This window comes from Bacillus cereus group sp. N24 (genome assembly GCF_016483345.1).
In the GTDB taxonomy this organism is placed as follows: Bacteria; Bacillota; Bacilli; order Bacillales; family Bacillaceae_G; genus Bacillus_A; species Bacillus_A toyonensis.
Map to the genome: position 1 here is coordinate 115,343 of NZ_JAEHCA010000009.1, position 57,671 is coordinate 173,013.

Below are 57,671 nucleotides of genomic sequence, written 5' to 3' on the forward strand. Positions count from 1 at the left end.
TTTAAATAATATTCAGCAGGCTGAAGATGCGGTTCAAGAGACGTTTATTACTCTTTATAAGAACTTGGAAAAACTCCATAGCTTGGCTACTCAAGAGCTTAAACGCTACATTTTGAGGGTCGCGAAAAACAAGGCGATTGATAGTTATCGGAAAAATAAACGACATGAAACATTCTTAGAAGAATTTGAAAGAGAATCAATAGAAACAGTAGATGAAAATGTTGAAGAGTGGGAAAAACGTAAAATGTCTGAGGTTAAAATTGATACATTGCTAAAGGAATTAAGTGAATCTAACAGACAGGTGTTTAAGTACAAAGTCTTCTATAACTTAACGTATCAAGAAATTTCAAGTGTCATGGGGATAACGGAGGCGAATGTCCGCAAGCAGTTTGAACGCGCTCGAAAACGAGTTCAAAATATGATAGGAGGTATACAACATGACGAATTCAAAGAACTCCAAAGAAATATATGAACTTGCTGAAAAAATTGCTTTAGATGATTTTGATAAACTCGAAGAACAGCATGAATTTTCACATACATATACGCGCAAAAAGAAATTGTTTATGGAGGAAATGAAGCTAAAAGATGGACAACCGCAGAAAAAGCGTAAAAAACATCGTATGTTAATCGCTGCTACTTGCTTATTGATTGGCATGCCGACAACAGTTTTTGGGGCAGTGAAAGTCTATAATATGATTGTCCAAAAACAAAATTACGAAGTAAATGTTTCAGTAACAAATAAGGATTCGAAAAAGAGTGATAAGTGGTATAAGTTGAAGATTGGTAAATTGCCAGAAAATATGGAAGCAATTGATGACAGTGCTATGAAATATTCATTTAAAGATAACTACGCAATGGGGGGATTTTCATTCGCTCTTCGGAGGATAGGGGAAAATACAGATTTTCAAACTCTGTATTCGAAAAGTTACGAAGAAAAAGAGATAAATGGTAGGAAAGCAGTAATTGTCCATAAAGAAACAGGAAACAACAATGTAATGTTTGACAGAAAGGTCTTTTTCTTTTTTGAGAAAGAAGGGATTATGTTAGAAAGTTATATTGGATACGATGTAAACGAAGAACAAATGATGGAAGTGTTAGGGAGCATTTCACTTGAGCCTACGTCAAAAGAAAAGGCATCACATATAGTAGAATATGATGAAAATCGTTTTAGCAAAGCAGATGAACCTAAAAAAACTAAGGTGATTCCTTTGAAAAAAGATAGCAAACGACTATTTCATGTAGGACAAAAGGTTCCAGTAACGATAACGATGGATGACAGCCAAGTTGAATATGTGATAGAAAAAGTTGAAGTCTTTGATTCAATCAAAGACTTTAAACAAGAGAACTTTAATGAAATGGGCTTAGGGATACTAAGCAAGAATCAAGCTTTGGATCAAGGGGGACAATTGATACCATATAAACGGGACAAATATAAAATTGGAAATGGTAAAGATTCAATTGATCAATTAGTAGAATCAAAATTAGTTCATCCTAAATTTGTCTACCTGACAACAACAGTGAAAAATATAGGTAAACAGGCAACAGAAGAAATTTATATGACTCCATCCATACAAGTGCTTAAATCTAAAGGTAATGTATGGAATTATGCTGGGAAAGATGGAGTTGCAGAAAGAAATATTATGACGGGTGAAGTTGATTATTTAGAACCTCATGGAGACGGAAAAAGTTTTTACAATATTGGCAGTATCCGACCAGGACAAAGGGTAAAAGTTAACTTAGGTTATTTTGTAGATGAGGATAAGCTAGATTCAATCTTCCTTGATGCTTTCCGTTACAGTGGGTTTAGTGGGATGGAGAATATGAATGCGAAAAATCGTTGGTGGTTCGATATTCGTCAATAATAAAACAATAGGAATAACTAGACTAAAAAGCTGCTTATATTTAGCATCTTTTTAGTCTTCATACATATGTAAAACTTCTTTCGCACGTATACGTAAACCATCTATCAATTCTTTTGGTTCTAAAACTTTTGCATCTTTTCCTAGTCTATAAAATAAAGGAGTAATAAAATGGATTTCACTTTTATCAATTGTTGAATGTATATACCCCGTCCCATCTTCGTTTACTTCAATGAACTCTTCAAGGTAAGGAACGCTTTTACATTGGCGTACGCCTTCGGTTGTGAGTAAAACATGTAACTGAGTAGGAATGTTTATTACGTTAGAGTTAGAGGCAAACCATTCTTCTAAATTCATAAAAGTATCTTCGTTTTCTTCCGTGGATAGTATAGAAAGAATACGATCAACACGATACAGTAATACTTTCTGCCTGCTAAAGTCATAGGATGGCAAATACCATAAACTATCGTGAGCATATACACCGATAGGGTGAACGTGTTTTGTTTTTATCCCTGATTTAGATTCGTATTGAAAGTGTAAATTTTTATTTTCAATAGCCGCTGTTAACACTTCTTTTAAAAGTGGTGTATCAATTGTTCTCTTAGGATTCCAAAAGGCGATATAAGAGCGGATTTTATCAACTTTCGCTTTCGCATCGTTTTGAAGAGAGCTATACAGTTTATGAGTAACAGAATTGATTTCTGTATTGAAAGGCAAGTCTCGATAGTAGCTTAAAGATTGAAAAGCAAAAAAGATGGATACGGCTTCTTCTTCGGTAAATAAAATAGGCGGAATGACCCTATTCGTTAATACTTTATATCCTCCGTTACGACCTTGTTCAGCATAAATAGGCAACCCCATATCACTTAAATCTAAAATGTATCTATGAACAGTACGAACGGAAATATTAAATTCATCAGCTATTTCTTGCGCTGTAAATGTTTTTTTCGCAGAAGCAAATATAAGAATATCTAATAAGCGTTTAGCTTTTGACAAATATACCACCTGTTTCTTTTTAATATGACATTAATTGTCATGTTTTACTGTTAGTATATTGCTTACATCATAATTTTATCAAGATGAAACGTAAGGAGGAAAAAATATGTCACGTGAAATTGTTTTATTTATTGCGGCGAGCTTAGATGGATTTATTGCGAAAGAAGATGACGATTTACAGTGGTTAATGGAAACGGAAGGAGAGGGAGACAACGGTTATACAGAAATGTACGAAACGATTGATACAATAATTATGGGAAAAAGAACGTACGATTATGTAGTAGAGCATACGGAAACATTCCCGTATGTAGATAAAAAATGTTATGTTTTTTCTAACTCGGAAAAAGGTTCAAACGAACACGTGGAGTTTGTAAATGAAGATGTAGTGGAGTTTACGAAAAGGTTGAAAGAGCAGGAAGGATCTAAAATATGGATGGTTGGTGGAGGGAGTTTATTAAGAGAGTTCTTTAAGAATAATCTAATTGATGAATATGTTGTCACGATTACACCGCATATATTAGGTTCTGGAGTTCCGTTATTTCAAGACAAGAACCCGGAAATCAATTTAACTTTAACAGATACGAAATGTTTTGGACAGTTTGTAAATCTATATTATAAAGTGAAATCTTAAAGGATAAAGAAACACGACTACTCATAGTAGTCGTGTTTCTTTATAGATGGCAATGAAATTGTAAAACAAGATCCATGATCAACTTCACTTATGACTGTAATATTCCCGCCGTGTAGTTCTACGATTTCCTTCACGATAGAAAGCCCTAAACCGGTTCCACCTGTAGATCGTGTTCTTGCTTTATCAACACGATAAAAGCGGTCGAAAATGTGAGGGAGGTCTTCAGGGGGAATACCTTCACCGTCGTCCTCAATGGTGATGGAAATATGCTTATATTCTTCTGTAACAGAAATGTTGATATGAGAATGCTCTTTTGAATGTCTATAAGCGTTATTTAAAATGTTCACTATCACTTGTTCGAATCGCTGTTCATCTAAGTTGACTAACAGTGTAGGAGGACAAGTGAAAGAAACTTTAATGTGTCTTTCTTTATACATGGCGTTTACTTTTTCGGCTATGCGAGTAAGGAAAGTGTGTAAATGTACTTCCTTTACTTGAATAGAAAAGTTATGTTGTTCCATTTGAGCGAGTGAAAATAAATCTTGAACTAAGTTCGTAATATAATCAGACTCATCTTTTATTATAGATAAATATCGTAAACGTTGTTCAGGAGGTGTGCTGTCTTTTAAGGCAATGTCAGCGTAACCTCTTACGTATGTTAAAGGTGTACGTAATTCGTGAGCAACACTTGCTAGAAATTCACTTCTTTCCGTTTTCATATAATGTAAATCATTTGCGAGCGTTTGAATAGATTGTGCGAGTTCACCAATTTCATCATTTCGAGTAGTCGTTAATGAAACGGATAAATCACCTTTACTCATTTTTTCAGTGGCATGTTTCATGTGTAACAATGGCTTTGTTAATAAACGGGATAATAGAAAAATGGTGATGGCTGTTAGTAGAAATGTGATGATACCGGCAATAATGAATTGTTTTGTTAGCCTATTAACCATCTCTTCAATTGATTCAGTTCCAAGAAACATGTACACATAGCCCTCATGTTTTCCACCCACTACAATGGGGCTAACTGTACAAATATAATTAGATGTTTTCCAATGATTTTCTATAATAGCTCCGTTATGGTCGGTTCGAGTTTGCATTCCACTAATATGATTTTTTATAGTCGTGTTTATTTCGTTAGATTTAGCTAGTACTGCTTTATTTGCATTTGTAATAACAACAGTAGTTTCAGCTTCAGACTCCATTAATGCAACGTGAGAGATTGTTTGTTTATCATAATATTTTTCAAGTACATCTCGATGACTATTTCCTCGTTTTAATAGAGCAGTCATTTCTTCATTCACTCTATTGTTTACAAGACTATAATAGAGCAAAACAAAGAGGACGCTTTCGATTAAAAGTGTAACAATTAAAAAATAAAATCCGAATTGAATAGAAATTCGCTTCATCGTTTCGCTCCTAAATATTCGGTATCAACCCACCTGTAACCTACCCCGTACACAGTTTTTAAATGATGATCAATAGGGAAATTTGCTTTTCGCAATTTATCACGCAAATTACGAATATGTGAATCGACTGTGCGATCTTCGGTATTTGTGTTTAATCCCCAAATTCGTTCAATGAGCTGATCACGGCTTAATACATAATTTACATGGCGTAAAAATAATCCGAGTAAAGAGAATTCGATTGGTGTGAGAAGAAGTTCTTCATTATATACAGAAGCAAAGTGCTTCGCCTCATCCCATAGAATGCCGTGATATTGGATTTGTTTATGTTCATTTGTGCGCCTTAAAACAGCTTCAATTCTTGCGAAAAGTTCCTCTTCATGGAAAGGTTTCGTTACGTAATCATCCGCTCCGAGTTTTAATCCTTGGACGACATCTACTGTTTGATCACGAGCGGTAACCATAATAATAGGAACGTTACTAAATGAGCGGATTTTTTTGCACGTGTCCCACCCGTCCATCTTTGGCATCATAATATCGAGTAAAACAAATTTAAAGTTTCGGTTTTCTATATGTAAAATAGCTTCTTCTCCTGAACTCGCACATACGCAGTTATATCCAATTGGAGTAAGATACAGCGTTAATAATTCAAGCATTCTCGGTTCATCATCTACGAGTAGTATATCGACCATAGAGTACCTCCGCATTTTTAGTTATTACTTAAATTGTAAGTCAAAATCATGAAGAAATGGTGCAGATTATCATGCATCTGCATAATTTCTTCAGAATTGCTTGTTATTGTAAAGGTGAAATTCTAATTTAGGTAATGATATTGGCTCGAAAACGATTGATACGGAGGCGGTATAGTGAAAAAAGTGACCCGAGTTTTTGGGATAACAATAATTACAGCAGTTGGTCTTGCTGCATGTGGGCAGACGAATGATATGGAACATAAAAATCATGAAACTACAAAAGAGAAGAAAACAGAGCAAAAGGAAATGAAAATGAATCAAGAGGTAACTGCGCCGAAAGAAATGAATAAAGGGGCATCGAATGATTTATTAACGACAAGTTTAAAAAACGTAACGAGATTAAATACAAATGATCCATTGCAAATGGCAGTACTAACTTCGCAAACGATATGGCCAGCAACGCATAAAGAGAATCAGCCAGGCGCTATTATTTTAGTACCAGTAAATGAGTGGCAATTAGGTATTGCGAGTGCGGATCTTATTCACCATCCGAATAATGGGCCGATTTTATTTATAGAAAAAGAAAAGGTACCTGAAATGACGTTAAAAGAAATAAAACGATTAAATCCGCTCGGAACGAAAGATGGAACACAAATTATGGTGATGGGGGATGTAGGTGCATCTATCCTTGAGCAATTAAAAGAATATAAAGTAAAGCAAATAAAAGAAACAGATCCAGCTATATTTGCTAAAGATGTTGATAAAGAATATGCCGATATAACAGGAAGCTATCCAAATAGCGTTATTGTCGGTTCGTCTGAAGAAGAAGGACGTTTGTATACAACACCAGCAGTAAACTGGATTTCTCATATGCCAGAGCCACTACTCTATACAGAAAAGAATAAAGTGCCAGAAGCGACAATTGAGGCGTTAAAGATGAGAAAAGATAAAGCGAATATATATGTGTTAGGACCAGAGAAAATCGTTTCAAAAGAAGTAGAACGAGAGTTAAGTAAATATGGGAAAGTAACGCGTATTAGTGGAGAGACTCCACTAGAAAATTCTATCGCATTTGCGAAGTTTAAAGATGAAAAAACAAAGTTCGGCTGGGGATTCACAAAACCAGGTCACGGTTTGTCATTTGTTTCAAGCGAAACACCAGACTTAGCAATTGCAGGAGCACCGTTTTCACATATGGGTAAACACGCACCTGTTGTCTTGCTAGAGGAAGGTAAAGCTTCACAACCAGTTTATGACTTCCTTGCTAGTATTCAGCCGAAGTTTAAAGATGACCCAACACTGGGACCATATAACCATGGTTTCCTTTTAGGCAGTACGAGTAATATTTCATTTGAAACACAAGGAATATTAGATGAGAGATTAGAGATTGTTCAAGAAAGTGGTCAAGGTCACGGTGGACATTAATGAAACGAGAAAAGACGCTACGAAGATAGCGTCTTTTTTTAGGAAACTTTTACATAGCGCAATATCCTTTACTCGTTATATAATAGCCTTCGTGCAGTCGGCATGATTTTCTTATGGAGAAAATCAAATGATAGAAGAGTAGAGGAGTGGTATTTTGTTTCAAACGATAAAAAATGATTGGTTCTCCAACGTGAAAGGGGATGTGCTATCAGGAATTGTTGTTGCTTTAGCGTTAATTCCTGAAGCGATTGCTTTCTCTGTTATTGCAGGCGTGGATCCGACTGTTGGATTATACGCAGCCTTTTGTATTGCGGTTACCATGTCGTTTGTTGGTGGAAGAACTGGGATGATTTCAGCTGCAACAGGTGCAATGGCATTATTAATGGTGACGCTCGTTAAAGATCACGGTTTGCAATATTTATTTGCTGCGACAATATTAACAGGTATTGTCCAAATTATTTTTGGTGTGTTCAAACTGAGCTCATTTATGAAGTTTGTTCCGAAATCTGTTATGAGTGGTTTTTTAAATGCACTTGGAATTTTAGTTTTTACAGCGCAATTGCCGCAGTTTAAAAATGCAACTTGGCAAATGTATGCGCTTGTCGCATTAGGACTTGCAATTATATATTTATTTCCACGTATTACAACGGCTGTGCCGTCTACACTTATTTCAATTATTATTGTGACAAGCATTGCGCTTATAAGTGGATTACAGTTGAAAACAGTAGGGGATATGGGAAGCTTACCGAAAGAATTACCGTTCTTTAGTATTCCTGATGTTCCGTTTACACTTGAGACATTAGGTATTATTTTGCCATACGCAGTTATGCTTGCAATTATTGGCTTACTAGAGTCTTTATTAACTGCTTCGGTTTTAGATGATATGACACATACAGAAAGTAATAAACATAAAGAGGCACGTGGACAAGGGATTGCGAACATTGTTGCTGGATTTTTCGGAGGAATGGCAGGATGTGCAATGATTGGCCAATCTGTTATTAACATTAAGTCAGGTGGACGAGGGCGTTTATCAACATTTGTAGCGGGCGGATTTTTAATCGTATTACTATTTGTTTTAGGTGATTATGTTGTTCATATTCCGATGGCAGCTTTAGTTGCAGTTATGATTATGGTTTCAATTGGAACATTTGATTGGAACTCTGTAGCGACGATTCATAAAGTGCCAAAAGGAAATGCGTTCGTCATGATCGTAACGGTTTTCGTTGTTCTTATCACCCACAATCTAGGATTAGGCGTGATTATTGGGACAGTAATTAGTGCTGTTTTATTTGCATTCAACATGGCAAAGATTCACGTGAAACATTTATATATTGAAAATAAGAAAATATACGAAATTCATGGCCAACTATTCTTCGCATCTACGGCAGATTTTATAAATGCTTTTTCATTTAATGAAGATGTAAAAGAAATTGAAATGAACTTTACTCATGCACACGTATGGGATGATTCAGCAGTGGCCGCAATTGATAAAGTTATCATAAAGTATGAACAGATTGGTGTAAAAGTAAGTATAACGGGATTAAATGAACGTAGTTCGAAGCTCGTTACAAATTTAGCGGCTTATAATAAAAGGATTGCTGGCTAAAGGACTATGATTTTTTAATCTTATACTATTTATTAGCCCCTTTTAAAAAACAAAAAAGGGGCTTTTGTATTATAATACGAGTAAGATAATGAAAAGGGGATTCAGCATATGTACAAACAAATCATATTAGCATGTGATGGTTCTGAACATGCACTTCGGGCAGCGGAGCATGCAATACATATTGCGAAATGTAGTGAAGAAGCAAATGTTGAAATTGTATATGTCGTAGATAATAGAACAGCAAAATCAGATATTATACACGGACAAACAGATTTTGAAACAATATCAGCTAGTCGGAAAGATAAATTAAAAGAGATTGAAGGATTATTAAAGGAAGAGAAGATTTCTTATAAATTTACGATTCTGCATGGTGATCCTGGTGATACGCTCGTTCAATATGTAAATACAGGGGATATAGATCTTGTTATTGCTGGGAGCAGAGGATTAAATACATTACAAGAAATGATGCTTGGTAGCGTAAGTCATAAAATAGCAAAACGAGTGAAATGTCCAGTAATGATTATAAAATAAAATGAAATAGCACGTAACTAAGACTTTGGGATACCCGAGGTCTTTTTTTATGTATAAATGACATCCTTTTGTGGAAATACTAGATATATAAGTTGAAAAGATGTTAACTTACAAATTTGTAAGTTTGTTGTTAGGAAAATCGATGTTATGAAAATTTTCCCATTGGTAAAATAAAATTATCAAAGGGGAGATAGGGAGGATGGAAGGTATGAAATCATTTCAAAATTTATCATATAGTCAAGGGGTAAGCTTAATTTGTTTAGGGGGATTTGCTGCATCTGTTACGTTAGCTGTATTAATAAAGGTATTTCATCAAATTTTTTAATTTTATAGTAGGGAAGGAATTGATTGTTATAGCTAGTAAGAAAAGTGCTGTAAATAAAGAATAGCTCTTAGCGTATAGAATAAACGCTAAGAGCTATTTTTATGTTTGTTTACATATTTATATTTTTTTTAAGCTTGTTTTGACTTTGCAGATCCTGTATTTAAAGTAAGGGCAAGGAAGAACATTGCAAGTACGCAAGATACAAGTAATAAAATGAATCCGCCATCCCATCCGAATGCATCTACAATAAAGCCCATAGCTGCGCTAGCAAAAGTAGCTCCGCCTAGGTAACCGAAGAAACCAGTTAGGCCTGCTGCAGTTCCAGCAGCTTTCTTTGGTGCTAAGTCAAGTGCGTGAAGACCAATTAGCATAACAGGTCCGTAAATTAAAAATCCAATGGAAACAAGTGCGATACTATCAATGATTGGGTGACCAGCAGGATTTAGCCAGTAAACAAGAACGGCAATGAATACACCGACCATAAATAAAATACCAGCAGGTGCGCGGCGTCCTTTAAATAGTTTATCGCTCATCCATCCGCAAAGAAGTGTACCTGGAATACCAGCCCATTCATATAGAGCGTAAGCTGTACGTGAGCTACTATGAGTAAAGCTTTTTTCCTCTACTAAATAAGTAGGAGCCCAGTCTACAACGCCGTAACGTACGAAATATACGAAAACGTTCGCGATAGCGATGTACCATAAAAATTTATTGTTTAGTACGTATTTAAATAAAATTTCTTTTACCGAAAGTTCGCGTTCGCGATCTTTCACTTTTTCACCTGATGGATATTCGCCAGTATGTTCCTCAATAGACGGTAATCCACAAGATTGGGGTGTATCTCTCATCGTAATTAATACATAAATACCAACTAAAATTGAAAGAATACCTGGGAAGTAAAATATACTTTTCCAGTCATTTGCAAAGAAGTATAAGCCTAATGTAACGAGAGAAGGCATAAGTGCGCCGCCGACGTTATGAGCGACGTTCCAAATAGACATTTTTGTACCACGTTCACTAATAGAGAACCAGTGAACCATCGTACGACCACAAGGAGGCCATCCCATCCCTTGTACCCAGCCATTTAAAAACTGAAGTACAAACATAAGTATAATGCTCGTTGTAATGAAAGAAAATGAGCCGAAAATAATATTAATGATACCTGATAAAAATAGCCCAGCTGCTAAAAAGTAGCGAGGATTACAACGGTCGGATACGATACCCATAAGAAATTTACTTAGTCCGTAAGCGATAGATACTGCTGAAAGGATAACCCCAAGTTCCCCTTTACTAAAGCCTTGTTCAATTAAGTATGGCATTGCTAGTGAAAAGTTTTTTCGAACAAAGTAGTAACCTGCATAACCGATGAAGATACCTAAAAATACTTGTAAACGTAATTTACGGTATTCGCTATCAATGCGATCAGCTGGTAAGCGTTCTGCATGGGGCGCAGGTTTAAATAATTGTGTGAAAAACATAAAATGAAAATCCTCCCCTAATTAATTGGAAGCGTTTAAGACAGAGAGAATATAAAAAGGCCATGAAATATAAAAAAGTTCCCTTTTTTATGATTCATAGCCGTATACTCCGATTCTCCGTGACTGTCAATATTAACTTCGACGAAAATTATACAACTTTGTGACAAAAATGTAAACGTTTTTATGAATAAAAGGTATTGACGGATTTTGTTCGTGGGATTAATATTTAAATACGTTAAATATTTTATTGTTTAAATAAGAGGTGGATAACATGCCAAATGATATGACTCATATTGATAAGATTCAAGCTCTTACATTCGCTATAGGAAAGAAAATGCAAACAGAGCTATTGGAACAAATGCAAGCATCAGGACTTACACCACCGCAATTTTATATTTTAAAGATTTTAGATCATTACGGAGCTTCAAGAGCGACACAATTGGCGGAGAAAATGTACGTAAAACCGAGCGCCATTACAGTAATGATCGACCGTTTAATTGATCATGAGTTAGTAGAGCGTTATCACGATGATAATGATCGCCGTGTTGTTGTCATTGAGCTAACGAAAAAGGGGAAAAATACAGTAAAAGAGGCGATGGCAGCTCGTAATGAGCATATCGCAAAATACTTTTCACAATTAGAATTACAAGAACGAGAAGATTTGTTGCGCCTCTTTGAAAAGTTAGAAACCATTATTTGCGGGACACAAGAGAAAAAAGAGAATAAATAAGAGGAATTGAGGAGATTACATGGAGCAACAAGGCAATACAAATAGAAAGTTGTTGTTAATTGGTTTAGTAATTGCGATGCTATTTGCTGCGTTAGACGGAACAATCGTTGGTACAGCGATGCCGCGTATCGTTGGTGAACTTGGCGGACTAAGCTTAATGACATGGTTAACAACAGCTTATATGTTAACATCAACGACAGTCGTACCAATTGCAGGAAAATTAGCGGATTTACTTGGGCGTCGTAACGTATATATAACAGGGCTAGTTATTTTTATGATTGGTTCAGCGTTATGTGGTATGGCAAATGGTATGACAGAATTAATTATTTTCCGTGGTATTCAAGGTCTTGGTGGCGGTATTATGATGCCGATGGCTATGATTATTATTGGAGACATGTTCACGGGAAAAGAACGTGCGAAATGGCAAGGTATTTTTGGTGCGTTATACGGTCTTGCTTCTGTAATTGGACCACAAGTTGGTGGTTGGATTGTAGACGCAGTGAACTGGAGATGGGTATTCTACATTAACTTACCAGTCGGTATTTTAGCAACAATCTTTATCGCAATGGGATTAAAATCACATAAACAAACGGGACCAATTAAAATTGATATCGCTGGAATCTTTACGATGATTCTTGGTGTTGTAAGTTTATTACTTGCGTTAACGTTTGGCGGAAAAGATTACGCATGGGATTCTTGGCAAATTATCGGTTTATTTGCACTAGCTGTAATTGGTATCGTTAGTTTCGTTATCGTTGAAACGAAAGCTGAAGAACCAATTTTACCGATGCATTTCTTTAAAAACCGTACGTTTACAATACTTAATGCGATTGGATTCTTTATGAGTATCGGAATGTTCGGTGCGATTATGTTCGTACCATTCTTCATGCAAGGTATTGTAGGAGTAAGTGCTGCTGAGTCGGGAACGATTATGACACCGATGATGATTACAATGATTGTTATGAGTATTATTGGTGGGCAACTTGTATTAAAAGTCGGTGTAAAACCACAAATTATCGCAGGTATGCTTATTATGGCTGGTGGTTTCTGGTTATTAACAACGATGGATATGCACACAACTAAACTGACTGCAACTTCTTATATGATGGTTATCGGTTTAGGAATGGGTCTTGTAATGCCGACATTAACATTAGCGTTACAAGAAAGCTTCCCGAAAAAAGACCTTGGTGTCGTAACATCATCAAGTCAGTTTTTCCGTCAAATCGGTGGGACATTCGGTATTACAATTTTAGGATCAATTATGAATAACACGTCAGGTACAACATTAACAAATAAGTTAGTACCTGTATTAGATACATTCCCGAAAGAAGCGGGACAAATGGTAACAAAATTTAAAGATATGATTCATACAGACCCACAAGGTTTATATTCGATGCTATTTAGTCCAGAGGCATTAAAACAAATGCCAGAAGCATTTGCTAACAGTATCGTACCAATTTTGAAAAATTCTTTAGTAGACTCACTTCATACTGTATTCTTAACAGGATTAGTATTTATCGTAGTAGGCGCTATTTTTACGATTTTCTTACAGAAAATTAAACTGTCGGATCGTAAAAAAGATGCTGAAAAGCCTGCTGTAGAAGAACAAGAAAAAACTGTATCATATACGTAATGAAAAAGCATCGCCATTAGGCGATGCTTTTTTGAGTATAACCTTAAAAGCTTTTTTGTGAGAAATGATTGACGTATTTTTATAAATGCGTTATATTATTTTCTGTAAACGGTTACATGAAATGAGGAGAAAAGAGAATGAGTACGATTAAAGACGTTGCGAAATTAGCGGGAGTATCTGTTGCGACCGTTTCCAGAGTGTTAAATAAAAATGGATATGTTCATGAGGATACGTTAAAGAAGGTAGAACGAGCAATTGAAATGCTAGATTATAAACCTAGTACAGTAGCGCGTTCTTTATATAATAAAAAATCTCGTTTAATTGGGTTAGTAGTTCCAAATATCGTGAATCCATTCTTTCCAGAAGTTGCACGTGCCGTAGAAGATGTAGCACATAAACAAGGTTACACAGTTGTCCTTTGTAACTCTGATGAAAGTTTAGAAAAAGAGAAACAATACATTGATGTACTTAGACAAAATAATGTAGATGGATTTATTGTAGCAACGAATCCACAAAATAGTATAAATTACATGAATTTATCAGTTCCAGTCGTTGCGATTGACCGTATGTTTAATGAGCGTATTCCTACTGTATATGCTGATAACTATGCAGGAAGTCAGGATGCGACAAGGTTGTTAATAGATAAAGGATGCAAACATATTGCACATATTCGTGGACCACGTGATGTAAGTACAGCGAATGAGCGTTTTGAAGGTTTTGTAGATATCATTACGCAAAATAATCTTTCATATATGATTGCAGAGAGTACATTTGACCCAGCAAATAGTGAGCGTGTAGCAATGAAATTATTAGAAGAATACCCGCATATTGATGGTATTGTTGCTGGGAATGATTTAATTGCAATTGGTATTGTAAAGGCTGCACTTCAAAAAGGAATGGCTATTCCTGACGATTTACAAATTATCGGATTCGATGGAATTTCTTTAACAGAAATGATGTATCCATCTATTACAACTGTTGCACAGCCAATATATGAGATGGGGAAAATTGCAACAGAGTTGTTGTTAGAGCAAATGGAAGGAAATGCATTGGAAGAGAAACACTATCGTTTACCGATTAAAATTATAGAAAGAAATACAACGAAGTAAGGAGATGAAACAGATGCCAAATATTGCAGTAGTAGGTAGTATTTCAATGGACTTAGTGGCTGTTTCAAAGAAACGGCCGAAAGCAGGAGAAACAGTAATTGGTGAAGCATTTCATACGATCCCAGGAGGGAAAGGGGCGAACCAAGCAGTTGCTGCAGCTAGATTAGGTGCCAATGTAGCAATGGTTGGAGCAGTAGGAAATGATGATTACGGAACAGTAGTTAGAAAAAATTTAGAGAACGAACGTGTTTTTATCGACTATGTGGTACCGGTTACAGATAGAACGACAGGAATTGCTCATATCGTTTTAGCAGAAGAGGATAACAGTATTGTTGTCGTACAAGGAGCAAATGCTCTTGTGAATGAATCGGTTGTAGATCGTTCAAAAGATCTTCTCGTAAAAGCTGATATGGTTGTTCTACAATTAGAGATTCCGCTTGAAACAGTAAAGTATGTTCTATCTATTTGCGAAGAACATAAAATTCCAGTTATGTTGAATCCAGCGCCAGCACAAGTGTTATCAGAAGACATATTAGAAAAGGCAACGTATATTACGCCAAATGAACATGAGTGCCGCATTGTATTAGATGATTTTACATCACCAATTGAAGATTTACTGGCGAAATATCCAAATAAACTATTGATGACAGAAGGTTCTAACGGTGTTCGTTTCCATAATGGTACGGAGATTCTACATGTTCCTAGCATTGCTGTTGATGTAGTGGATACGACTGGAGCTGGTGATACATTTAATGGTGCGTTAGCAGTTGCACTTTCTGAAGGAGAAACGCTTCAAAAAGCAATTCGTTTTGCGAATATTGCTGGAGGCCTTTCTGTAACAAAACTTGGGGCACAAGGCGGTATGCCAACGAGAGATAGAGTACGTGAAGTGCAGGTGATTGTCGGATGAAAAAGCACGGTGTATTAAACAGTGAGATTGCGGCAGTCCTGGCTTCACTCGGACATACAGATACGCTTGTAATTGCTGATTGCGGATTACCGATTCCTGATGGAGTAAAGCGAATTGATTTAGCTGTTGAACTTGGAAAGCCGAGTTTTTTAGATGTATTACAAGTTGTAGCTGATGATATGGCAATTGAAAAAGTGACGTTAGCAGAAGAAGTCATTATCAATAATGCGGAAGTAAATAAAGAGATTGAGCTGCAATTAAAAGAACCAGCATTTGAATATGTATCACATGAACAATTTAAAGAAAATACAAAAAAAGCGAAGGCAATTATCCGTACAGGAGAGGCTACGCCTTATGCCAATGTAATTTTACATGCAGGCGTGATTTTTTAATAAAGGGAAGTGATGAGAATGCGTATTGAAATGAAAAACATTTCAAAGGCGTTCAGTGGAAATCCTGTTTTGAAGAATGCACAGTTTATGATTGAAGCAGGAGAAGTCCATGCATTGATGGGGGAAAATGGAGCGGGTAAATCGACGCTCATGAAGATTTTAACAGGTGTATATACAAAAGATGGTGGAACAGTCACGATTGATGGGCAAGAACGCACTTTTAAAAATGCGAAAGAAGCTGAAGAGTACGGCATTGCATTTATACATCAAGAACTGAACATATTGCCAAATTTAACAGTAGCTGAAAATATGTTTCTCGGTAAAGAGTTAATGTATGGGAAAACAGGTATTTTACGTACTCGTCAAATGAACGCGATTGCGCAGCAGCAATTGGCGGAGCTAGGATTACATGTAAAAGGTGCTATGTTAGCAGGAGAACTATCAGTTGGACAACAGCAAATTATTGAAATTGCGAAAGCATTGATGACAAGCGCAAGCGTTATTATTATGGATGAACCAACTGCGGCACTGACGGATCGTGAAATTGAAACGCTCTTTACAGTTATAAATAAGTTACGTAAAGAAGGGGGTTCATTCGTTTACATTTCACACCGCATGGAAGAAATATTCTCAATATGTGATGCTATTACAATTTTGCGTGATGGAGAATATGTAGGGAAAAGATTAATTCCGGAAACGTCATTTGATGAAGTAGTGAGTATGATGGTGGGGCGCAGCATTGGTGAACGTTACCCAGAGCGAAATAGTCAAATTGGTGAAGTAATTTTTGAAATGCGTAACGGAACGAAAAAGGGGAAATTTGAAAATGTTTCGTTTCAAGTTAGAAAAGGTGAAATTCTTGGTGTAGCTGGCTTGATGGGAGCTGGTCGCACAGATATTATGAAAGCGATATTTGGATATGAACCTTTAGACTCTGGACAAATTTTTATAAACGGACAAGAAGTAAAGATTGATAGTCCGATAGATGCAATTAGACAAAGAATTGCTTTCATTACAGAGGATAGAAAGTCTGAAGGATTAGTGTTAGATTTCTCAATTCGAGAAAATTTAGCGTTACCGAATTTAGAAAGTCTTTCAAAGGGAAGTGTCCTTAGTAACGAACTAGAACAACAGTTTACAGAGGACATGATGAAACTTCTTAATGTGAAAGCATCTAGTGGAGAGCAAGCGGTGAAATCTCTTTCTGGTGGAAATCAGCAAAAGATTGTAATTGCGAAATGGTTAGGTATTCATCCGCAGTTACTCATTTTAGATGAGCCAACAAGAGGTGTGGATGTTGGAGCGAAAAAAGAAATTTACTCTATTATGAATAAGCTTACTGAACAAGGAGATGCCGTTATTATGGTATCATCTGAGCTTCCCGAAGTTTTAGGGATGAGCGATAGAGTTCTTGTTATTCATGAAGGAAAAGTCGGCGGTATTTTAGGGAAAGATGAGGCATCACAAGAGTCTATAATGGCACTAGCTACAGGGGGAGAGTAAGGATGGCTAAGAAGGGGAATGTATTACAACAACTCGGTTCTTTAATCGGTTTAGTATTAATTATTGTCGTAATTACAGCTTTAAATCCAGCATTTATTGAAATTCCAAATTTATTTAATATACTGCGTCAAGTATCGATTAATGCGCTTATTGCATTCGGAATGACCTTTGTAATTTTAACAGGGGGTATTGACTTATCGGTAGGTTCTATTTTAGCATTATCAAGTGCACTTGTTGCTGGAATGATGGCAAGTGGCATGGACCCGTTCCTTGCAATGGCAGTTGGACTACTTGCTGGTCTTGTAATGGGAATTGTAAACGGTATCATCATTGCGAAAGGAAAAGTAGCTCCATTTATTGCGACTTTAGCAACAATGACTATTTTTCGTGGGTTGACGCTTGTTTATATGGACGGACGTCCGATCACTGGTCTTGGTGATCATTTAATGTTCCAAATGTTTGGCCGCGGTTATTTTCTTGGTATTCCGGTACCAGCTGTTACAATGATGATCGCTTTCGCAGTGCTGTACTTCATTTTGAAGAAAACGACATTTGGTCGCCGTACATTTGCAATTGGTGGAAATGAAGAAGCAGCAGCACTATCAGGTATTAATGTTACGAGAATTAAAGTAATGATTTACGGTCTTTCCGGAATCTTGGCAGCGCTTGCAGGTATTGTCTTAACATCACGATTAGATTCTGCACAGCCGACTGCGGGTACTTCTTACGAATTAGATGCAATTGCAGCAGTTGTATTAGGAGGGACAAGTCTTTCTGGAGGAAGAGGATGGATTGTTGGTACATTCATCGGTGTACTTATTATCGGTGTACTAAATAACGGTTTAAATTTATTAGGTGTATCTTCTTTCTTCCAACAAGTTGTAAAAGGACTTGTAATCTTACTAGCTGTATTAATTGATCGTCGAAAAGAAGCGTAATGGAGGGGCAGTTCATGAAGAAATGGTTACTTATACTCGTTGCATGTATTATGGTCATTACTGCTGGTTGTTCAATGGAACCACCAGAATGGGCAAAGGATTCTAGCGATAAAGGTCGAAATAAAACTATTAAAGTTGGATTCTCTGTTTCAACTTTAAACAATCCATTTTTCGTGACTTTGAAAAAAGGTGCAGAAAAGAAAGCGAAAGATAGTGGCATTGAATTGATTGCTGTTGATGCACAAAACGATGCAGCAAAGCAAACGAACGATGTTGAAGATTTAATTCAAAAAGGTGTCGACGTAGTTGTTATTAATCCAACCGATTCAGATGCTGTTGCTTCAGCAGTAAGTGCGGCAAATGCAGCGAATGTTCCTGTTATTACAGTAGACCGCGTTGCGAATTCAGGTAAAGTTGTTTCGCACATTGCTTCTAACAATATCGAAGGTGGTCAAATGGCTAGTGATTACATTCGTGAATTAGTTGGCGGGGGAGCGAACGTTGCTGAGTTAGAAGGAATCCCTGGATCCTCTGCTGCTCGTGAGCGTGGGAAAGGATTCCATAACGTAGCTGATAAGTCTTTAAAAGTAGTAGCAAAACAAGCAGCTGATTTCGATCGTGCAAAAGGTTTATCTGTTATGGAAAATATTTTGCAAGCGAATAGCGATATTAAAGCGGTATTTGCTCATAACGATGAAATGGCATTAGGGGCACTTGAGGCATTAAAATCTGCTGGGAAAACGGATGTAGTAGTTGTTGGATTTGATGCAACAGACGATGCTGTGAAAGCGGTTAACGATGGGCGTATGGCTGCAACAGTCGCTCAAAAACCGGAATTAATCGGAGAGAAGGCGATGCAAACAGCAAAAGAAATAACACAAGGTAAAAAAGTGGACAAATCTATTCCGATTGAATTAGAGCTTATTAAAAAAAATAAATAAATATAAAATGAAAATTAGGAAGGAAGAATAACAAATGAAATTCTTTATTGATACAGCAAACATTAACGAAATTAAAGAGGCAAATGCATTAGGCGTAGTAGCTGGAGTAACGACAAACCCATCACTTGTAGCAAAAGAAGGCGTAGATTTCCATGAGCGTATTCGTGAAATTTGCAGCTTTATAGAAGGACCTGTAAGTGCAGAAGTAATTAGCTTAGAAGCTGATAAAATGATTGAAGAAGGTAAAGAATTAGCGAAGATTGCTCCAAACGTTGTTGTAAAAGTACCGATGACAACGGAAGGTTTAAAAGCAGTAAAAGCATTTTCAGATTTAGGAATTCGTACAAACGTTACATTAGTATTCTCAGCAGTTCAAGCATTACTTGCAGCTCGCGCTGGTGCGACATACGTTTCACCATTCTTAGGTCGCCTAGATGATATCGGTCATAACGGTATGGACTTAATTCGCCAAATCGCAGAAATCTTTGCAATTCACGGCATTGAAACAGAAATCATTGCAGCATCTGTACGTCACAGCGTTCACGTAACTGACGCAGCACTAAATGGTGCACATATTGCAACAATCCCAGCAAACGTAATTGCTTCATTAGTGAAGCACCCATTAACAGATCAGGGGATTGAGAAATTCTTAGCTGATTGGGAAAAAACACAAGAGAAATAATATGAAATCGAGAATCCTAGTTTAATTGACTAGGGTTCTTTTTTTATTTGAAGGAATTTTCATGCAATTTTGCATATTGTCTTTTAAATTTTTAATATAAGCTATTTAATATATACAAATCACTCTTTATTTTTTATATTTCGATATAAAGTAACACTTTAATCAGTGGTGGGGGTTGTTCATCCCCCACCGGATTATTAGCCCTCGCCAATTGGGCTTTTACGGGCAGTTAGCTCCACTTAACTTCCTCGGGTTCGCTGAATTTTGAGGTGGGAGTCTTACTGCCTAGCAAATAGTGGGATAAAAAGATAGAGGGTCTGACCAGAAAACTGGAGGGCATGATTCTATAACAGAAAGCTTAACGTTTATAGAATTATGCCTTTTTATATAGGGAGGGCAGGAAGCCGGGATTTCGATTTAAATGCACTTATTTATCTGAATTTTAAGTTTTATAAAAGGAGAGAAAGAGGATGAAAAGAAAAGCTCCATTTAAAGTATTATCAACGTTAGCAATTGCGGCAATTATCGGATGTACATCTGTAATGAGTGCTCCGTTAGCATACGCAGAAACGCCAGCGAAAGAAAAAGATAATGTGTCTACAACACCAATTGATTACAATTTAATTCAAGAAGATCGTTTAGCGGAAGCGCTGAAAGAAAGAGGAACAATTAATCCAGCATCTTCTAAAGAAGAGACGAAAAAAGCTGTTGAGCAGTATATTGAAAAGAAGCAAGGAGATCAAGCGAATAAAGAAATTCTTCCAGAGGATACGGCAAAAGAAGCATCTGATTTCGTGAAAAAGGTAAAAGAGAAAAAGATGGAAGAAAAGGAGAACGTAAAGAAGGCTGAAAAAAATGTTAGCCCTGAGCAAAAACCGGAACCAAATAAAAAGCAATTGAATGGACAAGTTCCAACTTCCAAGGCAAAGCAAGCTCCATATAAGGGATCTGTTCGATCTGATAAAGTATTAGTGCTACTCGTTGAATTTAGTGATTATAAACATAATAATATTAATCAAACACCAGGTTATATGTATTCGAAAGACTTTAGTAGAGAACATTATCAAAAGATGTTGTTTGGTAATGAGCCTTATACATTATTTGATGGTTCGAAAGTAAAAACATTTAAGCAATATTATGAAGAGCAGTCTGGCGGTAGCTATACGACAGACGGATATGTAACGGAGTGGCTAACTGTTCCAGGAAAAGCATCTGATTATGGAGCTGATGGTAGTAGTGGTCACGATAATAAAGGTCCAAAAGGTGCACGTGATTTAGTGAAGGAAGCTTTACATGCAGCTGCTGAGAAAGGGTTAGACTTATCTCAGTTTGATCAATTCGATAGATATGATACAAATGGCGATGGGAATCAAAATGAACCTGATGGTGTAATTGATCATTTAATGGTAATTCATTCTGGTGTTGGTCAAGAAGCTGGTGGCGGTAAATTAGGTGATGATGCAATTTGGTCACATCGTTCAAAATTAGCTACAGATCCAGTAGCGATTGAAGGGACAAAATCAAAGGTAGATTACTTTGGTGGAAAAGTAGCAGCGCATGATTACACAATTGAACCAGAAGATGGCGCTGTAGGTGTGTTTGCACATGAATTTGGACATGACCTTGGTTTACCGGATGAATATGATACGAAATATACTGGAGCTGGATCACCTGTTGAAGCTTGGTCATTAATGAGTGGAGGCAGTTGGACAGGAAAAATTGCAGGAACAGAGCCGACTAGTTTTTCACCACAAAATAAAGACTTCTTACAAAAGAATATGGGTGGCAACTGGGCAAAAATTTTAGAAGTAGATTACGATAAAATTAAGCGTGGTGTAGGAATTCCTACATATATTGATCAAAGTGTTACGAAATCAAATCGTCCAGGTGTTGTACGTGTTAATTTGCCAGGTAAGAGTGTTGAAACGATTAAACCTGAGTTTGGAAAGCATGCATATTATAGTACAAGAGGAGATGATATGCACACAACACTAGAGACACCATTCTTTGATTTAACAAAAGGAACAAATGCAAAATTCGATTATAAAGCAAATTATGAGTTAGAAGCAGAGTGCGATTTTGTTGAAGTACATGCAGTAACGGAAGATGGAACGAAAATATTAATTGATAGACTTGGAGAAAAAGTAGTCCAAGGAGATAAAGATACAACCGATGGAAAATGGATTGATAAATCATACGATTTAAGTCAATTTAAAGGAAAGAAAGTGAAACTACAATTCGACTACATTACAGATCCGGCTTTAACATATAAAGGCTTCGCAATGGATAGTGTAAATGTAACAGTTGATGGCCAAGTAGTATTTTCTGATGATGCAGAAGGACAGTCAAAAATGCAGTTAAATGGATTCGTTGTTTCTGATGGGACAGAAAAGAAACCTCATTATTATTATTTAGAGTGGAGAAACTACGCTGGATCAGATAATGGATTAAAAGCAGGAAGAGGTCCGGTATACAATACAGGTCTTGTCGTTTGGTATGCAGATGATAGTTTCAAAGATAACTGGGTTGGCGTGCATCCAGGTGAAGGATTCCTTGGTGTTGTAGACTCTCATCCAGAAGCGTTTGTTGGTAATTTGAACGGGAAACCAGCGTACGGTAATACAGGTATGCAAATTGCAGACGCTGCATTTTCATTTGATCAAACACCAGCATGGAGTGTAAATTCATTAACACGTGGACAGTTTAATTATACTGGATTACAAGGTGTTACAACATTTGATGATTCAAAAGTATATAGTAACAAGCAAATTGCTGATGCAGGACGAAAAGTGCCAAATCTTGGTCTTAAATTCCAAGTTGTTGGACAAGCAGAGGATAAGTCTGCAGGTGCTGTTTGGATTAAGCGTTAATGAAATAAAAGCACATTCTTTATATGAAGAATGTGCTTTTTAATTTGTACAGTAAGTTATTATTTTAGTTTATGTAATACAAGTGTCTGTTCATATGTAGTGTATCAAATTATGTGGGGAAAGGAAATATTTCCGAGGAAATTGTCGAAGTATCGTCGGTATTTATTCAGTTTCTTTTTTTAAGGGAGAAAGTAGTATTGCTTTTATACATAAGCTTATTTACAGTATTACTTGGTTATACGCAAAAGTAATGTATATTAGGCGAAAAAAGAGCTCTATTCGATAGAGCTTTTTTTTGTGAGTAGAAAGGAGAAGTTATAAATGAAAGAAACAATTGTATGCCCACAGTGTGAAGGAAATATTACTGCACAACATATTATCGACATCCCACATCTTTTTTCATTAAGGTGTCCACATTGTAAGGTGAAGCTGAAAGAAATAAGGATAACGCCATGTTTAATATTAGCGGCAATTTGTATAATCCCACTGTTTATTATGATTGGTGAGAGCACTAAAGAATTGCTAGGAAAATATTTTTCTATTATAGACAATGTACCAACCGTACTTATTTTCTTCTTATTTTGTTATCCGTTGTATTATTTCTATGAAAAATATAATGCCAGCTTATTTATTAAGTATGGTTTATTGAAAGTGAAAAATTGAACAGGAGCTTATCATTATGTTGTGGAAAATTTATTTAGTAATTGTAGCGATATTAACTATTACTTCATTAATAAGAGGGATGTTTCAAACACCAATTCAAAAGTTTGATTTTGTAGTGTCTATTATTACGTGGATAGGGCTATTTGGTTTTGTCTTCGATGTAGAAATATTAACCTCAATCATTTGGAAATGCATCTTCGTATTTAGCATTATTTGGACTTTGAGTGCCGTTTTTGTTTTACGTTTATATGAAGAGAAGGATGAACCGCTACCTTTTATATTCAAATTAATTGGTGTGATTCCAACTTTGCCGTTATATTATGGGTTATATCAATATGCATTTTAAAAAAAGACAATGATGGAATTAACCCATCATTGTCTTTTTTACTTTGCTTCTTACGTAAATCATACCGGCAAATGTTAATAAGAATGCAGTTCCGATAACGAAGCTGACGCTAGGTGATGCCCCGATAGCTCCAACTGTAAAGGAACCAGCAACAACTCCTAATGAGAAGAATGCATAAAATAATCCGAAGGCTTTCCCGCGATTATCATCTGTCGTATTTTCAACAAGTAATGCATTTATCGATGGGAAAAGGATAGCGAATCCAATGCCATAAATCATCATAACGATAAAGAGCATGCCTTTTGTTGCGAATAATCCAAGTAAAGATAACGCTAATGCCATTACTGCAATACCAATTAGCATTAGTTTTGAACGATTAAATCGATCGTAAATACGATTTGTTGGAAGTAAGAAGAAGAGAATAGCGGTAATTCCGAATACACTTAGCATCATACCTGTTGTAGATGCTTTAAGTGCTAACGCCTCAACTTTTACTGGTAACATATATGTGACAATTCCTTGTGAAAACATTAGAGTGAAAGCACCAATATATGCCTGTAATAACGGTTCTGATTTCAATAGTTCAAACATATCTTCTTTGTTCATCATTTGTGTTCTTGATGTATCTTTTCTTGATACGTTATTTGGTAAGAAGAATAGAGATACGATTGTACCAAGAACCATTAAAATAGAAATAGTAATGAAAACCCATTCTATTCCAGCTGTCGCTTTCATAATGCCACTGAAAGCAGGACCTACGATAGCCGCTGTTCCAACAGCAGCACCAGATAGAGCCATTGCCTTACCTTGCTTTGCTGAATTTGTTTGTTTTGATAAAAATGTAAATGCAGCAGGAATTAAAAATCCGTCACTAAAACCGTGCATAAAGCGAACAACTAATAGTTGTTCACCACTTTGAACAACGGTATATAACAAGACTATGAAACTCGTAAATCCCATGCTTATATAAAGTATTTTTTTTGCACCAAATTTATCGACAGCAGCTCCAGCAATAATATTACCAATCATATTAGCAAATGAGTACATACCGACAACTAGCCCAATAATAAGAGGAGTTCCTCCAAGGCTTTGAGCGAACGTACTCATAATAGGTAATTGTGAAAATGTATCTAAAAAAGCTACGATAACAATAAAGTAAATAAAATATTTCAAGCGATATTCACCTCTCCTATGCTATTATGGCATACTGCTAATTTCAACTGCAATGAAATTGAATTAACAGATGTGGAAAAAAGTACAAAGTGACAAAATATTGAACGTTATTTGTTAAAATTTAGTGGAAATGAGATTGTTTTTTTGAAATATATGGATAGAAGTATTATAATAGATTTGTAAACTTCACCAGGTTAAGTATATACATAGAGAGGGATGTTTAAAATGAAAGCATTACTTTGGCATAATCAACGTGATGTACGAGTAGAAGAAGTACCAGAACCAATTGTACGACCAGGAGCAGTAAAAATTAAAGTTAAATGGTGTGGTATTTGCGGGACAGACTTGCATGAATATTTAGCAGGGCCAATTTTTATTCCGACAGAAGAGCACCCATTAACACATGTAAAAGCACCGGTTATTTTAGGTCATGAATTTAGTGGTGAGGTAGTTGAAATTGGTGAAGGTGTTACATCTCATAAAGTGGGAGACCGCGTTGTTGTAGAACCAATTTATTCTTGTGGTAAATGTGAAGCTTGTAAACATGGACATTACAATGTTTGTGAACAGCTTGTTTTCCACGGTCTTGGTGGAGACGGCGGTGGTTTCTCTGAATATACAGTAGTACCAGAAGATATGGTTCATCATATTCCAGATGAAATGACGTATGAACAAGGTGCACTTGTAGAACCAGCAGCAGTAGCAGTTCATGCAGTACGTCAAAGTAAATTAAAAGAAGGGGAAGCTGTAGCAGTATTTGGTTGTGGTCCAATTGGACTTCTTGTTATCCAAGCAGCTAAAGCAGCAGGAGCAACTCCTGTTATCGCAGTTGAACTTTCTAAAGAACGTCAAGAGTTAGCGAAATTAGCAGGTGCGGATTACGTATTAAATCCAGCAACTCAAGATGTATTAGCAGAAATTCGTAACTTAACAAACGGTTTAGGTGTAAATGTTAGCTTTGAAGTAACAGGTGTTGAAGTTGTACTACGTCAAGCAATTGAAAGTACCAGCTTCGAAGGACAAACGGTAATTGTTAGCGTATGGGAAAAAGATGCAACAATTACTCCGAACAACCTTGTATTAAAAGAAAAAGAAGTTATCGGTATTCTTGGATACCGTCACATCTTCCCAGCTGTTATTAAATTAATTAGCTCTGGTCAAATTCAAGCAGAGAAATTAATTACGAAAAAAATTACAGTGGATCAAGTTGTTGAAGAAGGATTTGAAGCACTTGTAAAAGATAAAACACAAGTGAAAATTCTTGTTTCACCTAAATAATAAAGAATTGAAAAAAGTAGCCCTTTTCTAGAAATAGAAGAGGGCTACTTTTTTTCTATACGGAAAGGTGATAGACTTTCCTTTGACTAAATGTACTTTTGGTTGGGAGGGAAAGTTGGATGCTTTCATTTTTTTTAACATTGAAACGTATGCTAAGAGCCTGTTTACGAGCGTGGAAGGATAAAGAATTTCAAGTTTTATTCGTATTAACAATTTTGACTTTAATATCGGGTACAATCTTTTATAGCACAGTGGAGGGATTACGTATCCTTGATGCTTTATATTTTAGTGTTGTGACACTGACAACTGTAGGTGATAAAGATTTTAGTCCTCAAACTGATTTTGGAAAGATATTTACGATACTATACATATTTATCGGGATTGGATTAGTGTTTGGATTTATTCATAAGTTGGCGGTTAATGTGCAACTACCAAGTATATTATCGAATAGAAAAAAAGAGTAAAGCATGTAATTGCTTTACTCTTTTTTTACATTAGTTTAGACAAGTATTTGCAGTAGCTTAACAATACTTTATTACAATGTAAGTGCATTCATTCATTATATTCACTATGTATAAAGTTATAATGATATGAACATTTGCATATTTTAATTTAGTGATAGAAATTTTATGAAAGGTGGGATATTCTAGTCATAGGTTAACCAGACGACATCATAGGATCCTAGCAAAATGTTTACAATAATTCAATTATAAAATGGAGGATTTCAGATGAAAAAGAAAGTTCTTGCTTTAGCAGCAGCTATTACGTTAGTAGCACCGTTACAAAGTGTTGCGTTTGCTCATGAAAACGATGGAGGACAGAGAGTAGGCGTTATTCCGCGCTGGTCTGCTGAAGATAAACATAAAGAAGGCGTAAACTCTCATTTATGGATTGTAAACCGTGCAATGGATATTATGTCTCGTAATACAACACTTGTAAAACAAGATCGAGTTGCACTATTAAATGAATGGCGTACGGAGTTAGAGAACGGCATTTATGCTGCTGACTATGAAAATCCTTATTATGATAATAGCACATTTGCTTCACACTTCTATGACCCTGATAACGGGAAAACGTATATTCCATATGCAAAACAGGCGAAGGAAACTGGAGCTAAATATTTTAAATTAGCTGGTGAGTCATACAAAAATAAAGATATGAAACAAGCATTCTTCTATTTAGGATTATCTCTTCATTATTTAGGAGATGTAAACCAACCGATGCATGCGGCAAACTTTACAAATCTTTCGTATCCACAAGGGTTCCATTCTAAATATGAAAACTTTGTAGATACGATAAAAGATAATTATAAAGTAACGGATGGAAATGGATATTGGAATTGGAAAGGTACAAATCCAGAAGATTGGATTCATGGAGCGGCAGTAGTTGCGAAAGAGGATTACGCTGGCATTGTAAATGATAATACGAAAGATTGGTTCGTGAGAGCAGCTGTATCGCAAGAATATGCAGATAAATGGCGCGCTGAAGTTACACCAATGACAGGTAAGCGTTTAATGGATGCACAACGTGTTACTGCTGGATACATCCAACTTTGGTTTGATACGTACGAAAATCGTTAAGTATTTGAAAAAGGTCAAATCTCAGAATAGAGTATTTGGCCTTTTTATCACTATACACATGGAGGTATGAAACGTGAAAAGTAAATTGTTAAAAGGTGTACTTAGCTTTGGGATTGGTTTAGGAGCTTTATATAGCGGATCTTCAGCTCAAGCAGAAACGCCTACAAATCAAAATAATACGTTAAAAGTGATGACGCATAACGTGTACATGCTATCAACAAACTTATATCCGAATTGGGGACAAAGTGAGCGTGCTGATTTAATTGGAGCGGCAGATTATATAAAGAATCAGGACGTTGTTATATTAAATGAAGTGTTTGATAATAGCGCCTCAGATCGTTTGTTAGGAAATTTGAAGAGAGAATATCCAAATCAAACGGCGGTATTAGGTCGTAGTAGTGGAAATGAATGGGATAAAACATTAGGGAACTATTCATCTTCGACTCCTGAAGATGGGGGCGTTGCGATTGTGAGTAAATGGCCAATCGTTGAAAAAATTCAATATGTATTCGAAAAAGGCTGTGGACCAGATAATTTATCAAATAAAGGATTTGTATACACGAAAATTAAGAAAAATGATAGTTTTGTTCATGTAATTGGGACGCATTTACAAGCTGAAGATAGTATGTGTGGAAAAACTTCACCTGCATCTGTACGTACAAAACAGCTACAAGAAATGCAAGATTTTATTAAAAATAAAAATATACCAAATAACGAGTATGTGTTAATTGGCGGAGATATGAACGTAAATAAAATAAACGCTGAGAATAATAGTGATTCAGAGTATGCATCTATGTTTAAAACATTACATGCTTCTATTCCATCTTATATCGGACATACAGCGACTTGGGATGCGACGACAAACAGTATTGCGAAATACAATTTCCCCGATAGCCCTGCCGAGTATTTAGATTATATTATTGCAAGTAAAGATCATGCGAACCCATCGCATATAGAAAATAAAGTGTTACAGCTGAAATCTCCACAATGGACTGTTACATCATGGTTTAAAAAATATACGTATAATGATTACTCTGATCATTATCCAGTAGAGGCTACTATTTCTATGAAGTAGTCAAAAAAGTTTCTTCGTAAAGAAGAAACTTTTTTTATTTGCAAACAGGAAAATCACTCTTTCTTTCCAATATGTATAAGACATATATAGAAGAGGAGCGAAAAATGTGGATCGAGGAATTTTTAAAGAAGTTCCATTACCGTGTGCATTTTTAGATGAAGTAGCTTTAGAAAGAAATATTCAATCGGTTATTGAACTAAGTGGCGATAAAAATATTCGAATAGCGAGTAAATCATTACGATCCGTTCCAATTATGAAACGGATTTTAGCTGCAAACAACCGATTTCAAGGTATTATGTGTTTTTCACCTAGAGAGGCTTTGTTTTTAATTGAACAAGGATTTAATGATTTATTATTAGGATATCCAGCTTATGATGACAGGGCTTTATATGAAATTAGTTTGTTAACAAAGAAAGGGCTTATTATTACTTGTATGGTGGACTGTGAAGACCATATTGTTTATTTAGAAAAAATTGCTGAGAAGTCTAAAGGGTGTTTTCGTGTTTGTTTGGATATTGATATGAGTAGCCGTTTTTTTCAATTTCATTTTGGTGTAAAAAGATCCCCGGTAAAAGATGTGCGGAGCGCTTTGGAAATAGTAGAAAAAGTGAAGGGCTCATCATCTTTAATACTAGATGGTGTAATGGGATATGAAGCTCAAATTGCTGGGGTTGGAGATTATATACCGAATCAATGGCTAAAAAGTAAAGTAATTTCTTATTTAAAGAAGAAATCAGTGTTAGAAGTTAAAGAAAGAAGAGGACGTATCGTAAAAGAAATACAAAACCTTGGTATTGAACTTAGGTTTGTAAATGGGGGTGGAACAGGAAGTATAAAAACAACTGAGCAAGATAACTCAGTTTCAGAGATTACAATAGGTTCTGCTTTTTATGCCCCTAGACTGTTTGACTACTATAAAGAAGTACAATTTCATCCAGCTATCGGATTTGCTTTACCAGTTGTACGTAAACCAGCTCCGTTTATCTATACTTGCCTAGGTGGTGGATATATTGCTTCAGGCGCAGTTGGTAAAGATAAAGAGCCTGAGGTTTGGAGACCCGATGGTGCAAAACTATTAGCTTTAGAAGGTGCTGGTGAGGTACAAACTCCTGTTCATTATAACGGTGAGGAGCGAGTGAATATAGGAGATTCTATATTGTTTCGTCATAGTAAAGCTGGGGAATTATGTGAGCGTTTTCCAATTTTGTATCGTGTGAAACAAGGGAAGATTATTGGGGAGTATTCAACATATCGGGGGGATGGCCAATGCTTTCTATAGAGGGGAAAAAATGGAGAAATTGGACAGGGAATGTAGAAGGAACGCCGCATTATACGATGTATCCAGAAACTATACAAGATGTAATAGAAGTTGTAGAGCTTGCACAAAAAAAGGGGAAGAAAATTCGTGTTGTGGGTTCAGGGCATTCGTTTACGCCTCTCGTGCAAACAGAAGAAATTTTAGTTTCTTTAGATGAATTAAAGGGTATTACGAATATTGATGAAGAGAAGATGGTTGCCGAAGTATGGGCAGGAACAAAGTTACATGATTTAGGGAAGTTGCTTGAAGAAAAAGGTTATGCACAAGAGAATTTAGGCGATATTGATTCACAATCTATTGCGGGAGCGATTAGTACGGGAACTCATGGGACAGGTGTTAACTTTGGGAGTTTATCAACACAAGTTATAGAGATTACGACAGTTTTATCAACAGGTGAGAGTATAGTTTGTTCAGAAACCGAGAACGTCGAATATTGGAAAGCATTTCAGTTATCGCTTGGAATGCTAGGTATCATCGTAAAGATAAAATTAAAGGTTATCCCATCATATTCGCTCGTTTATGAAAGCGAAAAACAGTCACTATCTACTGTAATGAACAAGTTAGAAGAATATAAGAAGAATCGTCATTTTGAATTTTTCGTTTTTCCTTATTCAAATGAAGTACAAGTGAAGTTTACAAATGAAACAACGAGTAAAGGAAATGATTTGAAATGGCATAAACTAAAGGTGGAGTTACTTGAAAATAGGATGTTCTCTTTGTTATCTAAAGGATGCAAATGGTTTCCTTCCATAAGTAAAGGAGTAAGTCGATTATCAGCTAAGGCTGCACCAAACACAAAAATAATTGGCCCAAGCTATGAAGTGTTCGCTACATCACGTACGGTTCCATTTTATGAAATGGAGTACAGTGTCCCTTCAAAGCATATGAGAGCTGTTGTAGAAGAAATTTCAAGTCTTATTGAAAAGAAAAAGTATAAGGTGCACTTCCCGATTGAATGTCGCTACGTGAAAGGTGATGATATATGGCTTAGTCCAGCGTATGGAAGGGACTCGGCATATATCGCCGTTCATATGTATAAAGGTATGAAGTATGCAGCTTATTTTGGTGAAGTGGAGAAAATTTTTCTGAAATATGAAGGTCGTCCACATTGGGGGAAAATGCATACGTTAACATACGAAAAGTTACAAAACATATATCCCGAATTGCATTCGTTTCTAAAAATGAGGAAGTCGCTAGATGAAACAGGAATGTTTTTAAACCCTTATACAGAAAAGTTATTTACGATTATGAAAAAAAGCTGACAAAGTATTACTTGTCAGCTTTTTTTAGTATAATCGCATTTCTTGTTTGACTAATATGCTCGTAGAATAGTAACTTATCACGGCTAAATACATGTAATAAAACATGAATAATAAATATGCCGTTAATTACGAATTGGAATAACAGTATAACTAGTAATACTAAAGGCTCTGTAAGATTTAAGATAGAGCTACTAGAAAGAATATAATTGATTCCACCTAAAACGAAATAGAATATACCGTAACGGATGAATAGTTCCTTCATCGTAATACGATCTGATTTTCCTTTAATGTAAATACGAAGCAACGCTTTTCCTATCGTTCTTCCATTTGTAAAGTATGGAATGATAATAAAGTAAATAAAGATTGAACATGTAATGAAAAGGAGTTCGTATACATTTGTGTAAGATTGGATATTAGAAATAAATAGAGAGTTTCCTTTATTTTTAATGACAGGAACAACGATAGATAAGAACAGCCAATCAATTTGCATAGCGATAAGACGACGAACGAATCCGACTGGTTTCGTTTCTAAATCAATATGACTATCTAATTCGCTTGTTTTCGGAAGGAAGTACGTAAATATTGGTGCAATGATAAAACCAATTACGCCGCCTAATGTGTTTAAAAATAGATCATCGATATCGAATAAGCGATATGCACAATTGTATATACCGTATAGTCCAGTTACCTGTGTTATTTCGAAAAATAGTGAAAGACAAAAAGAAATACAAACTGTTTGTAAGAAACTACGTCGGAAATAATAACGTAAATAAACACCGAATGGAACGGTTAATAGAACGTTAAATGCTACTTGTAAAAACGCAGATTCTTTTAATAAATAGAAGTAAGTAGTTGGTTTCGCTAAAATTGCCGATGTATGATTACTAATCTCTTGTATGAAATAAAATGGTGAGAGTTGCATGTGCTGTGTATTAGCTGGTTGTAGGCTACAAGTATCATACGTATGTGGTAATGGCAAAATAACAAGAAAATAGGCGTTTAATAAATAGAGTAGTAATGAATATAAAATAAATGAGCGCCATTTATTTAAATAACCGTATTTTCGATAATTAAATATTAAAAATGGAATTAACAGAAACATTGCTAAAATAGGAAATAAAATAAATGCTGTTTTTACTGGAAATAAATATGCAGTCAAAATGAAGCTCCTTTCAATGAAAATTCGTTTATCATTATAGCGCTAAAAAGAGTATAAAACAAAGTTAAAATATTTCGAAATAGAAAAAATTACAAATTTTATCGAAATTAAGTTATGCTAAATTTAATATAAGGATATTGTGATTATATAAGTTGAGAGAGGGTACTAGATATGCGATATGAACTTTTTTCTGTAAGTGGAGATCATATTACGAATTTTGAAAGTGCATGGCGTTTTCAAGAGGGAGAACAGATTTTTGTTCATGATGATCAAACAAAACGAAATTTTATTATTATTCGCCTAACGCATGATGTATTTCAACAAAATAAACATGTTATTCGTTTGTATTGTCAAGAAAAGAAAGTTTATAAATAAGGGAAGCCCTCTTACTGGATGAGAAAAGGTAAGAGGGTTTTATCATTTTTACATTAGGAAAAGCTCTTTAGGAATATCGAGTGGAGTTTAATGCATATAAGTAGCATTGGATTTGGAAGAAAGGATATAGTTTTGTATTTTGTGCTTCCAATTTTCATTTTCGTTTCTTTGAGAAAGCCACGCATGGTAATCTTGTTGTGTTTTCCATAACATACGGACCATATATTTTGCTCCATCATCTGTACGATGCATAGGTGAAAATTCTATGTTAATAAAACCATTTGTTCCAGTTGATGGATAATATTGTTTAAGTGAATATAGTAAATCATTCTCATAGCCATATTTAATATGAATTAGTTTAGTAACAATAAACATATGAACACCTCTTTTATAATAGTAGTAAAGAAGACGGATTTTTATTAGTAGGAATATAATTGATATTATACTATTCTGAAAATTTAAAGTAAATAATGCAATTCAACTTAATAGAAGTATAAAAAAGCGAGCCATCTTAGTGTAGTAGAATGACTCGCTTTAAATTTGTAAGTTTACTTTATAAGAAAATGATAGTAAGTACCCCTACGATAATACAATAGAAAGAGAAATATTTTAAATTTCCTTTTGCCATAATGTTCATAAACCATTTTAAAGAAATATATGTCATGATAAATGTTGCTATAAATGCAACGATATATGGTACGAATAATGTGTCTAAATTAGGATCTTTAGCAATGTCTGTAATACTTAGCAATAATCCACCTAAACTAACAGGAATATATAGTAAGAATGAGAAGCGAAGAGCGGTCTCTTGCTTCATACCGAGTAACATCGCTGCTACAATTGTAGCGCCAGATCGGCTAATTCCAGGGATTAGTGCACAAGCTTGTGCTAGACCGATAATGATTGCATCTTTCATAGAAAGGTCGCCATCATTTTTACGTCCACGTAAGTTTCGAATAATCCAAAGGCCGATAGCGGTAATAAGAAGGGAAATCCCAACCATTTTCACACCTTTTAAGTACTGATCGATATAATCTTTAAATAAAACGCCAATTACACCTGCTGGAATAGTTGCAATTACAAGGTAAATAATGAAGAAGAAATCTGATTTTGCATCTTCTGCTCTTGTAAATATATAAGATAGACCATTCTTTGTTAGACGAATTAAATCATTTCTATAAATAAGTAACACAGCTAGTAATGAAGCTGAATTAACAAGTAGTTCAAAGCTAAATCCTTCTATTTTTAGTCCTAGCAAATGTTGTGCTAAAACGAGGTGACCACTTGAAGAAATCGGAATTGGTTCTGTTAGTCCTTGGAACAGACCAAGAATTAAGTATTTTAAAATGTAGTAAAATTGTTCCATAACATCCTCCTTGTTAATTAGTCTAAAGAAACAACTTTCCCATTATAACAAAGATATAGATGAATATTGGGAAGAAATAAATATTCGAAATATAATAAAAACCCCTTATAGCGATATAAGGGGTTTTTATTGTTAATGAGAAGATACTGTTTCTTGAAGACCATTAGTCAATTGAACATCGACTTTTTCTGCATCATGAATATGGTTCATAATAGTAGTATTTAATTTTTGGAACATTTGTTGAGTGTTTGCAAATTCTCTTAATATATCATCATTACAAGATTTTTGGTTTTCAATTGCTTGAATAACATTTGTAGCACCATTTTGTAACGTTTGAATCATAATTAAAATGTTTTCGATTCTAGCGTTTGTATCGGCACTCATTTCTACACCTTCATCGACTAAATGTAAATTATCTTTTGTGTTTTCGTATGCTTTTTCAATTTCTTCTTGAATTTTTTTCGTTAAGTTGCCAATATTCTTTGTACTTTCTGCCGTACTTTCTGCTAGTTTTCTTACTTCATTGGCAACAACCGCAAACCCTTTACCGTGCTCTCCAGCACGCGCTGCTTCAATACTTGCATTTAGCGCAAGTAAATTTGTTTGTGCTGCAATATTTTGAATGACTTCTACAATTTGTTCGATTTCTTTTGAGCGTTCACTTAAATGATTCATACTGTTAGACGTGCGCTGAGATTGTTCACCTAATTTATTAATTACAATAAGTAAACGGTGAACAGATTCTTTTCCTTCATTAGAGCAGTCAATAATCTCTTCAATAGACTGAATTAAGCTTTGTTCTTTTTGTAACATTTCACTATTTAATTCATTAGAATTTGTTGTACGTGTTGAAACATTTTCAAAACACGAGTTTAATTGCTGAATTAAATTTTGGAGTGTATGGTGCTGGTTATTTACAAGTTGATGCTCTTGAACGACGTTTTGCACACGGTCATGGATAGAAGAAATCATATTTTGTTTTTCAATATCTTTTTGTTTTAATTCTGCCTCTAATTCTTTTATACGATCTTCTAATTGATCAATTTTATGTTGGAGTGATTTCTTTTGAGTAAACATGTATTTATTTCAACCGCCTTTGGAAGTTATATTTTCTCTATATTTGGATTTTAGCATCTTTTATAATTTTTAAATATAGGAATTGTTAAATATTTAAGAATCTATTACATTTTATTTATAATTCCCTATTTTTTGTCATGAAAAATAAACTGTATTTAATAGTATTGTAAACAAACTGTAAAATAAATCATGTATAACTGTATAAGAAGGGAGTCGGATTATGAACTATTTTAAGCGAATCAGTAGTCTAGTATTAGCAGGAATTATCGGTCTTTCTAGTACAGTCGCTGTAAAAGCAGAGTCAAACGACGAGAAACTTAACAACATGCAACAGCAATTGCAGCAAAACGATGCAGATATGCAGAAGAAAGAGCAAGAGAAGCAAGCTGTTAGTAAAGAGATTCAAGGTATTGAAAACGAACTACATAACTTAAATAATACAATTGCAAAAAATAAAGAGGATCAAGCTGCTATTCAACGTAAAATCGATGAAACACATAAGCAGATTGAGCAAAAAAAGAATGAAATTGTCGTTTTAGAGGATAAAGTCCTTGCTCGTAAAGATATTATGAGAAAACGTATGGTTTCTGTTCAAAACAGTTCAAATACAAGTTTAGTAGTAGAAGTTGTTGTAGAGTCAAAAAACTTTGCAGATTTCTTACAACGTATGAATGCAGTTTCTACTATTTTAGAAGCTGATAAAGAAATTTTACGTCTACAAGAACAAGATCTTCGTCAAATTGAAGAAGATAAGAAAACAATTGACGAAAAAGAAGCATCTTTAGTAGTAGACAAACAAAAATTAGCAAAAGCGCAAGCTGATTTGCAAGATAACTTGAAAAAGCGTCAAGATAACTTACAAGCAGTTCAAGCTAAATATAACCAGATTGCAAGCCAACTTAATTTAGCAGCAGAAGAAAAAGCTAAAATTGAATCAAATATGAAGGCAGTACAAGAGACGATTGCTCGTGAGCAAGAAGCAGCAAGAATTGCAGCAGAAGAGCGTGCAAAAGCAGAAGCGGCTGCAAAGGCTGAGCAAGAAGCTTTAGCGAAAGCGAAAGCGGAAGCTGCTAAGCCGGCAGAGCCTGTAGCAAAAAATACAGCACCAGAGTCTAAGCCTGACACGAAACCAGCTCAAGGTGGAAAAGAATTTTATGTAACAGCAACTGCTTATACAGCTGATCCATCTGAAAATGGCTATAAACCGGGTGAAACTGTAAAATCTAAGTTAGGACATAATTTAACTGCAAATCCAAACATGAAATTAATTGCTGTAGATCCAGCTGTTATACCGTTAGGTTCTACTGTATATGTAGAAGGTTATGGAACAGCGATTGCTGGAGATACTGGTAGTGCAATAAAAGGGCACATAATTGATTTATTAATGCCAGATTCAGCAACAGCTAATAATTGGGGTAGAAGAACAGTTAAAGTTACAATCTTAAACTAAAACGTAATCCAACTTTACAATACGTAAAGTTGGATTTTTTTGTGAAAATTATGTTAAGTTGAGTTTACATTTTGTTAAGGATAGCATACAATGATGGTGAGAGGTGGTAAAATTGACCATTTTAAATAGAGTGAAAGAATTAAGGGCTCGCTTCAATTTTTCGCAAAGTGTATTAGCAGAAAAGGTTGGAGTGACGAGACAAACAATTGCTGCAATTGAAAAAGGGGATTACGTTCCTTCGTTGTTATTGGCACTTACGATTTGTGATGTGTTCCAGTTAAAGATGGAAGATGTGTTTGTTTTAAATAAGGAGGGGAAAGAGGATGAATAGACTTGTATTTTCTTATATGCTAAATGTACTTTTAATGGTATTAGCAGGTTGGGCTTTTATTGAGTTGTATTATTTTACTATTGAAGTCGCTAATTTTATTCAAACGAAGAGAGTACCATTTGAAGTTTCAATAAGTTTAATACCGCTCGGATTACTTTTAACATTTGGTATTGTATCGACGGTTATTTATAAAATTCAAAAGAAAAAATATAAAGAGCTCTCGTATTGGATGTTTCCACTATTATTTCCTCAAGAAGATGAGCGTGAAAAGGCAATTACAGAAAAGGCTTGTCGTACTACATTTATGTCATTATGGTATGTGTTGCCTTGTGCGGTTGGGTTTTTAACTCTTTCTCCAATTGTTATTCTATATGTTCCTGCATATCCGATATATATTGCATTTAGTATCTTCTTTATTCAGATGACGATTTTTCACGTGTCTTTATATCGAAATAAAATTGCTTAAAAAGAAACCTTCTTGCATCGGCAAGAAGGTTTCTTTTCAGCTTATACTTGTACATATAGCAATATTATTTTATCATTTTATATAGAGTAAGATTTTGTAAGGGAAAGGAATTGTATATGAATAAGCAAAGAATTTATAGTATAGTAGCAATCCTTCTATTTGTTGTAGGTGGGGTTTTAATTGGAAAGCCATTTTATGATGGATATAAGGCTGAAAAGAAACAGACTGAAAATGTGCAAGCTGTTCAAAAGATGGATTATGAAAGGCATGAGACAGAATTTGTAGATGCGTCAAAAATTAATCAACCAGACTTGGCAGAAGTAGCGAATGCATCGTTAGATAAAAAACAAGTAATCGGTCGTATTTCGATTCCAAGTGTTTCATTAGAAATTCCTGTTTTAAAATCTTCTACTGAGAAAAACCTGTTATCAGGTGCAGCGACAGTAAAAGAAAATCAAGTAATGGGAAAAGGGAATTACGCACTAGCAGGGCATAACATGTCTAAAAAAGGTGTTTTATTTAGTGATATAGCATCTTTGAAAAAAGGCGATAAAATTTATTTATATGATAATGAAAATGAATATGAGTACGCTGTTACTGGTGTATCTGAAGTAACTCCGGATAAATGGGAAGTTGTAGAAGATCATGGGAAAGATGAGATAACGCTTATTACATGTGTATCTGTAAAAGATAATTCTAAGCGTTATGTTGTAGCTGGTGATTTAGTAGGAACAAAGGCGAAGAAATAAAAAAGAAGGTCAACTCTTTAAAGGGTTGACCTTCTTTTTTACTATTGTTGAGAAATAATAGAATATTTTAGTTTGTATTTAAAAATCCTTCTATTTATGTATAATAAAGTTAGAATTCTAAATTTTGGGAGGAACAAGAGTGAGACAACAGGTGAAGAAACTTCTTTTAACAACAAGTGTAGCGTTATTGATAGCTCCAATTTCAGCTTATGCGCATCCAGGACGTACAGATGCGAATGGTGGACATACGTGTCGTACAAACTGTGAAAAATGGGGATTACAGTACGGGGAATATCATTATCACAATAAACCAGCTTCTAGCAGTGGTGCAACGAGTCCAGCTCCTAGCCAAAATAATAATGGTGCTGTAGAAGCTGAAAGACAAGCAGAAGCACAGCGCAATGCTGAAGCTGAAAAACAACGTGCTGCAGAAGCACAGCGTAAAGCTGAAGAAGAGAGACAACGTGTAGCTGAGGAACAAAGAAAAGCAGAAGAGGCACGTAAGCAAGAGGAAGCTAAGCGCCAAGTTGATATGGAGAAAGGTCAACTTGAAGGCGAAAAAAATGGAGAGACTGATTTTAAAGCAGGGAAAAATGATGTTCAAGTACATTTAGCTGGAAAATCAGATACATATAAACAAGCATTTACAACTGCTTATACTACTACTTGGTCTTTAGAAGAGCAGAAGAAAACGCATTTTGAAAAAGGAAAAGAACAGGGCTTAGCACAAGAGACGATGGACGATAGTCAAATTACTCCAGAGTTTAAGCCAATCTTTGCAGAAGGTTTCCAAGTGGGAAATAAAGAGAGAACAGAAAAAATTGAAAAAGAGCAAGCTGAACTAGGGGAAAAGGCTGGTAAGGAACTAGCTGAAAAGAATCCTGGAAATAATGAGAAAGATGTATACGTGAAGTCATATGAAACAGCGTATGAAAAAGGCTATAAGTCTACAAAAAAGGCAGTAGAAAAGGCTGGATATAAGTATGCGTTTGAAAACTATGATTTGAAGATTCCTGCCAAGTATGAAAAGAATGACTCATTAAAAAAATGGTTTACTGAAGGATTTAAATCGAATAAAAAAGCAACGGAAATTCGAGAAGAAGGATTTAAAAAGGGAGACAGCTGGTTTTCATTTTTCTATAAGAGTTTCGTGCCAAGTGAATATAAAGAACATAAAGAGTTGTATGAGCAAGCAATAGAAAAAGGTAAGAAGGCATAAAAAAGATGAGGAGAAATTCCTCATCTTTTTTTTAATCCATCCATTTTACTAGTTTTTTAGAGATTAATAATAAAACACAACCTAAAACAATCGCTACAGCGCCGATAACAGTAAACACTTCAGCATATCCAAGTGAAGTTGTGAAGCTTGCAAGTTGTCCACCTAAAATATTGGCGATACCTGAACTTGCTAGCCATACACCCATTAGTAAAGAAGCAAGTTTTACTGGAGCGAGAGAACTAACCATTGATAGTCCGACAGGTGATAAGAATAGCTCACCTAACGTATGGAAAAGATACGTAAAGACGATAAATAGTAAGTTTGCTTTTTCCGTAATGTTATGTTCGTCACTACCTGTTTTTAATGTAGCGATAACAAGTATGATATAACCGATACCGAGTAAGATCATACCAAGTCCCATTTTGGTTGGGATTTTTAAATCCCCGCGCTTGCGAGTTGCAAGTTTTGCCCATAATGCTGAAATGACTGGAGCAAGTAAAATAATAAATAATGGATTGACCGATTGGAACCAAGATGTTGGAACTTCCCATCCGAACACAGAGCGGTCTACAAATTTGTTTGTATATAATGTTAATGAACTACCAGCTTGTTCAAAACCAGCCCAGAAGAAGACAACGAAGCACGTTAAAATGACGATAACTGCGGTACGTTGTTTTTCTTTTTTTGTTAACGGTGTATCTCCTACTGATGGTTGTCCAGCAGCTGTTTGCAAATCGCGAGTTGGTTTTTTACCGATATCACCAAGGAAGCGATTTGATAGTGTTGTAAATAAAATTTGTCCAATGATCATTCCGATTGAAGCGGCTAAGAAACCGTAACGGAATCCGAAATGAACAACGCCATCCACTGTTGTTTTGAATAAATTTTCTGATAAAAATCCGCAAACGAGTGGAGCTAAAAATGACCCGACGTTAATACCCATGTAGAAAATGGTAAATGCACTATCACGTTTTGGATCATTCTCTTCGTATAATTCTCCAACCAGTGTAGAGATATTCGGTTTGAAGAATCCATTACCGATAATAATAAGCGCTAATCCGAGGTATAGGCCTAATTGGTTTTGCAAGGCAAATAGTGTAAGGTTACCGATTGCCATCGTTATACCACCAATTGTGATGGCTTTTCTTCTACCTAGAAAACGGTCTGTTAAGTATCCACCAATCATTGGTGTGAAATAACAGGCTCCAGTATAAAATCCGTAAATGGAGAGTGCCCATGCGGGACTAAACCCAAGACCACCGCTTACTAAAGCTGTCGTTAAATATAATGTTAATAATCCTCGTAATCCATAGTAACTAAATCTTTCCCACATTTCTGTAAAGAAGAGTAAGTATAAACCTGGAGGATGTTTCTTTTTTCTTTGCTGTTCTTTTTCTAGTTGTATCGCTGATTCCATGTTATTTTCCTCCTGACACAAACAAAAACAAGGTTAATAATTTTGTATATTTAATATTTTACTTTATTAACTATTATAAGTCAATGAAGTGTAACTTTAATCATATTGGAAGATTTTATTCCAATATGATTATTAGTTGAACGAATCGGGCTTTTATGGGCAGTTGGATTCCCACTGGATATCCGGTTATTAGCTTAATTATTAGGGGGGAGTCTTACTGCCCGTTAATGCGGGGAAAGGTTGATTTTTCAGAAGAAATTGGAAAAGGGAAATAGCTATAGAATGGGCGTTTCTTTTGTGATAGACTATGGACTATGTTTTCTTTGTAAGGAAGCGGATTACCGCGTTTTTTCATGTATGGAATTGATTTCACAAGAGATGAAATTGAAGAAGGAGAAAGAAATGAAATTGTTACAGAAAAAAGAAATTTTACTTATTAGTCTTATGCTATTCTCTATGTTTTTTGGAGCGGGGAATCTTATCTTTCCACCTTTCCTTGGATATGAAGCAGGAGAACACGTGTGGATTGCGCTGCTAGGTTTTATTATATCAGCAACAGGTCTTCCGATATTAGGTGTTATTGCTGTTGCAAAAGCAGGCAGCTTTCAAACGTTAGCGGGTAGAGTTCATTCTTCATTTGCAATTATTTTTCCGTGTATTGTGTACTTATTTATTGGACCTGGTCTTGGTATACCGCGTGCAGGAAGTTTAGCATTTGAAATGGGACCAGGTCAGTTATTCCCAGAATCAGGTAGTGTAGTTTTACTAGTTTATACGATCGCTTTCTTTAGCTTTGTTTACTGGTTAAGTTTATCGCCATCTAAATTAATGGGCTTATTTGGGAAGGTTTTAACGCCTTTATTATTATGTATGATTGCACTTATTTTTATAAAAACTATGTTTACACCAGTTGGTAGTGTGAAAGAGGTTACTGGAAATTACGGACAAGCTCCTATGTTCCAAGGATTTTTAGATGGATATTTAACGATGGATGCGCTAGCGGCTTTAATCTTTGGTATTGTTATTGCAAATGCTTTACGTGCAAAAGGTATTGAAGATGATCAAGGCTTAGCGAAATATATGAGTATTGCTGGTATTGGAGCAGGTCTTTTATTATCTATTATTTATGTCATCCTCGGATATGTGGGTTCAATTAGCGGTTCGTTAGGTACGTTTAATAATGGGGCGAATGTGTTAGCACAAGTGATGACGACGTTATTTGGACAAGGCGGAGTAGTTTTGTTAGGCCTTATTTTTACTATTGCGTGTTTATGTGTTTCAATTGGACTTGTTACATCTTGTAGTCAGTTTTTTACAAGTGTATTTCCAAAAGTATCGTATAAAGTTTGGGCGTTTATATTGAGCTTTATTAGTATGATTTTAGCTAATTTAGGGTTAACACAAATTTTAAAAGTTTCAGTACCGATTCTTGGATTTATTTATCCAATTGCATTAACACTTATTATTTTAGGGTTATTCCATAAATATATTGGGAAGTATGTGTGCATATATCCTGTTACAATTTTGATTGTAGCGGTATTTAGTGCAATCGATATTTTAAATAAAAATGTGATGACGAATCAGTGGACGCCAATATTGAAGTATATTCCGTTTTATACAGAAGGTGTAGGATGGATCATTCCAGCTCTTGTAGGTGTGTGTATTGGTGTAATCGTTAGTACCATGATAAATAAGGGCAAATAAGTGAAAGGGTGTTTTCTATAATGGGAAAACACCTTTCTTTTTTGGGAAAAATAGTTTTAAAAATGAATAGACTAAGAGTATGATAAAGATAATTGGTAATATATAGGTTTCGAATGAATGGTGAGGGGGGAGCATATGAAGGAAGATTTGAATAAGAAAATAGAAGCACTCGAAACTACAATTGAAACGATGCAAGAAGCACTTTTTGAGTTGAAAGCAAAACAAAGGGAAATAGAAGTAGAAAACGCTCAGCAACATGTTAGTAAGGAAAAGAAAGTATATATCGAAACGATAATAGATGAAAAATTACAAGAAGATGTAGTAAAGATCAAAGAGCCCGTGCAAAAAGTTGAGGAAAAACAAGTAAATATATCTGCTTTTAAACCGGAACCATTCAATATTATTAAGTTTTGCCAAACATGGTTGCCGCGTATATTTGTCGGTATTATGCTACTTGGGGTTATTTGGTTATTTAAAGCAGGGGTAGATGCTGGTTTATTAACACCAGCGATACGAATTGTGTTTGGTATCGCCTTATCTATCGGTTTGTATTATATAGGGGATATTCAAATTAAACGAGAGCGGCAAGCGTTAGGGTTAGTATTAGCTGGAGGAAGTATTACAGGCATTGTTTTAACGACGTTTGCGGCACATTATTTATATGGATTTATTCCAGCAAGTATTGCGTTTATCTGTAATATTGTATGGGTTATTTTAGGGATTTATTTAGCGAAAAAGTATCAATCGGAATACCTTACTATCTTCGTAGCGGTCGGAGCTTTCTTCGTTCCGTTCTTGTTAAATAGTACGACTCCGAATCCTTATATTTTCTTTGGATATGAGACGATATTAACACTTAGTTTATTATGGTATGCGTTGAAAAATCGTTATAAGTACTTATATATGATTTCTTATGTTGTTGCTGCCATTGTCCTGTTTGTCTTCTTTGCTGTTATGTCGATATTAGTAGAGAATTTGCAAATACAGTTAACGATTGTATATGGTGTAATTCATTTGCTGTTATTTTGGCATATGTTTTCAGAGAGAGAGTTTATACAAGAAGCAAGAGTAGCGATATTTAGTACAAATGCCGTTTTTTTTATTTTATCTATTGCAAAAATACCTGATTTTACTACGTGGGGATTGGTCATAAGTGCACTCGTGCATACTGTTATGTTTGTACTTGAATATAGGAAGAATAAACAGTCTATATTTGCAAATCTCTTATTTGGTTTTGCAATGGGGTCATTTAGTTTAGCGATTTTATACGAGTACAGTTTAGTGAATGCAGCAATTGTATTATTGTTACAAGGTTTTCTCGGTATGGTTACTTCTATTAAAGCAAAACAACAAATTAAACTGTATGTAAGTGCCACTATTTATGCGATTGGAATGGTACAGACGATTTTTAGCCCGTTTGATCATTTTGTTTCAGCTGGGTTTGTTGCTCATATTATTTTAATAGGTACATTTTATTATTGCATGAAACGAGCGAAAGATGTATTAACGAGTTTTGGAAAATATGTTTATTCTATAGCTCTCTATTGGTTCATGGTCATTGTATTTATTACAATTACTAGAGTTGGCGAAGTTCTTTCTACAGATGGAAGTATAATAAGCGTATCAGTATCGTTATTATGGATGGTATATGCATTATTTACCGTTTGGCTTGGACGGAATAAAAATATGAATGAAATATTGTATGCTGGCTTAGTTGTTTTAGTAGTAACGATAGGAAAGTTATTCCTTCTAGACTTACCAGAAGTTTCAATGATGATCAGGGCAGTGTTATTCTTAATTGTAGGTAGTATAGGTATCGTCATTTCCAGAATGTTTTTCTCAAAAGAAGAGAAATGAGAAGAAGGCAATCCGCATGTGGATTGCCTTTTCTTTTACTTCTTATTAATCGTTACAGCTTCATTATATTTAGCAGTTGTATTTTGGCGTAGACGAAGTGTTGCTTGTCCAGTTGTATTTGAATCAAGTTGTACGTTCACAATTTTTTCAGCGGAACCAAAGCTGTTTGTTGTGAATGAAAAGGCGCTACTATATCCGAAAGTAGATGGCCAAGTGCCGTTTGTATTTTGGACTTTTGCTACTTGTGTTCCGCCAGTCGTGAAGATACCTAAAGAATAGTTATTATAAGTTGTATTAGGTAATAAGTTGTTTACTTGAATCTTTATTTGGAACACTTCATTGTTTGGGAGAATGCTAGGGCGTGTAATCACATAATCGTTTGCTGTTACGGCGCCGTTATATCCGTATGAACCAGGTTTAAATGTATTTGTATTAAACCATTGGTAACCAGCGTTTGGTGCACTCCAAGGTTCTGGTTGTGGCTCTGTTGATAAGCTTGGTTGTTCAAATGTTTGTAAAGCAGTAGGTGAATCAAGTTGTAAACCGTTTACTTGATCTAAGCTTGTAAATGTCTCTTGTTTCGATAGCCAATTTACGATATTTTCTAGTAAAACAGCATCGTTTTCTTCTTTATAACCATCGTAAGTTTTCTTTGTTTGGCCAGAATCTTCACGAACGTATTTTGGCGTAGCATCTTCAACAGGAGAAGAGTCACCGATAAAGGCAGCTTTTCCAAGTCCTACTTTTGCAATTGCAGCATATGGACCCTCTGCAACGCCACCGCCGTTATAAACACCACTATCAACAGCGTTATTCCATTTTGATGGGTTTTCTGGAAGATAAACAAGTCCTTTTGCTAGTTTTGGATTTGTAATTGCTAGAGTAGAACCAGCATGCATTGCTACCGATGAAACACCTTGTGTAATTCCGAATGATTGTTCAGGCGAAACAATGTTTTTAGCTGAAACATCACCAAGTGCATTGTAACGGAAGCGAATACCAAAATTATTAGATAGCCAATCGGAACTTTCTACTCCTTGCATAGCTTGTGAGTTTGCTTCTTCGTTAGACATTCCTTTTGCGGGATTTTCCCAAGCACCGCGTCTATATCCATTAAATACTTCAGAAGAGTCCCAGCGATTTTTATTACGATCTGCATTATAATGATCGGCAATGAAGAAGATACTGCCGCCATTTTTTACATATTGTAACATTGCATCTTGTTCAGATTTTTTGTAAGGAATATTTGCCTCTGGAACGATAAACACGTTGTAATTTTTTAAGTCTTCGTATGTAATAGGTGTTGATTTACGAAGTTCTTTTACATGATATCCATTTTGGGCAATGCCGTTTCCGAAATCAGAAAAGCCGCCATCAATAACCCAGTCAGCTGTCCCTGCAGTTTGACCGTGCGTATTATCAAATAATACTTTCTTCCCATTGTTTTGATTTACAACCTTTGCAGCAATTTCAGGAGCTGGGTCTACAGAGCTTTCGGCATAAGTAGACGGTATGAACGAACTCCCCATACTAAGTGTAATTGCTGTTGCTAAAGAAAATGTAATCCATTTTTTATTCTTCATAGAAGAATCCCCCTAATAATAAATATATGTGCTTTAATAATGTAATTTATTTTTCTGAAAAAATAAAGACAGAAAACGTAAAAAATATTAAAAAATTGTAAAAATACCGTGAATTTTGTTGAGAAATATTTATATAGACAATAAAAAACCCCTTCCAATTAATAAGGAAGGGATAAATTGTTTAACTAATCTTTGAATTAGGTGTTTCATCAATCTTATGAAACCCTTTCATGTAATACACGATAGCTAAGCCAATAAGCCAAATTGGGCCAACGATTAATGCAATTCGTGTATCTTCTGAATACGCCATTATACATAGTACAAGTGCAAGGAAGCCAAGTGAGAAGTAAGAGCTTAATGGATGTAAAGGCATTTTATACGTTAGCTTGTCTTTTTTCTCAGTTGATAATCCTTTACGGAATTTAATTTGAGCGACTAATATAATTCCCCAGGTCCAAATTGCCCCGAAAGTTGAAATACTAGTTAACCATGTAAACACCTTTGCAGGCACAAGGTAGTTTAATATAACACCAACAAGTAAAACGATAGCCGTTGCTACAATTCCTTGACTTGGAATCCCATTTTTATTTAAACGACCGAATCTTTCAGGAGCTTTCTTTTGTTGTGCCAATGTAAATAGCATACGCCCTGTACTAAATAAACCACCGTTACAAGAAGAAAGTGCAGCTGTTAATACAACAAAGTTAATAATACCTGCTGCTTTTGCAATGCCGATTTGTTGGAATGTTAATACGAATGGACTTCCTTTCTCACCAAGTTCGTTCCATGGATAAATTGCCATCATAACGAATAATGCCCCGACGTAAAAGATTAGGATTCTCCAAAATACGTTATCGATAGCTTTTGCGAGTGTTTTCTTCGGATTTTGAGCTTCACCAGCTGTAACACCAATTAGTTCAACGCCTAAATAAGCGAATAATACCATTTGTAAGGAAAGTAGTAATCCGGAAAATCCATTTGGGAACCAGCCACCATGTGACCAAAGATTTGAAATACCAGTAGCGATACCACCATTTCCGAATCCGAATAAAATAATGCCAGCTCCAATTACTATCATACAGATAATTGTGACAATTTTAATGAGGGCAAACCAAAACTCAAGTTCTCCAAATACTTTTACTGATAAGAAGTTGAAAGCGCTCATTAATAATAGAGCGAGTAGTGCCCAAGTCCAGCGCGGGATATCTGGGAACCAGTACTGCATGTAAATTCCAGCCGCCGTAATTTCAGCCATACAAGTAACAACCCATAAGAACCAGTAGTTCCAACCAGTAATATAGCCAGCAAGTGGACCGATATAATCATTAGCGTATTTACTAAAAGAACCGGCAACCGGTTGTTCAATTGCCATTTCTCCGAGCGCTCGCATAATGAAAAAAATAACGAGTCCAGCGATCATATAACCTAGTAAGATGGAAGGACCAGCTAGTTTAATAGCAGAAGCAGATCCTAAAAATAGCCCAACGCCAATAGCTGAACCGAGTGACATTAAAGTAATATGTCGTTCTTTTAAACCTCGATTTAAAGTTCCAGATTTGTTTGTGTGATGCATAAGAAGAATCCCCCTTGTAGAATGAGCTACCTAAATATTTAACTATTTCAAATTATAAAACATTTCTATCTGTTATGCTACAAAAATAATCAGAAAAGAACTGTACTACATCTGAAGTTGTCAGACTTAAACTTAAAATTCTCACTATTAGAGAATATATTGACTCTTCTTTTTATTGATTGTTAAGATTAAGTATTATATTTTCTCACATACTAGTAAGAAAAGAATGTGTGATAATAATTCAGATGTAGGAAGGGTACATAAGCATGTTTCAATTACAAAAATATAACACTTCTGTGAAGCAAGAGCTTTTAGCTGGCATCACAACTTTTTTTACATTTGCGTATATTCTTGTCATCAATCCGAAAATATTATCTGATGCAGGTGTACCATTTGATCAAGCTTTTACGGCAACTATTATTGCGACAGTTATTGGGACGCTATGTATGGCGTTTTTAGCTAACTATCCAATTGTTATTGCTCCAGCTATGGGGATGAATGCATATTTTGCTTATTCTGTTGTTCAACAGGCCGAGGGGATTACATATGTCATTGCGTTTTCGGCAGTATTTGTAACAGGTATTATTTTTCTTTTATTATCTTTCACTTCATTTAGGCAAAAGTTAATTGTCGCAATTCCTGATAGTTTAAAGCATGCAATTGCAGGTGGAATTGGACTATTTATTGCTTTTATTGGATTACGTCTATCTGGAATTATCGTTGATCATCCATCTAATTTAGTTACGATTGGTGATTTTCATTCTCCAGCCGTTATTTTAACTTTAATTGGTTTAATTTTAGCTGCGATATTAATGGTATTACGTGTGAGTGGTGCATTATTTATTAGTATGATTGTGACAGGAATTATCGCCTTCTTTACGGGGCAACTGAAGTTTGAGGATAAAATTGTAGCGATGCCTCATTTACCAGAGGGTATTATCGTTTCAAATCCAATCAATGCCTTTTCAGATGTAATTCAGTATGGATTATATGGTGTTGTATTTTCATTTTTACTTGTACTTTTATTTGATACGACAGGTGCATTACTCGGTTTAATTAAACAAGCAGGTTTAATTACAGATAATACAGAGAAACGGTTTGGTAAAGCGTTTATTGCAGATGCGATTGGCGGAACGACAGGTTCTATCTTTGGTACAAGCCCAACAGCAGCGACAATTGAATCGTCAGCTGGTATTGCTGCGGGTGGTAAAACGGGATTAACAGGTATTGTAGTTGTTGGACTAACAATTATAACGGCATTTTTCAGTCCTGTAATTGCATCTTTATCAAGTGTAGCTGCTATTACAGCTCCTTCATTAATTATTGTCGGTAGTTTAATGGCACAAAGTATTCGTGATATTAATTGGAATGAGTTTGAAGATGCATTACCAGCATTTTTAATTTTCGTAGGTATTCCGTTAACGTCTAGTATTGCGAATGGAATTGCAATCGGATTTTTAGTGTATCCGGTCTTAAAGATTGTGAAAGGGAAAGGGATGGAAGTACATCCGTTACTATACTTATTTACAATTTTATTTGGATGTCATTTATTCTTATAATATAGATATAGAAGAGGGGCTTCTTATGAGAGGCTCCTTTTTTGTGTATAATAAAGTGAAACTATAATTAGTGAGGGGTTTATTACCCGTAAATAGCGGGGGAAAGTGAAAATTAAATTAATTACGCAAAATATAAATTACTTAATGGAATATATATGTTACAATTAAGGTAGAGGAGGAACATGAATGGCTGTAAGTAAAATAAAAGTCGCGCGTGTTCAGTTAGATTTAACACAGCAAAAATTAGCAGAAAAAGTAGGCGTTACAAGGCAAACGATTAGTTTAATTGAGAAGGGGAAATACAACCCGTCTTTAGATTTATGTTTGAAAATTTGTTATGCGGTAGATAAAACATTAAATGATTTATTTTGGGAGGAAGAGGAGTGAGGGGATGAGAATCGTGAAAGATGAACGTTTAATGATTGAGGGGCTAAAACATATTAGACTCGTTTTCATCTTACAAAATATCGTCATACTAGGTATTGTTTTTTATCGCTATGTTTTGCAAGGTGCAGGATATGAAAGTATTTCGGATTTATTAATGGTATTTATGTGCGGGATAATAGGTATTAACTTTTTAAACTTAAAAAATTCGGTGCAAGTGTATGAGCATACGGGCGGAGTATCACGCAGCTATTTTATGAAACTATTATTCATTCCGGTAGGTATTATTATTGGGATTTTAGCTATTTGTATCATTGTAACACCAGATATTTCGATAAAGGAAATTAGTATGACAGGACTTATTATGTTTGCTTGTTTTTTAGTTCCTAGTTTGTTTATATACATATATATGAAAAAAATAAAAAGTGAAGATTGAAATATAAGAAAAGCTTTCCCGTATTGCGGAAAGCTTTTCTTATATCTTTTTATATACAATACTTTATGAAGGCCAATCGGTTCAATTTCAAAGATTACACCATGTTCCTAGAAGCCTAAGCGCTTGTAATAGTCAGTTACAGTAATTCGGCCATTACACCATAAAATATTTACTTTACGCTCTTGCAAGACTTGTTATGCTTTTTGAATTAAGGAGCTTCCAGCGTGTTTGTTTCGAAAGTTAGGTAATGTTGTCATTCCACGTAGTCGATAATGAACACCTGTTGGTAAGTCAGGGTATATTTTTTTGAGAAGGAAGCGATACTAATCGGTTCATCGCTTAGAAAAGCACCTAAGTGAAAGGTATCTGCTTCGTAGTCGAAAGAGTATTTACAATCTGTTACTGTTTGATTCAGATGTAAAAATTTTTGACGTAATACGCAAGTTTCAGATGCATCAATACATTTCACGGTAATTATATTAACATCCTTCCTTATAAGCCTTTTTCTGTTAGTTGTATAAAGAAATAGGCAGGTGCAGCGAAAAGTCCGAGTATGCTAGCGGTTCCAAGAAGGAGCGAAAGCAAGAGACAAGTGTATTTGACGCCAGTTGATTTTTTCCAGCCGTAACTACAAATTTCAATGCTAACACCGATGAGAATAATAGCAACGAGTACTTCCGCTAATAATAATAGAGCTAAAGTTACAATAGACATAATGTGATCCATCCCCATAATATGTGATAGTAACATTTTACCATATAGAATGGAAAAAAATGCCCCTCAATTATGTGAGGGGCATTTTCTATTCTAATATGTTTTTTAGTGTATTAATATGTTCTTTTGAACCTGTTACAAGCAGTGTGTCACCATGTTGTAACCTCGTATCACCATGCGGTATTAATGCTTTATTACCTCGGTAAATTTGGATGACAAGTACATCACCTAAAAATGGAAGGCGACGAAGCTCGATGCCGTTATATTTATTGCTACGTAGTTCAACTTCACGTACGGTTTCGTTCGCTGTTGTAATTAAACGAACGAGACTCGGTTTATCGATAAGAGCACGTAATAAAATCCGTGTAGAGTTAATAGTCGAGAATACAGCGATATGTTCTTGTGTTGCTTTTTCTTGTAGAAGTGGATCTTCTACACTTGCAATGACATGTTCAACACCTAGTTCTTTCGCATGTTCTGCTAATAATAAGTTTCGTTCATCATCGCTTGTTGCAACGACAACGCGATCTGCATCAAATGCTGTTCGTTCAGTTAATGATTCAATTGTAATATCATCTAATTTCACGATAGGGAAGTCATGTGATTTCGCTTCCTCATCATTTATTTTATTTTGGCGCATCATATATAGCGTTACATCATAGTCTTCTCGTTTTAAATCAAGTGATAATGGAAGAGTAATTCTGCTCGCGCCAATAATAGATACTTTCGGTTTTGGTGTTTCCACTTTTGGGAACATCTTTTTAAATAATATAGGTGCAAAAATGCAAGTAATAACTGCACTTAAAATAAGAGAAGCGGATAAACTTGGGCTGATGATTCCTAGTTTTTCACCAATTTGTGCCGCCGCAATAACTAAGGAAAGTGTTGATGTTAATAAGATGGCACTTCCGAGTACGATATTACGCGGATACCATTTACGTAGGACGAGTGATGGTAAAAGTTTTGAAATAAAGAGTCCTACAATTAAAATTGGGATCATTAGCATACTAGAAGGTTCTTTAAAAATAGACCAGACTTCTAGATTTACACCAACCATTACGAAGAAAATAGGAATGAAGAAACCGTATCCGATGGAATCAAGTTTTTCAACCATATCTTCATTTGGTGATAATAACGATACGAGTACACCTGCTAAGAAGGCACCTAAAATATTTTCTGCACCAACAGATTCAGATAACCCTACTAAAATTAAGATAAGTGCAAAAACAGCTCGAGTATCAATTTGTACACTACCAGCTTTTAAGCTATCTAAATATGGGATGTTTTTGAAGCGTTTTGCAATAAAGTAAATGATGATACCTGCTCCGAATAGAAGGAGTAGGAGCCACATGCTTTGGCCGCTTTCAGAATTTAATCCGACAAATACAGCGAGTAAAATCATTGTAACTAAGTCTGCAATAACAGCGACTAATAAAATGATTTGTCCGATTGCGGTTTTTCCTAAGTTATTCTCTTTTAATGTTGGTACGACAACACCTAAAGAAATAGTCGAAATAATTAAAGTCATGAACATTGCATTATCTACAAATCCTAGCCATACGAATAGTAATGATAGGGCATAAGATAAGATGAAAATAAACAAGAAAATAATGCTTGCTGCTTGGAATGTGTTTGGTTCGTTTTTCGTACTTTTTTTCCCTTTTTGTTTAAAAATAGAAAAGTCAATTTCTAACCCGCTTAAAAACATGAGGAAGATAAATCCTAGTGTTGATAAAACTTGGAGCCACATATCTGGCTCAATAATATTAAACCCACTTTTACCTACAAAGATTCCTGCGATGATCTCTGCAACAACGACAGGAAGTGCTTTTAATTTAAAGCGTTGTAACAAAAGGGGAACGAAAAACGCGATTGCAACTACAACCATAAGTGATAGAACAGAAGTATGATGTTCCATTGCGTTCTCTCCCTTCAAATAAATATAGTACCTATTTAGCCATATAATAGGTAGAAAATCAACGCATATGGATTCGATTTCATAAAGAAAGAGTTTTCTTAACATTTGTCATAATAAGTATATTTTTCATGATTCTGCTGTTAATGCCGTAATGTGGATGTAATAGAGGAGGGGAATAAAAAAGACTGCTGAGGAATCTCAGCAGTCTTTTTCATGTACATTACATTGAGAAGAAGATCCATACAGTTAAACCAACTGTTGCAGTTGCAACGAAGAAACTGTATATCATTGTAAGAATTTGAACTCTTCCTTCTCCTTCTTTTAAATGCATGAACATAATTAATTGTAATAAAGCTTGCGCAACAGCCATTATGATAATAGTTGTTAAGACTGTTGAAAGTGGTAATGTTGTGTAAAGTGCCACGTATAACGCTAGAAACGTTAGTGCAAGCGATAAAATAAATCCGAAAACGTGTGACCAAGGGAATCCGCTATGCGCATGCCCGTTTGCTTGGTTGTTATTTTGCCCCATTTACGCCACCATCCCGTTCAAGTAAACTAGTGTGTAAATAAAGACCCAAACAAGATCAAGGAAATGCCAGTATAAGCTGATAATGAATACTTTACGAGCTGTAACTGGTGTTAAACCTCGTTTTAAAATTTGGATAATAACACAAATTGCCCAAATGATACCGCCTGTTACGTGGGCACCATGCGTTCCAAGAAGAACGAAGAATGCAGATAGGAAAGCACTTGTTTGAATTGTTGCGCCTTCACCAACGTATAAAATGAATTCTTCAATCTCGAAGAATAGGAAGCCTGCACCTAAAAGTAATGTAAGGATGAACCATCCAAGCATTGCTTTCTGGTTGTGCTTACGCATTTCGTGAATTACGATACCACATGTGAAACTACTTGTTAAAAGTAGTAATGTTTGTATTAAAAGCGTTTTAAGTTCAAACAGTTGTGCTGGAGTTGGGCCATCTGCCGTACGACCAGCAAGGACTAGATAAGAGGCGAAAAGTGTTGCGAACAGCATAATTTCAGCCCCAAGAAAAATCCAGAATCCTAGGATATTCAATCTGCTTTGTTCGGATTGATATTCCAAAGGTAAGCTTTTATCTAAAGCCGCCATGTCATTTCACCTCTCATGCTATATGTTCTGTTTCTTTAATTTCATCAACACTTACGTAGTAACCATCGTCGTAATCGAATGAACGATAGATTAAGCAAGCTAAAATACCAACGCCGCCGATTGCTGCAAGCCAGAACCAGCTAAATACTAATGCGAAACCTGCAAGACCGAAGAATAAAGACGCAATAATAGGCACACCAGAGTTACTTGGCATGTGAATTGGTTTTAAATCTTCTGCTGCTGGTGTAACTGTTTCTCCGCGTTTTTTCATGTACCAGAAAGCATCAGCTTCTTTAATTTCAGGAAGCTTCGCGAAGTTGTAATGTTGTACAGGAGATTGAGTTGCCCATTCAAGTGTACGACCATCCCATGGATCTCCAGTTGTGTCACGTTCACCGTGACGTGCACTCCAAATTACGTTGTAGCAAAGAAGTAGGAAGCCGATACCCATCATTACCGCACCAACAGATGCGATTTGGTTTAGCCATCCCCATCCAAGACTTTCAGAGTAAGTGTACATACGACGAGTCATACCGTCTAAACCTAAGAAGTACATTGGGAAGAAACAGATGTTGAATCCGCTCATAAAGATCCAGAATGTCCATTTACCTAGGCGTTCATTTAACATATGACCAGTCATTTTTGGATACCAGAATGTGAATCCAGCAAGCATAGCGAATACTGTACCTGCGATTAATACGTAGTGGAAGTGAGCAATTAGGAAGTAGCTGTTATGGTATTGATAATCAGCTGCTGCCATTCCAAGCATAACCCCTGTAACCCCACCGACTACGAAGTTTGGAATAAATGCCAATGACCAAAGCATTGGAACTGTAAAACGAATACGTCCTTTATACAGTGTAAACAACCAGTTAAAGATCTTAACCCCGGTTGGAATCGAAATCGCCATTGTCGAAATCGAGAAGAATGAGTTAACCGCTGGACCTGCACCCATCGTGAAGAAGTGATGAAGCCATACGACGAAACTTAGTAAAGAAATTGCAACCATTGAGTATACCATCGCACTGTAACCGAATAGACGTTTACGTGAGAATGTACTAATGATTTCAGAGAAAATACCGAATGCCGGTAAAATAACGATATATACTTCAGGGTGACCCCATACCCAGAACAGGTTGGCCCATAACATCGGCATACCGCCGCTCGCCATCGTAAAGAAGTGAGCATCGAATAGACGGTCAAATGTCATTAATGCAAGAGCAACTGTTAATACTGGGAAAGCGAAAATAATGATAATTGTTGTAATTAAGATTGACCAAGTAAACATTGGCATTCTCATTAAAGTCATACCAGGTGTACGCATTTTTAAGATAGTAACAAGGAAGTTAATACCGGTCATTAGCGTACCGAGACCTGAAATCTGTAATGCAATTGCGTAGTAGTTATTTCCTACACCAGAAGTAAACTCTGTACCTGCCATTGGGAAGTAAGAAGTCCACCCAGCGTCTGGAGAACCACCGATTACGAAAGCGATGTTAAATAACATTGCTCCGACAAAGAATAACCAGAAACTTAAAGCATTTAAGAACGGATATGCAACGTCACGAGCACCAATTTGTAATGGTACTACAAGGTTCATTAATCCCATAACGAATGGCATCGCCATGAAAAGAATCATAACTGTACCGTGTGTTGTAAAGATTCCGTTATAGTGTTCAGCGTTTAAATAAGTTGTTTCTGGGAATGTTAATTGTGCACGGATCATTAAACCATCCATACCACCACGGAATAACATGATAACCGCAGAAATAATATACATGGCTCCGATTTTTTTATGGTCAACAGTTGTCAACCATTCATCCCAAAGCCACTTCCATTTTTTATACTTTGTTAGTACGAAAATGATTGCTAATGTCACAAGAACGATAGAAGCGTCTGCACCGTAAATAATCGGGTCACCTGTGACAAAGAATTCATCAAGCTTCACTGTGTTCACTCCAATCTGTTGGAATAATAGCTATTATTTTTTGTTTTTGTAGTAGTTGTAATCACAATATTCAAGTGATTTTGGATCTACATAACTTAAGTGATGACTAGAGAATGTCATACGACCAACTACACCAGGTTTAACAATTTCGTTGTACTTATCTTCTGTTAGTTTAGGAGCAGTTTGTTGTACTTCTTTTACCCACTTGTCATACTTTTCTTTTGTTTTTGCTTCAACTTCGAACTCCATGTGAGTGAATCCTTCACCAGAGAAGTTCGCGCTACGGCCTAGGTAAGAACCTGGCTTATCAGCTTGTAAATAAAGATCCATAATCATGCCATCCATTGTGTACTTCATACCACCAAGTTCTGGTACCCAGAAAGCATTCATTGGGCCGACAGAAGTCAGTTTGAATTGAATTGGTACACCAGCTGGGATGTTTAAATAGTTAACGGTTTCAATTTTTTCCTCTGGGTAACTGAATAACCATTTCCAGTTTGCAGATGTAACATAAATTTCAACTGGTTTAATATGTTTGGACTCTTCCGGAACCTCTTCCGAAGCATAAGTTGCTTTTACTGTTGGGATCGATAATGCGATAACGATAATAACAGGAACAAGCGTCCAAATAATTTCTAATAATGTGTTACCGTGTTGTTCAGGTGGCTCGTAGTCCATATTCTCTGGTTTTTCACGATAACGAATCAAGATGACTGTAAACAGGATGAATACAATTGCGATAATTAATGACATAAGCAAGAATGACCAAACAATTAAATCATACTGTGCTTTTGCAACAGGTCCTTGCGGATTTAATACTGCGAGTTTCTTATCACAGCCACCGAGGAACAGAAGTAATGATAACGGAAGAAGCGAAGCCAACTTCCAAAATGCTTTCTTTAGTTGCACGATTGAAAATCTCCTTTCTCCTTGGATTGAAACTATGCCAATAAAACAATATAAACCTATTAATTTATAGAAGGCAATAGTTTTTGAGATATTGTTAAAAAATAGACACAAATGCACACTTTTTAAGGTGAATATCATTTGTAACTTGATTATATTGTAAACTATTTTCCAGAGAAAAACGTGATTGTGAAAATTTTAAGATAAATAAAGTTATACCAAGATATCCAATAAATAGAAAAAAACTATCTTATTATAAGAAAGATAGCTGAATATTTTGTATATTTAGTTTATTTCCTGAGTTATACTTTTTTTCTTTTCAAATGTGACAACTTTTTTATATTTAACTTGATATAAAATGTAGCAAATAATCATAAATGGAATTCCGCAATAAAGAGCAATTCTCTGATCTGGAATGAAAGCTAAACTAACAAATGTAATAAAGTTGAGTGAGAACGCTACGATTGGAACTACTGGATAGAGCGGTGTACGATATTTTAAGTCATTTATGTCGCCGCCATTTTTCAAGAAATTTCTACGGAAGAAAAACTGTGAAGCCGCGATTGACATCCAAACGACAACGGCCGCCATTGCTGCAATAGATGTTAAAATTAGAAAGACAGTATCTGCCGCAAACACGCTTGTTAATAAAGAAAGGCTTGCAAAAATAAGACTGAAAATGAGTGCATTCAGTGGTACCCCTTTTTTAGTTAACTTCGTAAAAGCTGGACTTGCCATTCCTTGTTTTGCCATCGCCCAAAGCATACGAGAATTTGCGTATAAACCAGAGTTAGCTACGGATAATACGGCTGTAATAATAACAAAGTTCATAATGTCTGCTGCATATGGAACACCAGCTACATCAAATACAAGTACAAATGGACTTTCGACTAGATTAGCCTCTTGCCATGGGAGTAACCCTACAACAACTGATATTGCTAGGACGAAGAAGAATAGAGTTCGCCAAATTGTGTTTTTAATTGCTTTTGGAAT

Annotated in this window: 55 protein-coding genes and 1 pseudogene (2 of these 56 running past the window's edge); 36 read left to right on the plus strand and 20 right to left on the minus strand. The window is 35.5% G+C overall.

Going from position 1 to position 57,671, the window contains the following annotated elements; translation table 11 throughout:
* Together JDS95_RS15415 and JDS95_RS15420 are read left to right on the plus strand one after the other, a co-directional pair.
* Window positions 1-472, plus strand: partial view of an RNA polymerase sigma factor gene (locus JDS95_RS15415; RefSeq protein WP_199690618.1) — the 3' portion only. 86 nt of this gene lie to the left of the window's left edge; the window shows 472 of its 558 coding nt (coding positions 87-558); its start codon lies beyond the left edge, outside the window; its stop codon occupies window positions 470-472.
* Window positions 438-1,862, plus strand: coding sequence for a DUF4367 domain-containing protein (locus JDS95_RS15420; RefSeq protein ID WP_199690620.1), 1,425 nt, complete (start codon window positions 438-440; stop codon window positions 1,860-1,862). Before JDS95_RS15415 ends, JDS95_RS15420 begins: the two co-directional genes overlap by 35 nt.
* 51 nt (window positions 1,863-1,913) lie before the next feature.
* Here JDS95_RS15420 and JDS95_RS15425 read toward each other — a convergent pair whose 3' ends face one another.
* Window positions 1,914-2,855: a helix-turn-helix transcriptional regulator gene (locus tag JDS95_RS15425; protein WP_199690621.1), complete on the minus strand. Its 942-nt coding sequence runs from the start codon at window positions 2,853-2,855 to the stop codon at window positions 1,914-1,916.
* Window positions 2,856-2,961: 106 nt separating this feature from the next.
* Here JDS95_RS15425 and JDS95_RS15430 point away from each other — a divergent pair, with 106 nt between their 5' ends.
* A complete protein-coding gene (locus tag JDS95_RS15430; RefSeq protein WP_000085753.1) occupies window positions 2,962-3,486 on the plus strand; it encodes a dihydrofolate reductase family protein in 525 nt (174 codons plus the stop codon).
* A gap of 17 nt (window positions 3,487-3,503) precedes the next feature.
* On the opposite strand, the gene JDS95_RS15435 is transcribed toward JDS95_RS15430, so the two are convergent.
* Both JDS95_RS15435 and JDS95_RS15440 read right to left on the minus strand, forming a co-directional pair.
* Complete coding sequence (locus JDS95_RS15435) at window positions 3,504-4,895, minus strand: sensor histidine kinase (RefSeq protein WP_085451036.1); 1,392 nt, start codon at window positions 4,893-4,895, stop codon at window positions 3,504-3,506.
* Window positions 4,892-5,584: a response regulator transcription factor gene (locus JDS95_RS15440; protein ID WP_000227651.1), complete on the minus strand. Its 693-nt coding sequence runs from the start codon at window positions 5,582-5,584 to the stop codon at window positions 4,892-4,894. Before JDS95_RS15440 ends, JDS95_RS15435 begins: the two co-directional genes overlap by 4 nt.
* A gap of 174 nt (window positions 5,585-5,758) precedes the next feature.
* Here JDS95_RS15440 and JDS95_RS15445 point away from each other — a divergent pair, with 174 nt between their 5' ends.
* From JDS95_RS15445 to JDS95_RS15460, 4 genes are all read left to right on the plus strand, one after another.
* The gene (locus JDS95_RS15445; RefSeq protein WP_000758142.1) at window positions 5,759-7,009 is read left to right on the plus strand and encodes a cell wall-binding repeat-containing protein; all 1,251 of its coding nucleotides are present in this window, start codon (window positions 5,759-5,761) and stop codon (window positions 7,007-7,009) included.
* A gap of 154 nt (window positions 7,010-7,163) precedes the next feature.
* A complete protein-coding gene (locus tag JDS95_RS15450) occupies window positions 7,164-8,615 on the plus strand; it encodes a SulP family inorganic anion transporter (protein ID WP_000487899.1) in 1,452 nt (483 codons plus the stop codon).
* Window positions 8,616-8,723: 108 nt separating this feature from the next.
* Window positions 8,724-9,146 (plus strand): universal stress protein, encoded by a 423-nt coding sequence (locus JDS95_RS15455; RefSeq protein WP_000277986.1) that lies wholly within the window; start codon window positions 8,724-8,726, stop codon window positions 9,144-9,146.
* 208 nt (window positions 9,147-9,354) lie between these two features.
* Window positions 9,355-9,471 (plus strand): DUF4027 family protein, encoded by a 117-nt coding sequence (locus JDS95_RS15460; RefSeq protein ID WP_000834733.1) that lies wholly within the window; start codon window positions 9,355-9,357, stop codon window positions 9,469-9,471.
* Window positions 9,472-9,599: 128 nt separating this feature from the next.
* Here JDS95_RS15460 and glpT read toward each other — a convergent pair whose 3' ends face one another.
* On the minus strand, window positions 9,600-10,949 hold the full coding sequence (gene glpT / locus JDS95_RS15465) for a glycerol-3-phosphate transporter (RefSeq protein ID WP_000466380.1): 1,350 nt from the start codon (window positions 10,947-10,949) through the stop codon (window positions 9,600-9,602).
* 271 nt (window positions 10,950-11,220) lie between these two features.
* Between glpT and JDS95_RS15470 the strand changes: the two genes are divergently transcribed.
* The 12 genes from JDS95_RS15470 to JDS95_RS15525 all read left to right on the plus strand — a co-directional run bounded on the left by JDS95_RS15470 (window position 11,221) and on the right by JDS95_RS15525 (window position 23,666).
* On the plus strand, window positions 11,221-11,679 hold the full coding sequence (locus JDS95_RS15470; protein ID WP_001132370.1) for a MarR family winged helix-turn-helix transcriptional regulator: 459 nt from the start codon (window positions 11,221-11,223) through the stop codon (window positions 11,677-11,679).
* A gap of 19 nt (window positions 11,680-11,698) precedes the next feature.
* Window positions 11,699-13,312 carry an MDR family MFS transporter gene (locus tag JDS95_RS15475; protein WP_000437659.1) on the plus strand — a complete coding sequence of 538 codons (1,614 nt, stop codon included), beginning with the start codon at window positions 11,699-11,701 and terminating at the stop codon, window positions 13,310-13,312.
* 137 nt (window positions 13,313-13,449) lie between these two features.
* Window positions 13,450-14,421 carry a ribose operon transcriptional repressor RbsR gene (gene rbsR / locus JDS95_RS15480; RefSeq protein WP_085451033.1) on the plus strand — a complete coding sequence of 324 codons (972 nt, stop codon included), beginning with the start codon at window positions 13,450-13,452 and terminating at the stop codon, window positions 14,419-14,421.
* Between the two features lie 13 nt (window positions 14,422-14,434).
* Entirely contained in the window at window positions 14,435-15,331 is an 897-nt protein-coding gene (gene rbsK, locus JDS95_RS15485; RefSeq protein ID WP_085451032.1) for a ribokinase, read from the plus strand.
* A complete protein-coding gene (gene rbsD / locus JDS95_RS15490; protein ID WP_000716145.1) occupies window positions 15,328-15,723 on the plus strand; it encodes a D-ribose pyranase in 396 nt (131 codons plus the stop codon). Before rbsK ends, rbsD begins: the two co-directional genes overlap by 4 nt.
* An 18-nt stretch (window positions 15,724-15,741) precedes the next feature.
* Complete coding sequence (gene rbsA, locus JDS95_RS15495) at window positions 15,742-17,226, plus strand: ribose ABC transporter ATP-binding protein RbsA (RefSeq protein ID WP_199690622.1); 1,485 nt, start codon at window positions 15,742-15,744, stop codon at window positions 17,224-17,226.
* Between the two features lie 2 nt (window positions 17,227-17,228).
* Window positions 17,229-18,164: an ABC transporter permease subunit gene (locus JDS95_RS15500; protein WP_001074641.1), complete on the plus strand. Its 936-nt coding sequence runs from the start codon at window positions 17,229-17,231 to the stop codon at window positions 18,162-18,164.
* A gap of 14 nt (window positions 18,165-18,178) precedes the next feature.
* Window positions 18,179-19,105 carry a ribose ABC transporter substrate-binding protein RbsB gene (rbsB, locus tag JDS95_RS15505; RefSeq protein ID WP_000758982.1) on the plus strand — a complete coding sequence of 309 codons (927 nt, stop codon included), beginning with the start codon at window positions 18,179-18,181 and terminating at the stop codon, window positions 19,103-19,105.
* A gap of 34 nt (window positions 19,106-19,139) precedes the next feature.
* Window positions 19,140-19,787, plus strand: a complete 648-nt coding sequence (fsa, locus tag JDS95_RS15510) for a fructose-6-phosphate aldolase (protein WP_000667666.1) — start codon at window positions 19,140-19,142, stop codon at window positions 19,785-19,787.
* 470 nt (window positions 19,788-20,257) lie between these two features.
* On the plus strand, window positions 20,258-22,657 hold the full coding sequence (gene inhA2 / locus JDS95_RS15515) for a M6 family metalloprotease immune inhibitor InhA2 (protein WP_199690623.1): 2,400 nt from the start codon (window positions 20,258-20,260) through the stop codon (window positions 22,655-22,657).
* Between the two features lie 321 nt (window positions 22,658-22,978).
* Entirely contained in the window at window positions 22,979-23,320 is a 342-nt protein-coding gene (locus tag JDS95_RS15520; protein ID WP_000665294.1) for a hypothetical protein, read from the plus strand.
* A 16-nt stretch (window positions 23,321-23,336) separates the two neighbouring features.
* Complete coding sequence (locus tag JDS95_RS15525) at window positions 23,337-23,666, plus strand: hypothetical protein (RefSeq protein ID WP_000964462.1); 330 nt, start codon at window positions 23,337-23,339, stop codon at window positions 23,664-23,666.
* An 18-nt stretch (window positions 23,667-23,684) separates the two neighbouring features.
* Here the strand turns inward: JDS95_RS15525 and JDS95_RS15530 are convergent, their stop codons facing one another.
* Window positions 23,685-24,839 carry an MFS transporter gene (locus JDS95_RS15530; protein ID WP_144467544.1) on the minus strand — a complete coding sequence of 385 codons (1,155 nt, stop codon included), beginning with the start codon at window positions 24,837-24,839 and terminating at the stop codon, window positions 23,685-23,687.
* Window positions 24,840-25,064: 225 nt separating this feature from the next.
* Between JDS95_RS15530 and bdhA the strand changes: the two genes are divergently transcribed.
* From bdhA to JDS95_RS15560, 6 genes are all read left to right on the plus strand, one after another.
* Window positions 25,065-26,117: a (R,R)-butanediol dehydrogenase gene (gene bdhA / locus JDS95_RS15535; protein WP_000645818.1), complete on the plus strand. Its 1,053-nt coding sequence runs from the start codon at window positions 25,065-25,067 to the stop codon at window positions 26,115-26,117.
* A gap of 119 nt (window positions 26,118-26,236) precedes the next feature.
* Window positions 26,237-26,581, plus strand: coding sequence for a potassium channel family protein (locus JDS95_RS15540; RefSeq protein WP_000947913.1), 345 nt, complete (start codon window positions 26,237-26,239; stop codon window positions 26,579-26,581).
* A gap of 264 nt (window positions 26,582-26,845) precedes the next feature.
* Window positions 26,846-27,697, plus strand: coding sequence for a phospholipase CerA (gene cerA / locus JDS95_RS15545; RefSeq protein ID WP_000731000.1), 852 nt, complete (start codon window positions 26,846-26,848; stop codon window positions 27,695-27,697).
* 73 nt (window positions 27,698-27,770) lie between these two features.
* The gene (gene sph, locus JDS95_RS15550; protein WP_199690624.1) at window positions 27,771-28,772 is read left to right on the plus strand and encodes a sphingomyelinase C; all 1,002 of its coding nucleotides are present in this window, start codon (window positions 27,771-27,773) and stop codon (window positions 28,770-28,772) included.
* Window positions 28,773-28,878: 106 nt separating this feature from the next.
* Window positions 28,879-30,051, plus strand: coding sequence for an amino acid deaminase/aldolase (locus JDS95_RS15555; protein ID WP_199690625.1), 1,173 nt, complete (start codon window positions 28,879-28,881; stop codon window positions 30,049-30,051).
* Window positions 30,039-31,352 (plus strand): D-arabinono-1,4-lactone oxidase, encoded by a 1,314-nt coding sequence (locus tag JDS95_RS15560; RefSeq protein WP_199690626.1) that lies wholly within the window; start codon window positions 30,039-30,041, stop codon window positions 31,350-31,352. Before JDS95_RS15555 ends, JDS95_RS15560 begins: the two co-directional genes overlap by 13 nt.
* A gap of 7 nt (window positions 31,353-31,359) precedes the next feature.
* Here JDS95_RS15560 and JDS95_RS15565 read toward each other — a convergent pair whose 3' ends face one another.
* The gene (locus JDS95_RS15565) at window positions 31,360-32,511 is read right to left on the minus strand and encodes a VanZ family protein (protein WP_199690627.1); all 1,152 of its coding nucleotides are present in this window, start codon (window positions 32,509-32,511) and stop codon (window positions 31,360-31,362) included.
* 171 nt (window positions 32,512-32,682) lie between these two features.
* Here JDS95_RS15565 and JDS95_RS15570 point away from each other — a divergent pair, with 171 nt between their 5' ends.
* A complete protein-coding gene (locus tag JDS95_RS15570) occupies window positions 32,683-32,886 on the plus strand; it encodes a hypothetical protein (RefSeq protein ID WP_001268327.1) in 204 nt (67 codons plus the stop codon).
* Window positions 32,887-32,973: 87 nt separating this feature from the next.
* On the opposite strand, the gene JDS95_RS15575 is transcribed toward JDS95_RS15570, so the two are convergent.
* The 3 genes from JDS95_RS15575 to JDS95_RS15585 all read right to left on the minus strand — a co-directional run bounded on the left by JDS95_RS15575 (window position 32,974) and on the right by JDS95_RS15585 (window position 35,329).
* Complete coding sequence (locus JDS95_RS15575; protein ID WP_085451028.1) at window positions 32,974-33,261, minus strand: antibiotic biosynthesis monooxygenase; 288 nt, start codon at window positions 33,259-33,261, stop codon at window positions 32,974-32,976.
* Between the two features lie 178 nt (window positions 33,262-33,439).
* Window positions 33,440-34,252, minus strand: coding sequence for an undecaprenyl-diphosphate phosphatase (locus JDS95_RS15580; RefSeq protein WP_000434780.1), 813 nt, complete (start codon window positions 34,250-34,252; stop codon window positions 33,440-33,442).
* 132 nt (window positions 34,253-34,384) lie between these two features.
* Window positions 34,385-35,329 carry a methyl-accepting chemotaxis protein gene (locus tag JDS95_RS15585; protein WP_000495005.1) on the minus strand — a complete coding sequence of 315 codons (945 nt, stop codon included), beginning with the start codon at window positions 35,327-35,329 and terminating at the stop codon, window positions 34,385-34,387.
* Between the two features lie 220 nt (window positions 35,330-35,549).
* Here JDS95_RS15585 and JDS95_RS15590 point away from each other — a divergent pair, with 220 nt between their 5' ends.
* From JDS95_RS15590 to JDS95_RS15610, 5 genes are all read left to right on the plus strand, one after another.
* Entirely contained in the window at window positions 35,550-36,779 is a 1,230-nt protein-coding gene (locus JDS95_RS15590; protein WP_098157922.1) for a 3D domain-containing protein, read from the plus strand.
* Window positions 36,780-36,891: 112 nt separating this feature from the next.
* Complete coding sequence (locus JDS95_RS15595) at window positions 36,892-37,110, plus strand: helix-turn-helix transcriptional regulator (RefSeq protein ID WP_000154014.1); 219 nt, start codon at window positions 36,892-36,894, stop codon at window positions 37,108-37,110.
* Complete coding sequence (locus tag JDS95_RS15600) at window positions 37,103-37,576, plus strand: hypothetical protein (RefSeq protein WP_001081107.1); 474 nt, start codon at window positions 37,103-37,105, stop codon at window positions 37,574-37,576. The genes JDS95_RS15595 and JDS95_RS15600 overlap by 8 nt, the downstream gene beginning before the upstream one ends.
* A gap of 116 nt (window positions 37,577-37,692) precedes the next feature.
* Entirely contained in the window at window positions 37,693-38,325 is a 633-nt protein-coding gene (locus JDS95_RS15605; RefSeq protein WP_199690629.1) for a class A sortase, read from the plus strand.
* Between the two features lie 139 nt (window positions 38,326-38,464).
* Entirely contained in the window at window positions 38,465-39,544 is a 1,080-nt protein-coding gene (locus JDS95_RS15610; RefSeq protein ID WP_199690632.1) for a YHYH domain-containing protein, read from the plus strand.
* A 31-nt stretch (window positions 39,545-39,575) separates the two neighbouring features.
* On the opposite strand, the gene JDS95_RS15615 is transcribed toward JDS95_RS15610, so the two are convergent.
* Entirely contained in the window at window positions 39,576-40,961 is a 1,386-nt protein-coding gene (locus JDS95_RS15615; protein ID WP_085451027.1) for a peptide MFS transporter, read from the minus strand.
* Window positions 40,962-41,363: 402 nt separating this feature from the next.
* On the opposite strand from JDS95_RS15615, the gene brnQ1 reads away from it, so the two are divergent.
* Window positions 41,364-42,665 carry a branched-chain amino acid transport system II carrier protein BrnQ1 gene (gene brnQ1 / locus JDS95_RS15620; protein WP_085451053.1) on the plus strand — a complete coding sequence of 434 codons (1,302 nt, stop codon included), beginning with the start codon at window positions 41,364-41,366 and terminating at the stop codon, window positions 42,663-42,665.
* Window positions 42,666-42,800: 135 nt separating this feature from the next.
* Window positions 42,801-44,522, plus strand: coding sequence for a DUF2339 domain-containing protein (locus JDS95_RS15625; protein WP_199690634.1), 1,722 nt, complete (start codon window positions 42,801-42,803; stop codon window positions 44,520-44,522).
* Between the two features lie 35 nt (window positions 44,523-44,557).
* Here JDS95_RS15625 and JDS95_RS15630 read toward each other — a convergent pair whose 3' ends face one another.
* A complete protein-coding gene (locus JDS95_RS15630; protein WP_000791528.1) occupies window positions 44,558-46,105 on the minus strand; it encodes a DNA-binding protein in 1,548 nt (515 codons plus the stop codon).
* A gap of 181 nt (window positions 46,106-46,286) precedes the next feature.
* Window positions 46,287-47,678, minus strand: a complete 1,392-nt coding sequence (locus JDS95_RS15635) for an amino acid permease (RefSeq protein ID WP_199690637.1) — start codon at window positions 47,676-47,678, stop codon at window positions 46,287-46,289.
* Window positions 47,679-47,944: 266 nt separating this feature from the next.
* On the opposite strand from JDS95_RS15635, the gene JDS95_RS15640 reads away from it, so the two are divergent.
* The 3 genes from JDS95_RS15640 to JDS95_RS15650 all read left to right on the plus strand — a co-directional run bounded on the left by JDS95_RS15640 (window position 47,945) and on the right by JDS95_RS15650 (window position 50,057).
* Window positions 47,945-49,237 (plus strand): NCS2 family permease, encoded by a 1,293-nt coding sequence (locus JDS95_RS15640; protein WP_199690639.1) that lies wholly within the window; start codon window positions 47,945-47,947, stop codon window positions 49,235-49,237.
* Between the two features lie 186 nt (window positions 49,238-49,423).
* Window positions 49,424-49,624 (plus strand): helix-turn-helix transcriptional regulator, encoded by a 201-nt coding sequence (locus tag JDS95_RS15645; RefSeq protein ID WP_000301176.1) that lies wholly within the window; start codon window positions 49,424-49,426, stop codon window positions 49,622-49,624.
* A 4-nt stretch (window positions 49,625-49,628) separates the two neighbouring features.
* Window positions 49,629-50,057: a hypothetical protein gene (locus JDS95_RS15650; RefSeq protein WP_001223559.1), complete on the plus strand. Its 429-nt coding sequence runs from the start codon at window positions 49,629-49,631 to the stop codon at window positions 50,055-50,057.
* 107 nt (window positions 50,058-50,164) lie between these two features.
* Here JDS95_RS15650 and JDS95_RS15655 read toward each other — a convergent pair.
* The 8 genes and pseudogenes from JDS95_RS15655 to JDS95_RS15690 all read right to left on the minus strand — a co-directional run.
* Window positions 50,165-50,535 (minus strand): annotated as a pseudogene (locus JDS95_RS15655) (GNAT family N-acetyltransferase).
* A 14-nt stretch (window positions 50,536-50,549) separates the two neighbouring features.
* Window positions 50,550-50,807 (minus strand): DUF4022 family protein, encoded by a 258-nt coding sequence (locus tag JDS95_RS15660; protein ID WP_000926990.1) that lies wholly within the window; start codon window positions 50,805-50,807, stop codon window positions 50,550-50,552.
* Window positions 50,808-50,859: 52 nt separating this feature from the next.
* Complete coding sequence (locus JDS95_RS15665; RefSeq protein WP_199690641.1) at window positions 50,860-52,689, minus strand: monovalent cation:proton antiporter family protein; 1,830 nt, start codon at window positions 52,687-52,689, stop codon at window positions 50,860-50,862.
* Window positions 52,690-52,909: 220 nt separating this feature from the next.
* Window positions 52,910-53,221, minus strand: a complete 312-nt coding sequence (gene qoxD / locus JDS95_RS15670) for a cytochrome aa3 quinol oxidase subunit IV (protein WP_000531386.1) — start codon at window positions 53,219-53,221, stop codon at window positions 52,910-52,912.
* The gene (qoxC, locus tag JDS95_RS15675) at window positions 53,222-53,824 is read right to left on the minus strand and encodes a cytochrome aa3 quinol oxidase subunit III (RefSeq protein ID WP_000729311.1); all 603 of its coding nucleotides are present in this window, start codon (window positions 53,822-53,824) and stop codon (window positions 53,222-53,224) included.
* A 13-nt stretch (window positions 53,825-53,837) separates the two neighbouring features.
* Window positions 53,838-55,772: a cytochrome aa3 quinol oxidase subunit I gene (gene qoxB / locus JDS95_RS15680; RefSeq protein ID WP_000762376.1), complete on the minus strand. Its 1,935-nt coding sequence runs from the start codon at window positions 55,770-55,772 to the stop codon at window positions 53,838-53,840.
* A gap of 33 nt (window positions 55,773-55,805) precedes the next feature.
* A complete protein-coding gene (locus JDS95_RS15685) occupies window positions 55,806-56,681 on the minus strand; it encodes a cytochrome aa3 quinol oxidase subunit II (protein ID WP_001176160.1) in 876 nt (291 codons plus the stop codon).
* A gap of 282 nt (window positions 56,682-56,963) precedes the next feature.
* Window positions 56,964-57,671, minus strand: partial view of an amino acid permease gene (locus JDS95_RS15690; protein ID WP_199690642.1) — the 3' portion only. The gene runs 708 nt beyond the window's last position; the window shows 708 of its 1,416 coding nt (coding positions 709-1,416); the start codon falls outside the window, past its right edge; the stop codon is at window positions 56,964-56,966.

Bases quoted from the DNA above. Each gene is read 5' to 3' on its own strand.
- JDS95_RS15650 (WP_001223559.1), top strand. From the start codon at position 49,629: ATGAGAATCGTGAAAGATGAACGTTTAATGATTGAGGGGCTAAAACAT.
- inhA2 (WP_199690623.1), top strand. From the start codon at position 20,258: ATGAAAAGAAAAGCTCCATTTAAAGTATTATCAACGTTAGCAATTGCG.
- JDS95_RS15525 (WP_000964462.1), top strand. From the start codon at position 23,337: ATGTTGTGGAAAATTTATTTAGTAATTGTAGCGATATTAACTATTACT.
- JDS95_RS15605 (WP_199690629.1), top strand. From the start codon at position 37,693: ATGAATAAGCAAAGAATTTATAGTATAGTAGCAATCCTTCTATTTGTT.
- JDS95_RS15625 (WP_199690634.1), top strand. From the start codon at position 42,801: ATGAAGGAAGATTTGAATAAGAAAATAGAAGCACTCGAAACTACAATT.
- JDS95_RS15540 (WP_000947913.1), top strand. From the start codon at position 26,237: ATGCTTTCATTTTTTTTAACATTGAAACGTATGCTAAGAGCCTGTTTA.
- JDS95_RS15630 (WP_000791528.1), bottom strand. From the start codon at position 46,105: ATGAAGAATAAAAAATGGATTACATTTTCTTTAGCAACAGCAATTACA.
- JDS95_RS15520 (WP_000665294.1), top strand. From the start codon at position 22,979: ATGAAAGAAACAATTGTATGCCCACAGTGTGAAGGAAATATTACTGCA.
- JDS95_RS15435 (WP_085451036.1), bottom strand. From the start codon at position 4,895: ATGAAGCGAATTTCTATTCAATTCGGATTTTATTTTTTAATTGTTACA.
- rbsK (WP_085451032.1), top strand. From the start codon at position 14,435: ATGCCAAATATTGCAGTAGTAGGTAGTATTTCAATGGACTTAGTGGCT.
- JDS95_RS15500 (WP_001074641.1), top strand. From the start codon at position 17,229: ATGGCTAAGAAGGGGAATGTATTACAACAACTCGGTTCTTTAATCGGT.
- rbsB (WP_000758982.1), top strand. From the start codon at position 18,179: ATGAAGAAATGGTTACTTATACTCGTTGCATGTATTATGGTCATTACT.
- bdhA (WP_000645818.1), top strand. From the start codon at position 25,065: ATGAAAGCATTACTTTGGCATAATCAACGTGATGTACGAGTAGAAGAA.
- rbsR (WP_085451033.1), top strand. From the start codon at position 13,450: ATGAGTACGATTAAAGACGTTGCGAAATTAGCGGGAGTATCTGTTGCG.
- JDS95_RS15560 (WP_199690626.1), top strand. From the start codon at position 30,039: ATGCTTTCTATAGAGGGGAAAAAATGGAGAAATTGGACAGGGAATGTA.
- rbsA (WP_199690622.1), top strand. From the start codon at position 15,742: ATGCGTATTGAAATGAAAAACATTTCAAAGGCGTTCAGTGGAAATCCT.
- JDS95_RS15575 (WP_085451028.1), bottom strand. From the start codon at position 33,261: ATGTTTATTGTTACTAAACTAATTCATATTAAATATGGCTATGAGAAT.
- JDS95_RS15635 (WP_199690637.1), bottom strand. From the start codon at position 47,678: ATGCATCACACAAACAAATCTGGAACTTTAAATCGAGGTTTAAAAGAA.
- JDS95_RS15640 (WP_199690639.1), top strand. From the start codon at position 47,945: ATGTTTCAATTACAAAAATATAACACTTCTGTGAAGCAAGAGCTTTTA.
- JDS95_RS15470 (WP_001132370.1), top strand. From the start codon at position 11,221: ATGCCAAATGATATGACTCATATTGATAAGATTCAAGCTCTTACATTC.
- JDS95_RS15615 (WP_085451027.1), bottom strand. From the start codon at position 40,961: ATGGAATCAGCGATACAACTAGAAAAAGAACAGCAAAGAAAAAAGAAA.
- JDS95_RS15440 (WP_000227651.1), bottom strand. From the start codon at position 5,584: ATGGTCGATATACTACTCGTAGATGATGAACCGAGAATGCTTGAATTA.
- JDS95_RS15475 (WP_000437659.1), top strand. From the start codon at position 11,699: ATGGAGCAACAAGGCAATACAAATAGAAAGTTGTTGTTAATTGGTTTA.
- cerA (WP_000731000.1), top strand. From the start codon at position 26,846: ATGAAAAAGAAAGTTCTTGCTTTAGCAGCAGCTATTACGTTAGTAGCA.
- JDS95_RS15590 (WP_098157922.1), top strand. From the start codon at position 35,550: ATGAACTATTTTAAGCGAATCAGTAGTCTAGTATTAGCAGGAATTATC.
- glpT (WP_000466380.1), bottom strand. From the start codon at position 10,949: ATGTTTTTCACACAATTATTTAAACCTGCGCCCCATGCAGAACGCTTA.
- JDS95_RS15660 (WP_000926990.1), bottom strand. From the start codon at position 50,807: ATGTTACTATCACATATTATGGGGATGGATCACATTATGTCTATTGTA.
- JDS95_RS15585 (WP_000495005.1), bottom strand. From the start codon at position 35,329: ATGTTTACTCAAAAGAAATCACTCCAACATAAAATTGATCAATTAGAA.
- rbsD (WP_000716145.1), top strand. From the start codon at position 15,328: ATGAAAAAGCACGGTGTATTAAACAGTGAGATTGCGGCAGTCCTGGCT.
- fsa (WP_000667666.1), top strand. From the start codon at position 19,140: ATGAAATTCTTTATTGATACAGCAAACATTAACGAAATTAAAGAGGCA.
- brnQ1 (WP_085451053.1), top strand. From the start codon at position 41,364: ATGAAATTGTTACAGAAAAAAGAAATTTTACTTATTAGTCTTATGCTA.
- qoxC (WP_000729311.1), bottom strand. From the start codon at position 53,824: ATGGCGGCTTTAGATAAAAGCTTACCTTTGGAATATCAATCCGAACAA.
- JDS95_RS15665 (WP_199690641.1), bottom strand. From the start codon at position 52,689: ATGGAACATCATACTTCTGTTCTATCACTTATGGTTGTAGTTGCAATC.
- JDS95_RS15580 (WP_000434780.1), bottom strand. From the start codon at position 34,252: ATGGAACAATTTTACTACATTTTAAAATACTTAATTCTTGGTCTGTTC.
- JDS95_RS15460 (WP_000834733.1), top strand. From the start codon at position 9,355: ATGAAATCATTTCAAAATTTATCATATAGTCAAGGGGTAAGCTTAATT.
- JDS95_RS15645 (WP_000301176.1), top strand. From the start codon at position 49,424: ATGGCTGTAAGTAAAATAAAAGTCGCGCGTGTTCAGTTAGATTTAACA.
- JDS95_RS15430 (WP_000085753.1), top strand. From the start codon at position 2,962: ATGTCACGTGAAATTGTTTTATTTATTGCGGCGAGCTTAGATGGATTT.
- JDS95_RS15570 (WP_001268327.1), top strand. From the start codon at position 32,683: ATGCGATATGAACTTTTTTCTGTAAGTGGAGATCATATTACGAATTTT.
- JDS95_RS15420 (WP_199690620.1), top strand. From the start codon at position 438: ATGACGAATTCAAAGAACTCCAAAGAAATATATGAACTTGCTGAAAAA.
- qoxD (WP_000531386.1), bottom strand. From the start codon at position 53,221: ATGGGGCAAAATAACAACCAAGCAAACGGGCATGCGCATAGCGGATTC.
- JDS95_RS15600 (WP_001081107.1), top strand. From the start codon at position 37,103: ATGAATAGACTTGTATTTTCTTATATGCTAAATGTACTTTTAATGGTA.
- JDS95_RS15455 (WP_000277986.1), top strand. From the start codon at position 8,724: ATGTACAAACAAATCATATTAGCATGTGATGGTTCTGAACATGCACTT.